The 43,091-nt window shown below is 57.6% G+C and carries 45 protein-coding genes, 1 other RNA gene and 1 pseudogene; 19 read left to right on the forward strand and 28 right to left on the reverse strand.

What is annotated here, in order from left to right:
- Nucleotides 1–228: alpha-ketoglutarate-dependent dioxygenase AlkB (locus B7364_RS11730; RefSeq protein WP_198534229.1), on the forward strand; the 228-nt coding region annotated here is incomplete at its 5' end.
- Nucleotides 229–235: 7 nt separating this feature from the next.
- On the opposite strand, the gene zapE is transcribed toward B7364_RS11730, so the two are convergent.
- Both zapE and B7364_RS11745 read right to left on the reverse strand, forming a co-directional pair.
- Nucleotides 236–1,360, reverse strand: coding sequence for a cell division protein ZapE (gene zapE, locus B7364_RS11735; RefSeq protein WP_085340227.1), 1,125 nt, complete (start codon nucleotides 1,358–1,360; stop codon nucleotides 236–238).
- A gap of 428 nt (nucleotides 1,361–1,788) precedes the next feature.
- Nucleotides 1,789–3,282 (reverse strand): CoA-acylating methylmalonate-semialdehyde dehydrogenase, encoded by a 1,494-nt coding sequence (locus tag B7364_RS11745; RefSeq protein WP_085340229.1) that lies wholly within the window; start codon nucleotides 3,280–3,282, stop codon nucleotides 1,789–1,791.
- A gap of 246 nt (nucleotides 3,283–3,528) precedes the next feature.
- On the opposite strand from B7364_RS11745, the gene B7364_RS11755 reads away from it, so the two are divergent.
- The 4 genes from B7364_RS11755 to proB all read left to right on the forward strand — a co-directional run bounded on the left by B7364_RS11755 (nucleotide 3,529) and on the right by proB (nucleotide 10,254).
- Nucleotides 3,529–6,993 (forward strand): autotransporter family protein, encoded by a 3,465-nt coding sequence (locus tag B7364_RS11755; protein ID WP_198534230.1) that lies wholly within the window; start codon nucleotides 3,529–3,531, stop codon nucleotides 6,991–6,993.
- A 128-nt stretch (nucleotides 6,994–7,121) separates the two neighbouring features.
- Nucleotides 7,122–7,994, forward strand: coding sequence for a 1-acyl-sn-glycerol-3-phosphate acyltransferase (locus B7364_RS11760; protein WP_106407623.1), 873 nt, complete (start codon nucleotides 7,122–7,124; stop codon nucleotides 7,992–7,994).
- A 62-nt stretch (nucleotides 7,995–8,056) separates the two neighbouring features.
- Nucleotides 8,057–9,133, forward strand: coding sequence for a GTPase ObgE (gene obgE, locus B7364_RS11765; RefSeq protein WP_085340232.1), 1,077 nt, complete (start codon nucleotides 8,057–8,059; stop codon nucleotides 9,131–9,133).
- Nucleotides 9,130–10,254, forward strand: a complete 1,125-nt coding sequence (gene proB, locus B7364_RS11770; RefSeq protein ID WP_085340233.1) for a glutamate 5-kinase — start codon at nucleotides 9,130–9,132, stop codon at nucleotides 10,252–10,254. Before obgE ends, proB begins: the two co-directional genes overlap by 4 nt.
- A 9-nt stretch (nucleotides 10,255–10,263) precedes the next feature.
- Here proB and B7364_RS11775 read toward each other — a convergent pair whose 3' ends face one another.
- Nucleotides 10,264–10,551, reverse strand: coding sequence for a hypothetical protein (locus tag B7364_RS11775; protein WP_157893666.1), 288 nt, complete (start codon nucleotides 10,549–10,551; stop codon nucleotides 10,264–10,266).
- Between the two features lie 218 nt (nucleotides 10,552–10,769).
- On the opposite strand from B7364_RS11775, the gene B7364_RS11780 reads away from it, so the two are divergent.
- Nucleotides 10,770–11,624, forward strand: coding sequence for an alpha/beta fold hydrolase (locus B7364_RS11780; RefSeq protein WP_157893667.1), 855 nt, complete (start codon nucleotides 10,770–10,772; stop codon nucleotides 11,622–11,624).
- 171 nt (nucleotides 11,625–11,795) lie between these two features.
- On the forward strand, nucleotides 11,796–13,949 hold the full coding sequence (locus tag B7364_RS11785; RefSeq protein ID WP_198534231.1) for a methyl-accepting chemotaxis protein: 2,154 nt from the start codon (nucleotides 11,796–11,798) through the stop codon (nucleotides 13,947–13,949).
- A gap of 65 nt (nucleotides 13,950–14,014) precedes the next feature.
- Here the strand turns inward: B7364_RS11785 and B7364_RS11790 are convergent, their stop codons facing one another.
- The 9 genes and pseudogenes from B7364_RS11790 to ftsE all read right to left on the reverse strand — a co-directional run bounded on the left by B7364_RS11790 (nucleotide 14,015) and on the right by ftsE (nucleotide 20,310).
- On the reverse strand, nucleotides 14,015–14,560 hold the full coding sequence (locus B7364_RS11790) for a GNAT family N-acetyltransferase (protein ID WP_085340237.1): 546 nt from the start codon (nucleotides 14,558–14,560) through the stop codon (nucleotides 14,015–14,017).
- Entirely contained in the window at nucleotides 14,557–15,123 is a 567-nt protein-coding gene (locus B7364_RS11795) for a GNAT family N-acetyltransferase (RefSeq protein WP_085340238.1), read from the reverse strand. Before B7364_RS11795 ends, B7364_RS11790 begins: the two co-directional genes overlap by 4 nt.
- A 195-nt stretch (nucleotides 15,124–15,318) precedes the next feature.
- Entirely contained in the window at nucleotides 15,319–15,588 is a 270-nt protein-coding gene (gene rpmA / locus B7364_RS11800) for a 50S ribosomal protein L27 (RefSeq protein WP_085340239.1), read from the reverse strand.
- A gap of 32 nt (nucleotides 15,589–15,620) precedes the next feature.
- Nucleotides 15,621–15,923, reverse strand: a pseudogene (gene rplU, locus B7364_RS11805) (50S ribosomal protein L21); the annotation flags it as partial.
- Between the two features lie 195 nt (nucleotides 15,924–16,118).
- Entirely contained in the window at nucleotides 16,119–17,039 is a 921-nt protein-coding gene (locus B7364_RS11810) for a DUF2125 domain-containing protein (RefSeq protein ID WP_085340241.1), read from the reverse strand.
- Nucleotides 17,039–17,956 (reverse strand): lysophospholipid acyltransferase family protein, encoded by a 918-nt coding sequence (locus B7364_RS11815; RefSeq protein ID WP_085340242.1) that lies wholly within the window; start codon nucleotides 17,954–17,956, stop codon nucleotides 17,039–17,041. The genes B7364_RS11810 and B7364_RS11815 overlap by 1 nt, the downstream gene beginning before the upstream one ends.
- Nucleotides 17,953–18,666 (reverse strand): YdcF family protein, encoded by a 714-nt coding sequence (locus B7364_RS11820; RefSeq protein WP_085340243.1) that lies wholly within the window; start codon nucleotides 18,664–18,666, stop codon nucleotides 17,953–17,955. Before B7364_RS11820 ends, B7364_RS11815 begins: the two co-directional genes overlap by 4 nt.
- Nucleotide 18,667: 1 nt before the next feature.
- Complete coding sequence (locus tag B7364_RS11825; RefSeq protein WP_085340244.1) at nucleotides 18,668–19,579, reverse strand: cell division protein FtsX; 912 nt, start codon at nucleotides 19,577–19,579, stop codon at nucleotides 18,668–18,670.
- The gene (gene ftsE / locus B7364_RS11830; protein ID WP_106407624.1) at nucleotides 19,576–20,310 is read right to left on the reverse strand and encodes a cell division ATP-binding protein FtsE; all 735 of its coding nucleotides are present in this window, start codon (nucleotides 20,308–20,310) and stop codon (nucleotides 19,576–19,578) included. The genes B7364_RS11825 and ftsE overlap by 4 nt, the downstream gene beginning before the upstream one ends.
- 66 nt (nucleotides 20,311–20,376) lie before the next feature.
- Here ftsE and B7364_RS11835 point away from each other — a divergent pair, with 66 nt between their 5' ends.
- Nucleotides 20,377–21,240, forward strand: coding sequence for a zinc-ribbon domain-containing protein (locus tag B7364_RS11835; RefSeq protein ID WP_085340245.1), 864 nt, complete (start codon nucleotides 20,377–20,379; stop codon nucleotides 21,238–21,240).
- Nucleotides 21,241–21,261: 21 nt separating this feature from the next.
- On the forward strand, nucleotides 21,262–21,786 hold the full coding sequence (locus B7364_RS11840) for a phosphoribosyltransferase (RefSeq protein ID WP_085340246.1): 525 nt from the start codon (nucleotides 21,262–21,264) through the stop codon (nucleotides 21,784–21,786).
- On the opposite strand, the gene B7364_RS11845 is transcribed toward B7364_RS11840, so the two are convergent.
- Nucleotides 21,776–22,105, reverse strand: coding sequence for a hypothetical protein (locus tag B7364_RS11845; protein WP_085340247.1), 330 nt, complete (start codon nucleotides 22,103–22,105; stop codon nucleotides 21,776–21,778). The genes B7364_RS11840 and B7364_RS11845 overlap by 11 nt on opposite strands.
- Nucleotides 22,106–22,183: 78 nt before the next feature.
- Nucleotides 22,184–22,396, reverse strand: a complete 213-nt coding sequence (locus tag B7364_RS11850) for a hypothetical protein (RefSeq protein WP_085340248.1) — start codon at nucleotides 22,394–22,396, stop codon at nucleotides 22,184–22,186.
- 184 nt (nucleotides 22,397–22,580) lie between these two features.
- Between B7364_RS11850 and B7364_RS11855 the strand changes: the two genes are divergently transcribed.
- A complete protein-coding gene (locus B7364_RS11855; RefSeq protein ID WP_085340249.1) occupies nucleotides 22,581–23,159 on the forward strand; it encodes a cob(I)yrinic acid a,c-diamide adenosyltransferase in 579 nt (192 codons plus the stop codon).
- 22 nt (nucleotides 23,160–23,181) lie between these two features.
- Here the strand turns inward: B7364_RS11855 and B7364_RS18265 are convergent, their stop codons facing one another.
- Nucleotides 23,182–23,988 (reverse strand): OmpA family protein, encoded by an 807-nt coding sequence (locus B7364_RS18265; protein ID WP_085340250.1) that lies wholly within the window; start codon nucleotides 23,986–23,988, stop codon nucleotides 23,182–23,184.
- Between the two features lie 213 nt (nucleotides 23,989–24,201).
- Here B7364_RS18265 and hisS point away from each other — a divergent pair, with 213 nt between their 5' ends.
- Genes hisS through hisG form a run of 3 tightly spaced genes read left to right on the forward strand, consistent with a single transcriptional unit; the run spans nucleotide 24,202 to nucleotide 27,513 of the window.
- The gene (gene hisS, locus B7364_RS11865) at nucleotides 24,202–25,683 is read left to right on the forward strand and encodes a histidine--tRNA ligase (protein ID WP_085340251.1); all 1,482 of its coding nucleotides are present in this window, start codon (nucleotides 24,202–24,204) and stop codon (nucleotides 25,681–25,683) included.
- A complete protein-coding gene (locus B7364_RS11870; protein ID WP_085340252.1) occupies nucleotides 25,680–26,813 on the forward strand; it encodes an ATP phosphoribosyltransferase regulatory subunit in 1,134 nt (377 codons plus the stop codon). Before hisS ends, B7364_RS11870 begins: the two co-directional genes overlap by 4 nt.
- Before the next feature lies 1 nt (nucleotide 26,814).
- Entirely contained in the window at nucleotides 26,815–27,513 is a 699-nt protein-coding gene (gene hisG, locus B7364_RS11875) for an ATP phosphoribosyltransferase (RefSeq protein ID WP_085340253.1), read from the forward strand.
- 113 nt (nucleotides 27,514–27,626) lie between these two features.
- Here hisG and B7364_RS11880 read toward each other — a convergent pair whose 3' ends face one another.
- Nucleotides 27,627–28,097: a PaaI family thioesterase gene (locus B7364_RS11880; protein ID WP_157893668.1), complete on the reverse strand. Its 471-nt coding sequence runs from the start codon at nucleotides 28,095–28,097 to the stop codon at nucleotides 27,627–27,629.
- Complete coding sequence (locus tag B7364_RS11885) at nucleotides 28,094–28,570, reverse strand: SspB family protein (protein ID WP_085340255.1); 477 nt, start codon at nucleotides 28,568–28,570, stop codon at nucleotides 28,094–28,096. The genes B7364_RS11880 and B7364_RS11885 overlap by 4 nt, the downstream gene beginning before the upstream one ends.
- A 379-nt stretch (nucleotides 28,571–28,949) precedes the next feature.
- Here B7364_RS11885 and B7364_RS11890 point away from each other — a divergent pair, with 379 nt between their 5' ends.
- Nucleotides 28,950–29,603 (forward strand): hypothetical protein, encoded by a 654-nt coding sequence (locus B7364_RS11890; protein WP_085340256.1) that lies wholly within the window; start codon nucleotides 28,950–28,952, stop codon nucleotides 29,601–29,603.
- Between the two features lie 39 nt (nucleotides 29,604–29,642).
- Here B7364_RS11890 and ssrA read toward each other — a convergent pair.
- The 3 genes from ssrA to B7364_RS11905 all read right to left on the reverse strand — a co-directional run bounded on the left by ssrA (nucleotide 29,643) and on the right by B7364_RS11905 (nucleotide 31,618).
- Nucleotides 29,643–29,998: a transfer-messenger RNA gene (ssrA, locus tag B7364_RS11895) on the reverse strand.
- Nucleotides 29,999–30,003: 5 nt separating this feature from the next.
- Nucleotides 30,004–30,921, reverse strand: coding sequence for an alpha/beta fold hydrolase (locus B7364_RS11900; protein WP_085340257.1), 918 nt, complete (start codon nucleotides 30,919–30,921; stop codon nucleotides 30,004–30,006).
- Between the two features lies 1 nt (nucleotide 30,922).
- Nucleotides 30,923–31,618 carry a YdhR family protein gene (locus tag B7364_RS11905; RefSeq protein ID WP_085340258.1) on the reverse strand — a complete coding sequence of 232 codons (696 nt, stop codon included), beginning with the start codon at nucleotides 31,616–31,618 and terminating at the stop codon, nucleotides 30,923–30,925.
- 102 nt (nucleotides 31,619–31,720) lie between these two features.
- On the opposite strand from B7364_RS11905, the gene B7364_RS11910 reads away from it, so the two are divergent.
- Nucleotides 31,721–32,611 (forward strand): LysR family transcriptional regulator, encoded by an 891-nt coding sequence (locus tag B7364_RS11910; RefSeq protein WP_085340259.1) that lies wholly within the window; start codon nucleotides 31,721–31,723, stop codon nucleotides 32,609–32,611.
- Here B7364_RS11910 and B7364_RS11915 read toward each other — a convergent pair.
- On the reverse strand, nucleotides 32,608–33,807 hold the full coding sequence (locus tag B7364_RS11915; RefSeq protein WP_198534232.1) for an Mrp/NBP35 family ATP-binding protein: 1,200 nt from the start codon (nucleotides 33,805–33,807) through the stop codon (nucleotides 32,608–32,610). The genes B7364_RS11910 and B7364_RS11915 overlap by 4 nt on opposite strands.
- 113 nt (nucleotides 33,808–33,920) lie before the next feature.
- Between B7364_RS11915 and hflK the strand changes: the two genes are divergently transcribed.
- Together hflK and hflC are read left to right on the forward strand one after the other, a co-directional pair.
- Nucleotides 33,921–35,117, forward strand: a complete 1,197-nt coding sequence (gene hflK, locus B7364_RS11920; protein ID WP_085340260.1) for an FtsH protease activity modulator HflK — start codon at nucleotides 33,921–33,923, stop codon at nucleotides 35,115–35,117.
- Complete coding sequence (hflC, locus tag B7364_RS11925) at nucleotides 35,114–35,944, forward strand: protease modulator HflC (protein ID WP_085340261.1); 831 nt, start codon at nucleotides 35,114–35,116, stop codon at nucleotides 35,942–35,944. Before hflK ends, hflC begins: the two co-directional genes overlap by 4 nt.
- A gap of 139 nt (nucleotides 35,945–36,083) precedes the next feature.
- On the opposite strand, the gene B7364_RS11930 is transcribed toward hflC, so the two are convergent.
- Entirely contained in the window at nucleotides 36,084–36,485 is a 402-nt protein-coding gene (locus tag B7364_RS11930) for a F0F1 ATP synthase subunit epsilon (protein ID WP_085340262.1), read from the reverse strand.
- Between B7364_RS11930 and B7364_RS18165 the strand changes: the two genes are divergently transcribed.
- Nucleotides 36,484–36,681 carry a hypothetical protein gene (locus B7364_RS18165; protein ID WP_157893669.1) on the forward strand — a complete coding sequence of 66 codons (198 nt, stop codon included), beginning with the start codon at nucleotides 36,484–36,486 and terminating at the stop codon, nucleotides 36,679–36,681. The two genes, B7364_RS11930 and B7364_RS18165, sit on opposite strands and share 2 nt — an antisense overlap.
- Nucleotides 36,682–36,701: 20 nt before the next feature.
- Nucleotides 36,702–37,490, forward strand: a complete 789-nt coding sequence (locus B7364_RS11935) for a DUF4440 domain-containing protein (RefSeq protein ID WP_157893670.1) — start codon at nucleotides 36,702–36,704, stop codon at nucleotides 37,488–37,490.
- An 85-nt stretch (nucleotides 37,491–37,575) separates the two neighbouring features.
- Here the strand turns inward: B7364_RS11935 and atpD are convergent, their stop codons facing one another.
- From atpD to B7364_RS18270, 6 genes are all read right to left on the reverse strand, one after another.
- Nucleotides 37,576–39,021 carry a F0F1 ATP synthase subunit beta gene (atpD, locus tag B7364_RS11940; RefSeq protein WP_085340264.1) on the reverse strand — a complete coding sequence of 482 codons (1,446 nt, stop codon included), beginning with the start codon at nucleotides 39,019–39,021 and terminating at the stop codon, nucleotides 37,576–37,578.
- Nucleotides 39,022–39,061: 40 nt separating this feature from the next.
- A complete protein-coding gene (locus B7364_RS11945; protein WP_085340265.1) occupies nucleotides 39,062–39,286 on the reverse strand; it encodes a hypothetical protein in 225 nt (74 codons plus the stop codon).
- A gap of 32 nt (nucleotides 39,287–39,318) precedes the next feature.
- Nucleotides 39,319–40,200: a F0F1 ATP synthase subunit gamma gene (locus B7364_RS11950; RefSeq protein ID WP_085340266.1), complete on the reverse strand. Its 882-nt coding sequence runs from the start codon at nucleotides 40,198–40,200 to the stop codon at nucleotides 39,319–39,321.
- 24 nt (nucleotides 40,201–40,224) lie between these two features.
- Nucleotides 40,225–41,766 carry a F0F1 ATP synthase subunit alpha gene (gene atpA, locus B7364_RS11955; protein WP_085340267.1) on the reverse strand — a complete coding sequence of 514 codons (1,542 nt, stop codon included), beginning with the start codon at nucleotides 41,764–41,766 and terminating at the stop codon, nucleotides 40,225–40,227.
- Nucleotides 41,767–41,769: 3 nt separating this feature from the next.
- A complete protein-coding gene (locus B7364_RS11960; RefSeq protein WP_232780893.1) occupies nucleotides 41,770–42,330 on the reverse strand; it encodes a F0F1 ATP synthase subunit delta in 561 nt (186 codons plus the stop codon).
- Between the two features lie 221 nt (nucleotides 42,331–42,551).
- Nucleotides 42,552–42,683: a hypothetical protein gene (locus B7364_RS18270; RefSeq protein WP_269798779.1), complete on the reverse strand. Its 132-nt coding sequence runs from the start codon at nucleotides 42,681–42,683 to the stop codon at nucleotides 42,552–42,554.
- Nucleotides 42,684–43,091: the final 408 nt, after the last annotated feature.

The following is a 43,091-nucleotide window of genomic DNA, read 5'->3' on the forward strand; positions in this document are numbered from 1 at the left end:
CATCAACAGCCTCAAAGCGAGCAGTTTTTGCGGGTGTCCATCTTCCGCTTGGGTGGGCCACAAAGAGGTGGGCCAACCACGTCGCTTAAACTGTCTTCAGGTGATGTCGTGGTGCTGGGCGGTGCCTCGCGGCATTTCTACCACGGCATAGATCGGGTGCTGTCTGGCTCGTCCAGTCTGATACCCGGCGGCGGACGGATCAATCTGACGATGCGGGTGGTGGGTTAGGAGCCCCTCAATCCCCGCCTCGCTCTGCCGCCAGATAGTCGCGCGAGCGCATTTCATAGAGGCGGGAAGCGGTGCGTTCAAACTCAAAGGCTTGGTCGCCTGTGCCATAGAGGCGGTCGGGTTCAGCCTCGGCACTCATGATCAATTTGGTCTTGTTCTCGTAAAGTGCGTCAATCAGGGTGCGGAAGCGGGCGGCTTCATTGCGCTTTTCAGGTCCCATGATCGGAACCCCGTCCAACAGCAATGTCTCAAACCGCTTGGCAAGCGCCAGATAATCGCTGGCTCCAAGGGCTGCGACACACAAATCCTCAAAGCTCATACGCGCACAGCCAGCAGCCGCGCGTGCAATCTTTAGCTCGCGGCCTGATACAATCAGCGTGGTCGGGCGGGGTTGCGCGCCTTGGGTCAGGGCCGCCCAAGCTTGATCCATCGCGGCAAAAGCCCGCCCATCGAGGGGGCTATGATAGACAGGCTGGCTTTCAAGTCGCGCAAGGCGATAGTCACGCTGGCCATCCAAGGCGTGCAGCTCCAGCTTTTCTTCCAGCATGGCGATGAAGGGCAAGAAGAGTTGGCGGTTGATGCCATTCTTATAGAGGTCGCGCGGGTGGCGGTTCGAGGTGGCAACGACGACAACTTGGCGCATCCATAATTGCTCAAACAAGCGGCCAAGGATCATGGCGTCGGCAATGTCGGTCACTTGAAATTCGTCAAAGCATAAGAGCCAAGCTTCAGTGGCGATGGCCTTGGCAACCGGCGGGATCGGATCATCGCCCGCCCCTTTGACAAAATGGGGTTGTTGTTTGCGCTCTTGGGCGCTCATCGCCCGCCACGCATTCACCCCAGCATGCACCTCGGCCATGAACTCATGAAAATGCACGCGCCGCTTCTTTTCAACCGGGGCGACCTCAAAGAAGAGGTCCATCAGCATGCTTTTGCCGCGCCCCACCCCGCCATAGAGATAAATCCCCTCAGGCGCAGGCTCTGGCCTGCCGAACAGAAAACGCGCTTTACCGGGCCGCCAGTCCTTGAGGCGGTTCTGCAAGATACCCAACAATTCGACCGCCGCCGCTTGGGCGGGATCGAACTTGATCAAGCCTTGCTCGGCCTTTTGGCGGTAGAGGGCCGCTAGCATTTTAGATCCTTGGAGCTTGCTAAGTCGCCGAACCCCAATGCCCCTGAAACATCCCAAGACATGTGATCGAGCCTATCAAGCATTCTTTTGACCGAGTTGTTTCCGAATGCGCAGTCCAAGCCAAATGGTGCCGACGCCATACATTAAGGGAAGGAATAGAAAGATCCCAAAAAAGGAGAGGCTATAAGTCTCGCCACCTGTTTTGTAGGCAATGATTACGGTTACGAGAACAATCAAATAAGCCGTAAAGAAGATAAGTATGGCGAACAAGATGAGTTTGATTAACTTCTTCCAAGCTTTCTTGCGGACAAACTGAATTGATTGCCAAAATAGCATAAGGGTCCCAATGCCAGAGAGGAACCAAGTTGTTATCATTATCAGTTGGCCCATGTTGATTGATTCATTAGTTTGCTATTGTTCCCCCACCTTCATTTCATCGTCGGGATGACAAATTCTGCGGCACCTGCGCCTTCGGGCCAGCGGGCGGTGACGGTTTTGACTTTGGTAAAGAAGCGCACCCCTTCAGTCCCGTGCTGGTTGGCGTCGCCAAAGGCAGAGCGTTTCCAGCCACCAAAGCTGTGATAGGCCAAGGGCACGGGGATGGGCACATTGATGCCCACCATGCCGACTTCAACGCGGCTGGCGAATTCGCGCGCGGCGCGGCCATTGCGGGTATAGATGGCGGTGCCATTGCCATATTGGTGCGCATTAGGCAGGGCAATTGCGCTGTCAAAATCCTCTGCCCGCGCGATTTGCAAGACAGGCCCGAAGATTTCGGTCTTATAGCTCTCCATCGTGGGTGTGACCCGGTCGATCAGCGAGCCGCCCAGATAAAAGCCATCTTCATAGCCTTGGAACGAAACTGTGCGGCCATCGACCACAAGCTCTGCGCCTTCCTGCACCGATTTGTCGATCCAATTAATGACATTCTGGCGGTGTTCGCGGCTGATCAGCGGACCGTAATCGACCTCGGGGTCAAGGCTTGGGCCAACCTTGAGGGCTTCGACGCGGGGCTTCAGACGGGCAATTAGGGCGTCTGCCACTTTGTCGGTCACAGGCACAGCCACCGAAATCGCCATACAGCGCTCGCCCGCACTGCCATAGCCTGCGCCGATAAGGTCATTGGTCACTTGGTCGAGGTCAGCGTCGGGCAGGATGATGGCATGGTTCTTGGCCCCACCCATGGCTTGGACGCGCTTTCCATAGGTGGCACCCTTGGCATAAATATATTCGGCCACAGCCGAGGAGCCGACAAAGCTGACAGCCTTCACATCGGGGTGCTCTAGGATTGCATCCACCACCGCTTTGTCGCCATTGACGACTTGATAAATGCCATCGGGTAGGCCTGCCTCCCGTAACAGCTCGCCCAAGCGCACGGGCACAGAGGGGTCTTTTTCGCTGGGCTTACAGATAAAGGCATTGCCGCAGGCAATGGCCACGCCAAACATCCACATCGGGATCATCGCGGGGAAGTTGAACGGGGTGATGCCCGCGACCACGCCAAGCGGCTGGCGCATGGAATACATATCAATGCCGGGGCCGGCACCTTCGGTAAACTCCCCCTTCAATAAATGCGGAATGCCGCAGGCAAATTCGATGACTTCAAGGCCGCGCTGAATATCGCCCTTGGCGTCCGCGACCGTCTTGCCATGCTCGGACGACAACAGGCGGGCCAAATCCTCCATATCGCGTTCCAAGAGGGCCTTGAACGCAAACATCACCCGCGCGCGCTTTTGGGGATTGGTGGCCGCCCAAGCCGGTTGGGCAGCTTTGGCTCCGGCCACCGCCTCAGCCAGAAAGTCCGCCGAAGCCAATTCCACCAGCGCTTGGACCTTGCCCGTAGACGGATCATAGACATTGTGGAAGCGGCCTGTATTTGCCGCTTTGGTTTGTCCGTCGATGAAATGATGGATTTCGCGCATGGTGCTGCCCCTTATCTTCCGATAGCCTTAGCCTGTGATGCGGCAGAGATAAACTGTATGGGTTCAGCCAGTATCAGGCGGCATTGTCGTCGCCTTGAAGATCATGAACAAAACGATAATCACGAAGGCTTGATCCAACGTGCTATGGCATTGACGCCCACCTGCCAAGCTTTAGTTTCGCGCAACTTAGAAGCGACAGCGCGGCTCTTAAGCGCTGGGGTAATCGCGATTTGAGGGGGTATGAAAATGAAGATTTCGAGAAAAACTTTAACCAATACAGTGGCTAGCTTGGCTTTGGGCTTTGGTGCGTTCGCAGGTGCGCCGGCTGTGGCGCTGGTCACCCCCGATTCAGTTTCGCCCGCTGCGGTGGTCGATACCAATAATACGCGGCCCTATTGGGTCGGCTTGGGCATCCGTAATGAAGCTGGCACCGGTGGCGGGACCTGTACGGGCCTGCTTATCAATCCGCGTACCGTTCTGTTTGCCGCCCATTGTGTCGATAGTTTGGCTCCAGGCGCGTATGACGGCAATTCGCGCGGTAATCGCGCCCAAGTCGGTTACACAACCGACCCCACTTTTGGCAATGTGAACCTGCGCAACTGGCTCTTCGGGCAAGACTTTATCGTGCCGCGCGGGGATGGACGGACCATGGTGAACTCAACCATGGTTTGGTGGGATCCGCGCGCCCGCAATGGCCCCAATGCGCGCGCCAATGAAGGCACCTTCCTGCCTGCCGATATTGCAATTGCTGGCTTTGATACCCCGACCGAAATCTTGGGACGCGATGCAGCCAATGGGATTGGTCTGTTGTTTTCGCAAGTTAGCGGTGCTGTCCCTGTAACCATTGGCGGCTATGGCCAAGCGGGCAATGGCTTGACGGGTGCCCGTCTATCCGGAACGGACGATACCTTCTTCCGCCGTTTGGGCAGTAATGTGCTGCAGTTTTTGGGCAGTTCCCGTGATCTGAACATTGGCGTCTATGGGGCTGCTATCGGCAATGGCTTGAGCCCTTCGACCCTTGTCTATCAAGACATGTATTGGTTCGATTTCGACGATCCATCGCGCGCCACGCGCCCCTTTTCGGCCAGCATCACGCGCAGTGCCACTGGCAATACGTTTGATTTCGACGTGTTTCCGGGCGCAGCGGTTGCGGGCGAAGCCAGCACGGCGGCAGGGGATTCGGGCAGCCCTCTGGTGACTTCCGCATTTGGACGGGAAGTTTCTTTGGGCGTGTTGAGCCAGGGGTCGCGCTTCTTCTTTGATGCGGTTGGCAATCCGAATGACAATTTCGGCTTCTTCTCGGTTCCCTTTGCCAATTTTGGCACGATCGCAGGCTATAACCCGCTTTATCTGTTCTGGGATCAAATCCTGATCAATAACCCCTACAAATATGTGACGGTTGCCGCAGGCGATGGGGAGTGGACGGATGCGACACGCTGGCGGCAAGAGTTAGACCCGCTTTATTTCACCTTGTCAGGGTCCACTTTGGTCAATGCTTTGCCGACAACGGCAGCAGCCGGCGTAACGGACGCTTCCACCAATTTTGGTACCATCACGCCAAACCCTGCGAACATAAAGCTCTGCACCTTGTCGAGCACCTGTCCGGCAACGGGCGGCACCGCTAATCCGCTCCACACTGATAATGCTGGGATCGTGAATTTGGTGTCGGATGCCGTAGAAGCCGAGACCGGCTCAGGCGAAGTCGCGCCCAGCCGCTTTATGGGCGCAAGCGCAGAAGCGGTGGCGAGCACTCAGGATCTGCCCAGTGCAAAGGTCGATTGGATCGCCTCAGAAGCATCCTCGACCTTGCCCTGGACCTCCGGCCGTCTGGCCCTCAATTCTGGGGCCCTAACGGGGGTTGGTACCAGTGGCTTCACACCCAATAATACCGATGGCGTGGCCGGGGTGCAAAACTCCACCCGTTATTTCGAAGTCAATTTGCGCGCGGCAGGCACAACCTCGATGACAGGCGTTACCGCCACAATCGACCGCCTCAATGTGCGGGGTGCGCAGTCGGGCTTGAATATCCGGGCTGGTAGCCGCTTGAACACCACGATCTCGTCCTTTGTGGATGCGGGTGTCTTGAATGTCGATGGCATTTTCGCGCCGCGCCAACTCAATGTTTTGGGCGGTACCGTGTCGGGCTCTGGTTCGATCCTGACCCAATCGGGCGTCTTGGTTGCTGGCGGCGTATTAACCCCGGGGGCAGCTGGTGGCGTCGGGACCTTGTCGATCAGCGGCGGGGCTGGCTTTGGCAGCACGGGCACATTTGGTGTTGATATCGCCAGTGCATCATCTGCTGACCGCTTGAATGTGACTGGCAATCTGGTGTTGGGCGGTGGCTTTGCTGCCAACTTCTTGAATAATTATGTCCCAGACTTTGGCACCAGCTGGAATATTGCTTCGGCTACGGGCACGACGAGCGGCGCCTTCACTCTGATTGCGTCGAACTTGCCCGGCGTCTTGCGCGCGACACCGCGTGTATCTGGCCGGGATGTGTTCCTCGACATTACGGCAGTGCCTTACACCTCGTTTGCGGCCTGCTCGAGTGTACAATGTTCGGGGCTTGCAAGCCTGCTCGATAGTAACCGCGCCAGCAATTACAACAGCTTGGCGTCCATCTATCGCTTCTCGGACCGTCTCAATCCCATCGAGGCCGCAAACTTCCTGCAGGCCTTGACCCCCTGGGATAACCAGCTTGCGGCCCAATCCATGTTGCGGACGTCGGAATCCATGAGTGCCATGATCATGGGACGTGTGGCCCAAGTGCGGCAGACCGGTGCGCAAGGTGCCCATTGGGGCGGCATTCAAATGGCCGCTATCAGTGGCGGCACTGGCGTGATGACCGATGCAGGCGATGTTCTGCCGGCATCCAGCGGTTCCACGGCGATGAAACCCGGCTGGAGCGCCTTTGGTGAAGTGCGTGGCCTTCGTGCCCATGTAGAGGCTCAAAGGGGCTTTTTGGGCGCGCGGACGGAGACCGTGACGGGTGTGGTCGGTCTTGACTATAGCCAGAAAAATTATGTCTTGGGGGCGGCCCTCCATCTCGCCAATGGCACCAGCAAATTGTCGAACCGCAGCGCCAAGACAAAGTCGGACGCGGCGGCCTTGTCTGTCTATGGCAGTGTGTCTGGACCCGTCTTGGCCTTGGACGCCTATGCCTCTCGGGGGGCTGGTAATCTCGACATGACGCGTTTTGCAGGACCCTTGGCGGCGTCGGGCTCAACCGATAGCACGCTGACCAGCTTGGGTGCCGCACTCAGTGCCACCCAGAAAACCGCGTGGGGTTCTTACATACCCAGCGTCTCCATTGCCTATGACAAGGCTGAGATTGATGCCTATCGGGAGTCTGGACCGATTGGTCTAACGGTGGGCGCGCGTACCGTTGAAGCGCTGGTGGCCCGCTTGGGTGTGACAGCCTATGGCGACTTTGGCACGGGCGGCAACATCAAGCCTTGGGCACGGGTTGCCCTCGCCCATGACTTCCAAGCCTTGGACACAGGTGCCAGCGGCCTTGGCTTTGCTGCGGCTTCCAGCGTGACCTTGGCCAATGTGGCGGGCCTTGCGCAGGATAAATCCTGGGGCGAAGTCGGCCTTGGGGTTGAGGCCAAGCTAAAGTCGGCTACCTTGGGTCTCAGCTATGAGACGACGATTGACCGCACCGATGTTCGGGTGGAACAGGTGCGCGCCCGGGTCCGCGTCGCTTTCTAAGTCACGTTTGATACATCCATTGCCAAGCCCAAAGCCGCGCGCTTTGGGCTTGGTATCTGGGCTTGCCAAATCCATCTGGTCCATGGCAGCTTCTACCCCAGCGACCGCTTGCGTCGTTGGATTGTTTGATGCCTGAACAGCAACCCCATCGCGACAAACATATCATCGATATCCTGATCGAAGAGCGTGCGCCCAGTCTCGCAAAGTCGGTGTTTTGGCCGATTATTCGGGCGTCTCTCAACAAATTGCTCGATTATGATCAGGCGGTCACCATGGCCGACACCATCGCATCCCTGCCGGGCCTGCCCGCATTAGAGGAAGTGGCGCATCTTCTGTCGGTCCGCACGCAAACACGGGGGTTTGAGCATATTCCTCAAAGTGGTCGGTGTGTGATTGTGGCCAATCATCCAACCGGGATTGCGGACGGCATCGCGGCTTGGGACGCGATCAAACCTATCCGGCCCGACTTAATCTTCTATGCCAATGCCGATGCCCATCGTGTGTCTGCCGGCTTTATCGACGTCTTGGTGCCGGTTGAGTGGGAAGAGCATAAGCGGACCCGGGAGAAAACGCGCGAGACCTTGCGGCTGACCCAAGAGGCGTTTCAAGCAGAGCGGGCGATCTTTATCTTTCCGGCTGGTCGGCTTGCCCGCCATGTGAATGGGGTTTTGCGAGATCCAGAGTGGATGAGTTCGGCCGTCTCCATCGCCCGAAAGAATCGTGCCCCAATTGTGCCGATCCATATGACAGGTCCTTGGAGCTTTTGGTTTCACTTTTTTGATCGCTTTTCCAAGGAATTGCGTGACATCACTTTATTCAAAGAGCTGTTGAACAAGAAAGGCCAGCTCTTCACCTTGTCGGCCGGTCCCGCGATCCCCCCCGACCATCTTTTGGGCGATGCGGCCGAGGTAACAGAGCGTCTCAAACAGCATGTCGAAACGGTGATGCCCGACCGCCCCGATGCGCCCTTTGTGCCGCTGGCACCCGCACCTGCAGCCTGAAATCTACCCCCTGAATGGCTTGGCTTTCATTGTGGCGCGTTCCGCGCTAATCTCTGCAGGTTATGAAATTCCTTGATCAAGCAAAAATCTACATCCGTTCCGGCGACGGCGGCAACGGCTCGTCCTCGTTCCGGCGGGAGAAATATATCGAATTTGGCGGACCAGACGGCGGTGATGGCGGTCGCGGTGGCGACGTGGTGGTCGAAGCTGTCGACGGCCTCAACACGCTTATCGACTATCGCTATTTGCAACACTTCAAGGCTGATCGCGGCCAGAATGGCATGGGTCGCCAAAAGCATGGGGCTTCGGCGGAAGACCTAGTGCTGAAAGTGCCGGTTGGGACACAGATTTTAGAAGAAGATCGTGAGACCTTGATCGCCGACCTTGCCAAGATTGGCGACCGTGTGGTGCTGGCCAAGGGTGGCAATGGTGGTTGGGGCAATTTGCATTTCAAAAGCTCTGTCAACCAAGCCCCAGATCGGGCTAACCGTGGGCTTGAAGGCGAAGAGAAATTTGTTTGGTTGCGGCTTAAGCTGATCGCCGATGCGGGCCTTGTGGGCCTGCCCAACGCTGGCAAGTCGACCTTTCTTGCTGCGGTTTCTTCGGCCAATCCGAAAGTGGCCGCCTATCCTTTTACCACCTTGCACCCCAATTTGGGCGTGGTGACCTTGGGGCCTGATACGCGCTTTGTGATTGCCGATATTCCCGGTCTGATTGAAGGGGCAGCCGAAGGGGCAGGTCTCGGCACGCGTTTCCTTGGCCATGTCGAACGCTGCGCCGCCTTGCTCCATCTAATTGATGGCACGGAAGACGATGTCGCCCAAGCCTATCGTACCGTACGCGGTGAGTTGGAGGCCTATGGCGAAGATCTTGCCCGAAAGCCGGAGATCATCGCCCTCAATAAGATTGATGCCTTGAGCCCAGAGGAAGTTGCCGAAAAGCGGGCCGCCTTATCTAAAGAAGCGGGCCGAACCGTGCTTGCTATCTCTGGCGTGTCTAACTCAGGCGTACGCGGAGCTTTGGGTCTGCTCTGGCGGGAAATTGCGAAATCGCGCGGCATTCTTTCTCCAGATTTGCATGATGTGGACTCATTCGGTGCGCCGTTGGCTGAAGCCAATGAGGACGGTTGGGCACCATGACGCATCGGGCTTTGCGTCAAGCCAAACGCATTGTTCTCAAGTTTGGTTCGTCGCTCATCATTGATCCCGCCAGCGGGGAAGCCCGCACGGCGTGGCTGGCGACGGTGGCCCAAGATGTGGCCCAGGCGCGAAGCCAAGGCCAACAGATCGTCATCGTCACCTCGGGTGCCGTCGCACTTGGGCGCGGGGCCTTGGGTTTGCCAGCGGGAAAATTGAAGCTGGAAGAAAAGCAGGCCGCTGCTGCGGCTGGTCAAGTCCGGCTGATGGCCGCTTGGGGTGAGGCGTTTGCCCAGCAAGGCATTGCCGTCGCTCAAGCCCTTGTTACCCCAGATGACACCGAACGGCGCAGGCGCTGGTTGAATGCGCGCGCAACGCTCGACACCTTGTTGGCATGCGGGGCTGTCCCCGTCGTCAATGAGAATGACACAGTTGCTACAGATGAGCTGCGCTATGGCGATAATGATCGGTTGGCCGCCCGTGTGGGGCAAATGATCGGGGCAGACGCCCTCATTCTTTTTTCAGACGTTGATGGTCTGTATGAAGCCGATCCGCGCCAAAATCCCGATGCCGCGCATCTTGGCGAGGTCCGCGAGATTACCGACGCAATCGAGGCCATGGCAGGGGGCATTAATCAAAAGGCCGGCGTTGGCTCCGGCGGGATGCGCACAAAGATTGACGCAGCCAGGATCGCCACCGCTGCTGGGTGTAGCGTGGCCATCAAGGACGGCTTCTTAGACCATCCGTTCCGTCGCCTTTTAGAGGGGGGACGCTCAACCTGGTTTATTCCGGCCGCAGATCGCGAGAGCGCGCGACGGGCTTGGCTGGGCCACAGCCTGAATCCCGCTGGCAGTTTCTGTGTTGACGCGGGCGCAGCAAAGGCCCTCAAAAGCGGCGCAAGCCTCTTGTCGGTTGGCGTAACTTCCGTCGAAGGACAATTTGAGCGTGGCGACGCGATTGCGATCAAAGATGGGGCTGGCCGCATCGTGGCGCATGGCATTTCTGCCTATTCTTCCTCCGATGCGCTGCAAATCCTTGGCCGCCATAGCGACGAGATTGAAGAGATACTGGGCTATGCGGGCAGGCCGGCTTTGGTGCACCGTGATGACCTCGTGCTGGCCTAAGTCTGGGCGTTAGGCGGCCCAGCGCTTCTCATTCAGTTCACGGTCAATCGCTTGGGCAAAGTCCTGTTTCGTCAAAACCAGCTTTTCAGTGGCTTGAACTTGTTTGCCCACCTTACGCGCCACATAGCGCTGCAATTGCCCGTCTGCGCGAATACCAGTCAGGCGCTTGAGATAATTGATTTGGGCCGTCGTTGGTCGACTGGCGGTCGGCAAGGGCGAGTCCTGCCGTGGGGATGGGGCCACAGGCTTGGTGTGGGGGCGTTCTGCCTCCAAGGCTGGCAAAAGAGATAATTGCATCGCCATTCCTTTCTGGTCTGACTGCGATTGATAAGAACAAGATAGGAACGAAAAAACGAGTCTGCAAGAGAGATCGACAAAATAAGCGCTTTCTTACGTCCGATTATGACGTTTGTTATCCCTGAGTCAGGTTCATGGGCCGTTCAGACCTTGTTTCGTATCGCCAAATAGGCCTTAAACTAGTCTCTTCAGAGCCAAAGGCGCGGTTGGGAGCGAGTATGAACGAGCATATGATTGTCGGCCATGATGGGGTGAAGACTTATGTCGCGGATTTCGACCCAGTTGGGGCCTATACGGGGCCGCCTGTTCTGTGTCTGCATGGCCTGACGCGCAATCATAAAGACTTTTTGGCAGTCATCGAACCGATTCGCCGCATGGGCCGTCGGGTCTTAGCGCTCGATGTACGTGGTCGGGGTCGCTCGGATTGGGACCCCAATCCTAGCAATTATAATCCATTGGTCTATGCGCAAGATGTTCTGACCGTTTTGAACCGACTGGGTCTTAAGCGGGCCGTGTTCCTTGGAACGAGCATGGGCGGCATTATCACCATGCTGGTCGCCGCTTTTTCCCAAACTACCGTTGCGGGCGCGATCTTGAACGATATTGGTCCTGAAGTGGATCCCACAGGCCTGAAGCGCATTCAAGGCTATGTTGGTAAAATGGGGCGAGCCCAGACTTGGGATGAAGCTGCGACCATGATGTCGGTGATCGGCGAAGCCGCTTTCCCAGACAAAGACCTTGCTTTTTGGGCAGATTTTGCCCGAAAGACCTGTATTGAGACTGCCGATGGGATTGTGTTCGACTATGACCCCGCCATCGCACATGTGGCCAGTTCTGGCGGAACCGAGGCCATTCCAACCCTGTGGGATCAGTATGGGGCGCTGTTGCCGATCCCAACAGCGGTTATTCGCGGTGCACTTTCGGATCTTTTGTCGGCTGAAATTGTCGCGCGGATGAAGCTTGCGAAGCCGGACCTCATCACAGCCGAGGTCCCCAATGTTGGCCATGCGCCAACCCTGGAAGAACCGGAGGCTTGGGCAGCAATTGAAGCGATCATTCGTCAGACAAAATAAGGTAGACTCAAGGTATTGAGTAGAGCAGTTGCAAGCTGAACCCTGTCCATATTTGTAAACATATACGTAACCACTTATCGGATATAACGACCCGTAGATTCTATGGTGCTGAGTACTATCGAGACAGGCTCGATGGATGAAGATGTCGGCCCAAGACCAGGGAGAGTTGTCATGTTGTCTGGGTTGAATAAAGTAGCGATTTCGAAAAAGCTACCGATGGTGATTGCGGGTCTTGCGGCCTTGGCGGGGGCGATGTCGGGTGGAGCCGCCTACTTAAACTCCCAACATAATATCAACACTGAAACCCAGAGTATGTTGACAGAAACGGCGCTTTCGAGGGCCGAGGCAGCCAAGGCCTTCTTCGACACGTCGGGCGCGCAAGCAAAAGAATTGGCTTCCAGCGCGATTATTTCCTCCGCGCTCGACCGTTTTGCCGCCGCCTATGCGCAATTGGGCCCCGATGCGGAAGCTCAACTTCAGGCCACCTATATTGATCAGAACCCCAATCCAGCTGGTCAAAAGGAAAAGTGGGACGCAGCAAACAATGGCACGGCCTATGATGCAGTCCATGCCGAGCTGCATCCTTGGTTACGCAATATTCTGCGTACGAACGATTTCTACGACATCTTCTTGTTCGATGCGAATGGCCAGAATGTCTATACGGTTTTCAAAGAGCGTGACTTCGCGACCCAATTGGCAAACGGCAAATGGAAGGATTCCGGTCTTGGCGTGGTCGTCCGCGACGTGATCGCCGCAGGTGCCAACGCAGAACCAAAGCTTGCAGACTTTAAACCCTATGCGCCATCGGCCGATGTGCCAGCTGGCTTCATTGCCGTGCCCATTAAGGGCGCTAATGGCGAGTTGAAGGGCGTGTTCGCTATCCAATTGTCGATCAACAAGCTGGATGCGGCGATGAAGCCACAGCCGGCAAACGGCAAAACGGGCGAAAACACGCTGATTGGTGAAGACTTTTTGGTGCGTAACAACTCACCACACGCCAAAGAGCCAACCATTCTCAAGCAAAAGGTCGACAATGAGTTTGTGAAGCAAAGCTTTGAAGGCAAATCCATCACAACCGTGACCAAAGACGTGGACGGTAATGCAGCCATCACCGCTTTCGTGCCCTTCACCACCTTGGGTGCAAAGTTTGTTGTATCCGCCGATGAAACCGTTGCTGAAGCGCAAGAGCCCTTGCGGGCTTTGGCCTTGAACATTTTGTTGGCCACCTTGGTTGCCATTGGTGCTGCCGCTGCAGCAGGCTTCTGGTTTGCCCGCAGCTTGTCCAAGCCAATCTCGGACCTTACCGATACGATGCGCACGCTCGCCGGTGGTGTGACCGATCTCATGGTTCCAGGCCGTGATCGTGGTGACGAATTGGGTGAAATGGCCGAAGCGGTTGAAGTCTTCCGGGAAAATGCCATTGAGCGCATCGCTCTTGAAGCCGCTGCCAGCGAAGAAACCAAGATCCAAATGCGCCGCGCAGAAGCCATTGCCGCTGCTACCCAAGCCTATGAGCAAGTGGCGGGCGACATGCTGCGCACCGTCGCTGCCGCTTCGGCAGAGTTGGAAGCAACCGCACAAGCCATGACCGCGGCTGCTGACCGCACCAATATGATGGCCTCCAGCGTGGCCGCTGCCGCCGAAGAAAGCACTGTCAGTGCTTCAACTGCGGCGGGTTCGGCTGAAAGCCTCACCACTTCGATCTCGACCATTCAGTCCAATGTGTCTGAATCGAGCTCGGTTGCCATTGAAGCGGTCCGCTTGAGCGGGGAAGCCCAAGGCGCGGTGAGCGAACTGGCCAATTCCGCCCGTCGCATCGGCGAAGTGGTTGAGCTGATCAAAGGCATCGCCGACCAAACCAACCTCTTGGCGCTGAACGCCACCATCGAAGCGGCACGTGCCGGGGAAGCAGGTCGTGGCTTTGCCATCGTGGCCCAAGAAGTCAAAAATCTTGCAAGCCAAACCGGCAATGCGACGGAGGATATCGCCGCCCAAATCGGCTCGATCCAAGGCGCTGTGGATGGTGCCGTGGATGCCATGTCGCGCATCGAAGCCGTTATCACCCTGATCAACCAAAATGCGGGCATGATTGGCCAGTCGGTTGATATACAGGCAACGGTGACCCAAGAGATCGCCAGCGCCATTACCCAAGTGGCTGCCGCTTCTCAATCGGTGGCCTCCGACGTCTCGCGCGTGACCGAAACCGCGGGGGAAACTGGCGCGGCTGCAAGCCAAGTGTTGGCCGCCAGCCGCGAACTCTCGGTCCAAGCCGCCAAGCTCGATCAAGAGACGCAAGAATTCTTGGAGCGCGTCCGCGCCGCCTAATCGGGCCTCGATTCTCTTTGACCCTCAAAAAAGGCCCGCTGAGCGATCAGCGGGCCTTCTTCACTTCAGGCTACAGCCAAGTGAGTCGGGGCACCCAAGCTCTTGTGGAAGGACATTAAGGGGATGCGGTCTTGTTGGGCCAAGCTGAAGCGCTGGACCGCACCCTTTGGAACAAAGCCCAGCTTCTCCAGCAGATGTAGGCTTGCCGGATTGTCGGGATGGGCTTCTGCTTCCAAGGTGGTAAAGCTTGTCTGACGGGCTACCCAGTCTAGCACCGCCTCCATCGCCTCGCGCCCGAGGCCTTGGCCCCAGAATTCTGGCAGGAAGGCATAGCCCAATTGGGCGCAGCCAGGTCGGGTTTGCCGCAGGCCAATCTGGCCGACAACATCGCCCTCGCCATTCTCCACTGCCCAGACAAATTCAAGGCCGCGGGCCTCACTAGCCCGGATCATCAAGATCATCGCGCTGGCATGCAGGGGCGTGAATGGCTTGGGGATGGTGCACAAACCGCGCGCCACTTCGGGCCGGTTCAAGAGATCGGCGAGCGCAAGGCTATCCTCATGTTCTAACGGCCGCAGCAAGAGGCGCGGGGTCAATAGGGCTGGCGTCATGACCTCGGTCTCCTTTCTGCTTCGGCGATATCGCGCCGCATGACTTGTGTGGGCGAGGATTTGCCCGTTGCGAGCACACTCAATTCGAGAATCGCATCGACCTTGTAGAAGCCAAGTTTTTCAAGCACGTGACCAGATTGTGTGTTTGCCGTGGCAAACCCAGCCACAAAATAGACAGGATCAAGGTCGGTGATTGCCGCCGCGATCAGGGCTTTACCGGCTTCGGTGGCATAGCCCTTGCCCCAGTACGGGAAGCCTAGCCAATAGCCGAGTTCCCAGGCAGAGCTGCCATCCAGCGTCATGCGGTCCATCCAGTGCAGACCCATGGCCCCCATAAAGCCCTCAGCCTTGTGCTCAATCGCAAAGACGTAGTTTTCCTTACCGGCCCACATGTCAGGCTGTTTGCTTAACCAGTCTTCGCCGTCCTCCACACGGTAAGGGTGGGGCATGCGGGATAGATTGCCCGATACGCGCAGATCATTTGCCAGGCATACCAGACGATCGAGGTCAGTCATCTGCAAGGGGCGCAGGGTGAGGCGGCTCGTGTCAATTTGTGTACGCATGGCAAAGTCTCCAAAAGGAAACCCGCGCGGGGTGGGGGGAGACTGGCCCGAACCCTAAACGGGTTCAAAGGACCTATTTGCATCAGGGCAACATGCAAACGGGGGGCCGGTGATCCGGCCCCCCGCGCGGGAAATGGTCTGTTTGACCGGATCACCCCTTTTCAGGGAGACGATCCGGAGTGGTTCAGGACCGCCTTATTCTGCTGCTTCCGCAATTGGCATGACGGATACAAAACATTTGTCGTCGCGCTTGCGGGTATAGACGACCTGGCCATTGGCGGTCGCAAACAGGGTGTGGTCGCGGCCAAGGCCAACGTTTTCACCGGCAAAGAATTTGGTGCCGCGTTGACGCACAAGGATGTTGCCCGAAACAACCATTTCGTTGCCGAACTTCTTGACGCCCAAACGCTTGGAGTGCGAGTCGCGACCGTTGCGTGACGAGCCGCCGGCTTTTTTATGTGCCATGTGTCAGTCTCCTGTGCGCTTGGTTACGCGTTGACGGCGGTGATGTGAACGACACTGCCCCATTGGCGGTGGCCGTTACGACGACGATAGGTCGAGCGACGGGTCTTTTTCATGACCATCACTTTGTCGCCCTTGCGGGTTTCCAGCAAAGTTGCAGCAACCGTTGCGCCTGCCACGAGGGGGGCACCAACGGTGACGCCTGCTTCACCACCAACCATCAGCACGTCGCTGAAGGTGATGGCGCTGCCTGCTTCGCCTTCTAATTTCTCAATCACAAGCTTGTCGCCTGCAGCGACTTTATATTGCTTGCCGCCAGTTTTGATCACCGCGAACATCGCGCTGTTCCTTGATAAGGGGCGAACGGACCAGACCGGGGATCGGGATGGGGTTCGCGGAATAAACGAAAGCGCCCGCCATGACGGCGAGCGTTAGGGAGGGTGTCTTTAAAGTCGCAAGCGCTCGAAGTCAATTGAGAATGCTGATGTTCATGGCCCTTTATGGCACCTTGGGCGCAAGAAAATCCAGCAATGCTAGTCATAGGCCCTTGGCACCCGCGCAGCGCTAAGGCCTAAGAGCCGCGCTTGCCCGTCTTCGATGGTAATTTCAATCGGAGCCGATAGGGCAGGGACTGCCATCCCATTGGGCTTGAGCGCGCCTTGACCGCGAATCTCGCCTTGCCATTGCCCGTCTTGTGTTACCTGCAAGCGGCCAGTGCCCTGATCAAAGGAGAGGGGACCCCAGTTGATTTGCGCCGCCATAATGGTGAACGCACCCTGCGCCTTTGCCCACCCTTTGGTCGATTGCAATAAAGTCTGGCCTTGGCTGATCGGGCCGGTGATACGCAGCTTGTCGATTTTAGCGCCCAGAATCGCAGCGGGCCCCTCGGGTATAGCGCTCAGCTCCACGCCTTTAAGGTCGAGGGCAAAGGCAAGTCGATTGGCATCTTGGGGGTCTGCGATCAGATGGATGCCCCCCGCGCCGGTTCGCCACGGCTTAGGCCCAAGGCCCGAGGCATCGGCTGTCCCGGCCTGCAAGCCTTGAAACGTCACGGAAAACCGCGCCAATTGACCGTCCTTAAAGCGCAGACTGGCCTTGAGATCAGTCGCCCGCAGTGGCCGTAGGGGTCCGCCGGGCAATTTCAGCTTTGGCTCCAGCGCGCCTTCCAGTGCCCAGAGATTGAGGTTGAAGGGCGAGGCCGCGGCCACGAACCGAGAGGCTTCAAACACAAAGCCCGAGCGCGTCTGGACGCGCAGATCGGTAATTTCTGCTTCAAACCGATAGGGAAAGCCTTTGACCGCGATCGTCTCTTTCGGCAGGGTCGGCAAAGCTGCGGACACACGGTCTTTGAGGGTTAGGGCGGTTTGGCTCCAATAGACATAATAGCCCGCCAAAACGAGGGCACCTGTGGCTAAAGGAAGGATTAGGCCGAAGAGGGATTTGGACTTAGTCATTAATCGCCGCCACCGCCGCCACCGCCATCTCCGCCGCTGCTGCCACCATCGCTATCGGCCTGGTCCGCATCGACCCGATCTGAACCGCCATCCTGTTTGGCGGAAGATTTCGCGCTGGGTGACCCCGTATGCGTGCTGGCCATGATACTGAAGTCACCGCCCGAGGAATCGTCGCGCTTTGACGTGCGGGCTAAACCGTGTTTGCTCTGATGCTCGTCCAGCAAAGCCTGACTTGCTTCTTCAATTCGGCTTTCTAGCAATTCCATAAAGGGGCCGCGTTTCAGTCCGGGCGGGATGACGGGCAGAAACTCAAACACGACTTTACCGGGATAGCGCATAAAGCCCTTCGCAGGCCATGAAACGCCGGTATTCAACGCCAGGGGCACGCAAGGCACGCCCAGCATCATGTAAATGGCAGCCACGCCCGGCTTATAATCAGGCTCAGCCCCAATCATTTGGCGGGTGCCTTCGGGGAAGATAATCAAGGGGCGGCCTTGTTCAAACCGTTCTTTGGCTTGCGCCACCATGGCTTTGAGGGCGCTCATATGGCCGGAACGGTCGATGGCAATCAGCCCGGCCTTGCGGCAATACCAACCGAAAATCGGCAGGTTCAACAGCTCCTGCTTCAGCACATAGACCGGCATATGCGTGAAGAGGGTCGGGATGATTGTATCCAAGACGCTTTGGTGCTTTGCCGCAATCATAATCGGCCCTGCGGGCAAATGCTCTAGTCCGCGCACTTCATAAGTAATGCCCGCAATCCATTTCGCGCCAAAGCGCATGACTTTGGCCCAGACCTCCATGACGCGCGCACCACCCAGAGGGGACATAAATACATAAGGCGCGCCCAACGTGCCGACGATCAGCACGCTGCCCCATAACCACAGCATCAAGAGAAACGACCGGATAAAGGTCATGGCGTTTGTCCTTTGTGAAACAGGCTCATCTGTTTCAACGCAATTTCTGTATCGCCTTCTAAAAGCCCGCGCCCGATGGAGACAAGATATTTGCCATATTCCAAGGCTAAGGCCCGTGTTGGGCGTTCATTCTTCCACCAGTCGCCGTCAAATTCACGCGTGGTCTGCACAGGGTAGGGGATCAGAACCACATCTGGAATAGCGCGGCGCATCTCAAACAGGCTGCGTGGCATATGATAGGCGTCTGTGATCACCACCAGGGTTTTGATGTCATGGACACGCACCCAGATCGCGGCCTCTTCGGCATTGCCAATCGTGTCGGTCGCCCGACGACCCATGTCGATACAGCAAGCATAGGTTTCTTCTGCGCCACCGGCTACCGCGCGCACTTCCTGCGCCGTGGTGATCCGATTGACCCCTGAGATGAGAAGGCGCGGCACCGCTTTGCTTTCAACCAGTTTAACCCCGGCAATCAGCCTCTGGTCAGAGCCACCCGTCAAAGCCGCAGCCCCATCGGCACGCAGCGGCTGGGTGGGGGTCTTGAGCGAGGTGACATGATCGCCAAAGCGGATAAAGCCGATCAGAAGCGCCAAGCCGCCAAGCAGGCTTAGGACAAAGATCAGGCGCGAAATGAGGGTGGAGGAGCGCACAACCGTGCCCGATGGGCGGTGCAGCCCCCGTTCACGTGTCTTACGCCAGAGCCATGCCATCTCACACCAAATCCCTCAGAGTTGCCCGCGCCGCGAAATCGGCTGCAATCGCGCTCGCGCAGGCAGTTACCAAAGGTGCGACCAGCAAGATCCACAAATCGGTCCAATTCAACAAGGGCGCGCCGCTGGTGAAATCGGATGCCCCAAAAGCAAAGACGGTTGAACCAATCAAGGCGATCACGCCGGCTGCATTGGCCCCCAAAAGGCCCGCAACAAATCCCAGCCGCAAGAAGCGGATTTGAACCTCGCGCGCGACAAAGGAATCCTTTGCGCCTACCAGATGGAGGATATTGACCGCTTCCCGTCGTGTCTCAAGCGCCGCGCGGGCAGCAAAGGCAATGGTGGCAATCGCGGCCACAACCAGCGAGACTAAGGCCATGATGGCCACAATCCGCACCACCGTCGATGTGCGCAAGACTTCGCCTGTAAAGCGGCTATGGTCATCCACCACGATGGTAAAGCCCGCCGTTTTCAGGGCTTTCTCAATATCGGCTTTCACATTGGTTTGGCCCGCAACTACCCCCACTTCGATCAGACGGGGGACCGGCAGTGCGTCCAGCGTCGCCCCCATATCGGTGCCATAATTTCGCAAGAGTTCCTTGGCCCGTTCTCGGCTCATGGCTTCGCTGCGCGTCACACCTTGGATGCGGCCGACAATTTGGGCAGCCCGCGAAAGGTCTTCATCGGTGCGAGGACTTTGAACCACCACGCTCATCGCGCTTTTCAGATCGCTCGTCCACGTATTGGCGGCGCGGAAGCCAGCCGAAGCGCCCAGGCCCGCCAAACATCCCAGAGCGCACATGATGGAAACCACGATGGTTAGGGGCCGTACTTGGCGCGAATCCGCGGGCAATAGCGCGCGATCCGACTCGCGGCTAATCAGTCTCCACAGCGATTTAAGCCGTTCAATCATCGCTTGGCCTTTGGTGCTTGCTCAAGATTGGGTGCTTGGGTCAATTCGCCAGCCTCTAGTCTCAAAACAGGGGCCCCCGAACGTCGCACCAAGTCAAGATCATGGGTCGCGATCACCACGGTCGCACCCAGCTTATGCAGCTCGATGAACAAACGAATGATCCGGGCGCCCATATCCGGGTCAACGTTGCCCGTCGGCTCGTCGGCGATCAAAAGGGAAGGCTTGCCCACCACAGCGCGCGCGATAGCAACCCGCTGTTGTTCCCCACCCGATAAAGTCTCTGGCAAGGCATCAATCCGCCCACCTAAGCCAACCCAACGCAACAAATCATCCACATCTTCTGCATAATCGGCCAAAGGTACGTCGCGTACCCGAAACGGCATGGCGACATTATCAAAGACGGACAAATGCGGCAGCAGGCGGAAGTCTTGAAACACCACGCCAATCTTGCGTCGCAGCATGGGTAAATCGTCGCGGCTGGCGCTGCCAACATCCACACCAAACAGATTGGCGCGTCCTTGGCTGGGGCGCAGCGCCAAGTACATCAGCTTCAGCAAGGTCGACTTGCCAGCCCCCGATGGCCCCGTCAAAAAGTAGAAACCACCGCTTTCCAGCTCAAACGACACATTGCGTAACGCTTGCGTGCCGGAGCCATAGGTGACGCCGACCTTATTAAAGCGGACGATGGGTCCACCTTCGCGATAGCCAGGGGTGCGAGTTTTTTCATTCATGAGTAGACTCTGACAGCGAATAAGCGCTTTTTTATGGTTGCGCTAGCCGGGTGATTCGTCTCTTTCATGCTACTCACATGCCCTCAATGTTCTGCGAAGTACAATGTCGCTGATGGTGCGATTCCGCCATCGGGGCGCACTGTCCGCTGTGCGGCATGTGGAAACTCGTGGCGGGCCATGCCAGAAGGGGCCATTGGCTATCCAACAACCACACCAAGACCCCCCAGTGCGGCTGAAGTAAAGAAGGCCGGATTGCTGGCAAAACTGGGGCTTGGCAGCAATAAAGCCAAGCGTGGCAAGCTGGAGCCGCATGAATTGGCGCGTCAAAAGGCGTTGAACCAAATCAAGACCACCCACCGATTAGCTGCGACCATTCCGTGGGCCATCAGCTTTAGTCTCTTGATCGGGATATTGTGGGCTGCAGCTCTGTATCGGTCAGACATTGTGCGGGCTTGGCCCAAATCGGCAACGGCCTTTGCGGCGGTTGGTCTGCCAGCCAATCTTTATGGTGTGGATATACGCGACATCACAATCATTTCATCTGCCGATGAGAAGGGGCCCAAGATTGAAGTGAAAGGTGTGCTTCAATCGCTCTCGCGTTCGCCGGAATTCATTCCCTATCTCAAAGTCTCCTTGGTCGATTCAAAAGGCCTAGAGCGTTTGTCCTGGATGGTGGATCCCGGGATCGAAAGCTTGGGCCCCGGCAAGTCGCATCGATTTGTCAGTTCGCGCTCCAACCCCGTACGCGGCAGCCTGAAAGCGGTCATCACCTTTGCTGATCCCCCGCGTAAGGGCCCAAGGCCTAAACCAGAGCCGCCCATGGGGAAGTCTGGCTTGATGGGGGCAGAGCCTGCAGCCCCGGCCAAGCCCGCCGCTGTTCCAATGGTTGACCATGGCGAAGGCCATGACGCCCCTGTGGCGGCACGTTAAGAAAGAAAAGAGGCGGGACCCGTGACGTCACATTTGGATATTTTGGTTTCCGCGCATGAAATCGACAGCCGTATTCAAGAGCTGACGGGCCAGATTGCTGGCCGGTTGGACGACGATGCCGTAGTGGTCGGCTTGTTGCAGGGTGCATTTGTTTTCATGGCAGATGTGGTCCGCGGTTTGGCCCGGCACGGCAAAACCCCGCGCACGGACTTTCTGTGGCTTTCAAGCTATGGCGACGGGCATGAAAGTGGGGGCCGCATCAATGTCTTGGCGGATTTGCAGAAACCTATCGCCGGGCGGCAAGTGCTGATCGTCGATGATGTTTATGATACGGGCCGCACGATCCTGTTTGCCAAATCCTATCTGGCGTCTAAGGGTGCGCGTGAGGTTTTAACCTGTTTGCTTGCGCGCAAACCTTTGGCAGCAGAGCTGCCTGCCCCCGACTATCTGGGCTTTGACCTGCCAGACCGCTTCTTGGTCGGCTATGGTTTGGATGATGCGGGCAGGGGCCGCGGCCTTCCCGATATTTGTGCGGTTAAGACTTAGGGTCATTCGGGTCCGTCTGGAGACGGGCGAGGATTTGTTTCCAGCGTACCGCTACCCAAATGAGAGACCAAGCATTGCCTAAGAAGACAATGGGCAGGGCCCAAAAAAGCCGGGTCTTCATGTCGCGCTCAATCACCCAAACCGCAAGCCCATAGAGCACAAAGCCGAGATAGAGGTCAAAAAGCGATACCCGACCCCACGGCATGGCCGTGATGGCCCCAAACTCTGCCGCAAAGTCACCGCGCACACTGGCCCAGCCGATCAGCGCCGTAAAAGCCACAGCCAACACAATCAGGATCAAACGAATAGGATGGGTCATGCGTGCTGATTTAGCACGATTGCGCCGAAGTTCGAGGTGTCTTTGCTTTTGGGGGAGGATGCTAAGTGAGCCAGACGCTCAAGCCTCTTTCTGCCGCTTTGCGTAGTTTCGCCCGAGCCAGAGGACTAAGCGCCTAAAGAAGAGACTTAAGCTTTCGAACAACACCGCAAACACAAACCCGCCCGATAGGATGATCGCCAATTGGCGGCCATCGAGCGGACCACACACCACCAAATAATATATCAAAGTGGCCAATGAGAAGCCTATGAATGAGGTGATGAAGCTTTTCATATCAAACCCCAACCGCTTCAACCCCCGCTATTCATTTAAATCTACACCACCACTTTAGATCGAATATCTTTACCGTTCAAGCTGGGCTGGCCAGCGCGCCCTTCCCGCAAAATAGCAGCTTCGTGCTTTGGCAGGAAAGCTTCGGACCTATAGTAAGGCTTTAGACAGAGACATAGGATGAAGCATGGTCACGCTGAATAAGATTTACACGCGCACCGGCGATAAGGGCACCACCAGCCTTGCGACAGGCGAGACTGTGCCAAAATTTGATGCCCGGGTTGAGGCCTATGGTGCCGTGGACGAGGCTAATACCGCCATTGGTGTAGCGCGCCTACACTGCGCGGCAGATGGGGAACTCGACGCGATTTTGGGCCGCATCCAAAATGATTTGTTTGATCTGGGTGCCGATTTGGCGACGCCCGAACGCGGTAAGCCCTTGGGCTGGGATGCCTTGCGCATCCTGCCCAATCAAGTGACGCGGCTTGAAAACGAAATCGATGCGATGAACGCGGCCATTCCAGCCCTTGATTCCTTCATCCTGCCTGGTGGGACTGCTTTGTCGGCCTATCTGCATGTCGCCCGCACCATCACCCGGCGGGCAGAGCGGCAAGTCGCAGCGCTTATGCAGACCGAAGGCGAAGTCGTCTCCGATGCAGTGCTGCACTATCTCAACCGCCTGTCCGACTTATTGTTCGTGGCGGGCCGTCGCGCCAATGCCAATGGGGCAGAGGATGTAAAATGGGTGCCGGGGCTGACGCGCTAAACCCGGCGCTGCGGTAAAGGCCCTATTGGGCGACATCTTCAACGATTTTGAACTCAATCCGGCGATTCTTGGCATCGGCCTCGGCATTGCCGCGGGCATCCTTGGGCTGGGTTTCGCCATAACCTGACACGCCCAAAAGGCTTGCCGGTACGGACTTGGACACCAGATAATCTGCGACCGACTGCGCGCGCCGCTCTGACAGCGCTTGGTTAGCGGTGGCATCGCCACGCGCATCTGTATGCCCGCCCAATTCCACCCGATAGGTCTCGCAACGCTTAGCCACCGCTGCCAAGGCATCGAGCAAGGGCTTTGACTCCTCCGCCAGCACCGCACTGCCTGAGCCAAAATTGATCACCCGCCCCTCCAGCAGTGTGTCATAGGCGGTTTGGCAGGCTTTCGCATCGGGCGCGGCACCCATGGTAGAGGCGGCATCTGGCGCATCGGCTAGGGCTTGGCCCGCCAAAGTAATCGCATTTTCCAGCGCGAGGACAACGCCCACATGGCTTGGATCCTTCAAAACGGCCTGTTTCACCACCTCAAAAGCCCGCGTGCGATCATCTGCCTCCTGCGTATCGCCAGAGATGGTCAAAACCCCAGACTCAAAGGTCACTTCGGCAAAGGACAGTTTCTCTTCATCCAGCGCCAAACGGGCAAGGTTGCGCCAATCGGTCTTTTTCGGCGCTTCGGCTTCTGCGGGTTTGTCGGGCATGGCGGGCTTGAGCGGGCCGGTGAGCGACAGACCAGTTGCTGCCAGTGCCGCAAAAATCGCAACGGCCACACCTGTTCCCGATGCAAGGGCTTTCCGGCGGCGTCGCGACTTTTCGCTCATTACGCAATCTTTCTCTGATGAGCTCGCTCTTGCGGCTGAAAACAGACGTTAGAGGGTTTGTCTAACCCTGCTTTTTCCGAGTGTCACCTTGATTCCTGTATCAAAACACCGTGTGCATTTTGGGATGGCGCAGTGAAATCAGGCAGATTGATTGCCGCCCGCCTCATGTCGCGATAAACACCGCCTCCAACTTTTCTCCCACCGGGCCTCACGATGACCGAAACCAAACAAAATGCGCCGAGCCGTCCGCTCGCTCGCTCGCCGCGCGGCTTTATCGACCGCCGGGCAGATGCCCTATTGGCAGAGCGCAGCGTCGTGGAAAAAGTCCTGCGCGTCTATGAAACCTGGGGCTATGAGCGCTTAGAGACCCCCAGTTTTGAATATGCCGATGCGCTGGGTAAATTCCTGCCAGATCAAGATCGTCCCAATGAAGGCGTGTTCGCGCTGGAGGATGATGACGGCCAATGGATGAGTTTGCGCTATGATTTAACCGCGCCTTTGGCCCGCTTTGCCGCCCAAAACTGGGATAGTTTACCCAAGCCGTTTCGCCGTTGTGCCGCAGGGCCTGTCTGGCGCAATGAAAAGCCCGGCCCCGGTCGCTATCGCGAATTCTGGCAATGTGACGCCGATTGCGTCGGCTCTGCAAGGCCCGAAGCCGATGCTGAAGCCATTGCCATGGGAGCAGCCGCTGTGGAGGCCGCTGGCGTGCCGCGCGGGCTCTATGTCGTCAATGTCTCAAACCGCAAACTGCTTGACGGGCTTTTGGCCAAGATTGGCGTCGACGTGGCTGATACCACCACGCGTCTGGGCGTGCTGCGGGCCGTCGATAAGCTCGATCGCTTAGGCCCCGAAGGGGTAGAGCTTTTGTTGGGCGCAGGCCGCAAGGATGAGTCGGGCGATTTCACCAAGGGCGCAGGGCTTGGGGCCAATGCCATCGGCCAAGTCATGGCCTTTACCTCCACCCGTAAAGCAACCCGCTTAGAGACTTTAGCCGCCCTCGAAGCGGTGGTGGGCGATACGGCGCTGGGAGCAGAAGGTGTGGCAGAGCTTGGGGCAATTGATGCGACCTTGCGCGCGCTTGATGTTTTCGAAGATCGCGCCTTCTTTGATCCGGCCATTGTGCGTGGCCTTGAATATTATACCGGCCCTGTGTTTGAAGCCGAACTTCTGACCGAAACCTTGGATGAGAAGGGCAATAAGGTTCGCTTTGGCTCTATCGGGTCTGGTGGTCGCTATGATGATTTGGTGATGCGCTTCCGGGGCGAACGGGCACCCGCAACCGGCTTCTCTCTGGGCGTGTCCCGCTTGGTTGCGGCCTTGTCGGCCTCAGGTCGTCCGCCAGAAGCGGCCCAAGGCCCGGTCGTCATCCTCGCCCTCGATAGCGAGGCGATGGCAGGCTATATGCAAATGGCCGGTGAGCTGCGCGCCGCCGGCATTGCCGCAGAAGTCTATCTCGGCAGTTCTGGCATGAAAGCACAGATGAAATATGCCGACCGCCGTAAAGCCCCCGTCGTGGTGATGGAAGGCAGCCAAGAGCGTGAAGCCGGCAAAGTGACCTTAAAGGACCTCAATCTGGGGGCGCAATTGGCCCAATCGATTGTTTCGAACGAGGCCTGGCGGCGCGAGCGTCCCGCCCAAGTGGAAGTCCCGCGCACCCAACTGGTCCAAGCCGTGCAGGACATGCTAAAGCCATGAACCAAGAGACGGGTCCTAAAATGCAGGCCGCTTGGGCTGCCTTAAAGGCTCGGGGCGGGCAAGAGGTGGCGTTGCCAACCCTATTGCCTGCGGCTTTGGTGCTGGAATTGGCTGGCGAAGACGTGCGCCCACGTCTTTATTTTGCATCAGGGCCAGATGGGGCGGAATTATGCTTGCGCGCCGATTTAACCATTCCTGCCGCGTTGAACTATGTCCAAAATGCCACCGCCGATAACGAACCTGTGGCGTGGGTATGCGAGGGTAAGGTGTTTCGGGCGCCCAAGGTCGGCGAAGACCGCGCCCCCGAATTCGTGCAGATCGGCTTGGAACGCTTCGGCGATGGCGACCGGATTGAAGCCGATGTGACCGTCTTCCTTGCCGCCTGGGAAGCCTGCCAAGCGGCTGGCGAGCACCATCTTTATGTGCGCCTTTGCGATGGCGGTTTGTTGCCGCACATCATCGCTAAGGCTGATCTGCCCGATCCGTGGAACAGCGCGTTAGGCGAAGTGGCCAGCCATCAAAGCGCGCTGAAGCGCGTGCTGGCCCAAGCCAGTGGCAGCGCACCAAGCCGCCAAATCAGCGCCCTTGAGCGCACGATTGCCGAACTTGACCCTGAGCGCGCCCGCAGCACGGTCGCAGAGGTGCTGACGCTCGCCAATCTGTCGCTGCCCGGTAATCGGCAGTTAAGCCATGTCGCCGACCGCTTGGCGGCACGGGCCAAGCGCGCCATTGCCAAACCCCTTGCGCCCGAATTGGCCGAAACCTTAACCAAGCTCATTCAGCTCCATAGCCAAGGTTCGCTCGCCGCTAGTTTGGATGAATGCGTCGTTTTGGCGGGGAAGCTGGGCGTTGATCTCATGGATTGGCGCCAAGCCTGGACCTTGCGGCTAGACCGGATTCAGCAGGAAGCCCCCGAGGCCTTGGCCCATGCCCATTTTGAGGCCTTAAGCCCGGAAGCCTTTGACTATTACGATGGCATGGCCTTTGACTTTGCGGCAGACCCCAGCTTTGCGCGGCCTGTGGCGACCGGTGGGCGCTATGACACCTTGGTGGGCGAGATTTCCTCTGGCACACGTCAGGCGCGGGCCGTTGGCTGCGTGATCCGCCCCGCGCGATTTGGAGGACGGTAAGATGGCACGCCTCATCTTGGCGCTACCCTCCAAAGGTCGCCTGAAAGAACAATGCGAAGCTTGGCTTGCCAAAAAAGGCCTCGTCCTGCGCCAAACGGGCGGCGAACGCGGCTATAGCGCGACGCTGGATGGGTTTGACGATATCCAAATCCGCTTGGCCTCGGCCAGCGAAATCGGCAAAGCCTTGCTTGCGGGGGATATTCACCTCGGCATTACGGGTGAAGACATTGTGCGCGAGGCGGCCAGCGATGTCGATACGCGCTTGAGCATCGAAGCGCGCCTTGGCTTTGGCCGCGCCGATGTGGTGGTGGCGGTGCCCAATGGCTGGATCGATGTCGAGACCATGGCAGACCTCGCCGAAGTCGCCACCGATATGCGTCGCCAAACCGGGCGGCGGTTCCGCATCGCAACGAAATTTACCCGCCTCACAGCTCAATTCATGCGTGACCATCATGTCGCCGATCACCGCATCGTCGACAGCGCCGGCGCAACAGAAGGTGCGCCGGCTGCAGGCATTGCCGAAGCCATTGTCGACATCACCACATCCGGGGCCACCTTAACCGCCAATGCCCTGAAAATCCTCGATGACGGCGTGATCTTGAAAAGCGAGTCCTGCCTGATGAAGTCCAAGCTTGCCGACTGGACCGAGGCAACCAACGCCACCGCTGCCCTCCTCTTCAAGCGGTTGGATTTGGCTTAGACATGCACGTTGAGCCGTAGGGTGCAGTCCTGCTGGCCTAGACCAACCCCGTAAGCTTAAAATGACTATGGGGCATTCCAAGGATGGAAAGCACCCTACCGCGCGAACTTGGCTTAACCGTCAGCCCGTGGGTGTCGGGCGGGTAAAGGGGTAGGTACCACGGTTGAGGTGGCGCGGGCGACGAGTTTGCCGTCGGCATCAAACAAATCGGCCTCTAAAAAGGCGGCCTTATTGCCCCATTTAACCACGCGGCCTTCGGCTTCCACAGGGCCAGCTAGGCAGGGACGCAGGAAGGTGGTTTTGAGTTCTAAGGTAGGGACCGCATAGGCCATTTGCCCGGCAACAATGCCCGCAATCGCCATGGCTTCATCCAGCATCGCCGTGACAAAACCCCCTTGCAGCGCGCCGCGCGGATTGCACCACGCCGCTTGGCCGACCATTTTGATCCGCACTTTTCCGGCAGCCTGATCAATCGAGAGGACTTCTAAGCCCAAAGTGTCCGAGCAGGCGGGGCGGAATTTGGCTTGGGTAAATTTTGCCAGAACTTCCGCATCGCTGCGGGCTGGGCGGGCCGCTTCGCTCACTTCTTGCGCCGGAATGCATCGAGGCTGACGACAGCGCCCGTGCTGGGCGCTTTGACGACAGTATCTTCGACTTCGGTTTCCAACACATCATCATCCAAATCCGCGTCGGGCGAGAGATCGTCCACCACGTCAAACGGTAAGGCAAAGCGCACCGATGGGTCATAGAAGCGGGTGATGGCTGCAAACGGAATCACGATGCGTTGCGGCACCCCACCAAAATGCAAGGTGATGGCAAAGAAATCGTCGCGCACTTCCAGACCTTCATATTGGTGCTGGATCACAATGGTCATCTCGTCGGGATATTTTGCCGCCAAATATTGTGCGACTTGCACACCGCGCGCCCGGGTGCGGAAGCTGATGTAGAAATGGTGGTCTGCAGGCAGGCCTGTCAGCGCGACTTTGATCGCGTCGCGCACGACGCCGCGAAGGGCGTCTTGGGTTAGTTTCGCATAGCCGATGAGGTCTTCCGACATCTGGCCCGTCTCCTGCAGTTTGCCACTTTTGGCGTTATCATTATGCGAGTCTTCTTAATCCCGCTTTCGCCTGTGCGCAATCGACTTCGGTGTCCAAGCGAACCCTAGCACCCATGGGGCGAGTGGGGTATCGCTTGGGTCAGACGCGGTGGATTTTGACGGCCGAAAAGATCTTTGAATGTGTGATGAGGCATTCTGTAAAAACCCTCGAAATTATCGATCAAATTCAATGGTCTATAATATTTGAAAATGAGTGATTTATGGTCACCATGGGTAATATTTTGCTAAATTTACCCGTTGGTTACCGTTTCGGATAAGTTTGCTCACTTGAGCGTGCGTAATTTTCATCAGCAGAGCGGATTTGGAGATTGCGGGCTCGATGTTGATTCAAGGTGATGCCGGTCCCAATTCGGCTGGACTGACGGCTCTCAAAAGAAGGCTTTCGGCGGTCAAAGTGCATGTGGTGCCCCGACAGCCCCTTGTGTGGGCGCGACCTGGCCGCTGTTATTGGAATGTGAGCGATTGTGTCGCCCAATCTGGCGGGCGGCTTCGATTCGGCTGGTTGGTCATTGAGATCAAAGCCCTAGCCTTGCTGGCCTGGCACCATGCCGTTTGGGAACAGGCTGACGGCCAGTGGCTCGACATCACCCCCCATAGTCTGACCGGTTGGGAGGCGGGAATGACGGTCTTCCTAGAGGACCCAAAACAGACCTATGATCTGTCCTGGCCGCCTGCGCAGATTCAACATTTCGAGCCCTTGGTGGCAGATCCGCGCTTAGATGCCTTTATCCAGGCCTATCAGACCCAATTCGGATTGCAGCGCGCCTATCTTGAGAAACAGCGCGCAATCGCTGGGCTCGCGTTTGACGTGGTGCACATGCGTTTGCATGCCCATGACCCCGTAAGTGGAGCGATGCTGCAAGCGCTTGAAGGGATTTGGAAGCCTCGGATCGAGGCCGCCGATCAGCGCCGCGCGGTTTTGTTGGAAGCCCTACACGTCTGCCAAAGCGAGCTTACCTGCCAAATGGCCTGACGCGCGCCTTAGGTTTTCCTCTGGTCCTGCTTGAAAAGTGGAGGGGGTTGCTGTTGCCGGGCCCCCCTCCGTGCCCCGCCCTCAGCCGTAGCCGGGGGACTTAGTCGGATGTCAATCAGACCGCATTACGCAGCCAAACGGACGTCCTGTGCAAAGTTATCGTTTGCATTTGTGAAAATGGGCGGTTGACGTAGCCCACGCGGGTAAAAGTAACGTCTTTACACATCCGTCGATCCTGATCGGCCCCACACTCGCGTCGATACCCGCAGAGAGTTTGGTGGAGCCGCGGGGAATCGCACCCCGGTCCGGCCTGCTTATTTCACGCACGTTTATCACCATAGTCCGGCGAACCGGACCCCATTAGTATAAGCCCTCTTTCTGGTGATGGGAAGGGTGCCGTTCAATCCACCCTCTCGCCGCGTTGAAGCCAGGCCCGAAGGTCGCGACACACGCGCTCTGGGTCTTCCAATTCGGGCGTATGGCCAAGGTCTGGATAGCCGATGTAATCAACGCGCTCGGCCAAGCGACGCGGTCCTTCGGCATTTTCTTTGGGATGGCTGCGATCAGCCTCTCCCCAAAAAGCCAAGAGAGGCTGCTTGGGTTTGTCCAGCGCAATGCTTGGGTCCATATAGAGCTGATAGGCGCTGGCCAGCGACCACATAGCCCCATGGTCGAACGATCGGCACGCACAGGCGACAAGTTCGTCCAGCATGTCTTTCCGACCAACAGACAGGCGATACCAATCGGGCATGCGCTGAGAGGCCAGTTGTTTCATGACCATTTGGCCAAGGAAGGGGCGGGCTAAGATACCTTTGGGGTCACGCCCGGCTTTCCACACCGCAAAGGCGGCCACATCGCCGGCTTGTAGCAAGGCGAGGCGGGATACCAGTTCGGGTCGCCGGCATGCCAAATCAATCGCGCACAGGCTGGCCACGCAGGAAAAGGCGAGGATGGCACCTTCCCCAGCTACATCCTTCAAAAAGCGGGCGACATCATCATTGGTCTTGTAAAAATCAAACCGATAGGATGGATCAACCGCGCTAAACCCCATGGCCGGTAGTTCGAAAATCACGACGCGAAAATGCGGGCTGAACGCGTCTAACAGTGCGTCATAATTCTCCAAGGTCATCGGCGGGTCGGCTGAGAAGACCAGCGTCGGCCCACGCCCCCGGACCCGATAGCGATACTGGGTGAGCGGTGTGGAATAAAAGCCGATCTCTGGCGAGGTATAGGCCGCCCAACCAGAGCGAAAAGTGGTCATTTTACGACGGCCACCCCAGGTATCGAGCTTGGCTCCAAGTTCGCGTAACGCCTTCATGCTAGTGCTTCTCTGCTTTGTCAGACTGGATCAGGGTGACTGGCGCTTTCAGGAAGGTAACAACCCCGTCATGGCCATATTTTTTGGTCACACGGGCGTGCCAAGCCGGGCCGAAATGGGCCTCTGCACTGGCCTGATCTTCCCACAAATAAATGCCGCCGAAGCTACGATCAGCCCCTTGGGTGAAGTATTTGTAGATCAGATGCGGCGTCGTCGCATAGGTTGGGACGGCGTCCTTCAGGCCCTTTTTGATCCGCGCATCGCTGGCATACCAAGGCGCTTTGACTTCCACGATGGTCGCAACATTGGCTTCGGACGGGGTGGCTTGCGACGCGCCAGCGGTGACCGCGGGAACAGAGAAATAGACAGGGCTGGCCTTGACGCCATAGGTCTTTTGAACCCGTTCCAGCCAGGCGGCGTTGAAATGGGCTTTTGCGGCAGCTTCGGTCTCAAACAAGTAAAGGCCGCCAAAGCCTGTTTGGGTGTAGGTGAAATATTTGCGCTCAAGACCCGGCACTTGGGCATAGACAGGAATCGCGCGGGTGAATTCGGCGTTCAGGCGCGCATCTGTGACCCCTGCGGGCCGGGTAATGGAGACATAGACAGCGACCTTGCCTTTGGCTTCTTCTGCAGGTGCCTTGAGGGGGGCCAAGCCAAACAAGCTGCCGAGGGCCAATAAAGAGACGATCCGTTTCATCTTGAACTTCCTTTCAACGCGGCGGGTGGTGCCCGTTGGTTCCAGATAGAACTTGACCGATCGGTCAAGCTAGGCCTAAAATTGGAAAATGGATTTTCAAAAATGATAAGTGAGCAGGCGATCGACTGGGAGGCGATCCGGTGTTTTGTGGCCGTCGCGCGCCGTGGTTCGCTGTCTGAAGCTGCCGAAGAATTGGCCATGTCGATCCCGACGATGAGTCGGCGCATCGATCAGTTGGAGGCGCAACTTGGCCTTCGCCTCGTGCACCGTGGACCGCGCGGCGCGCGCCTGACAGAGGCGGGGCAGGCAATCCTGCAAGTGGCAGAGCCCGGTGCCCGCCAATTGAGCCAGATTGCCCGGCGGGCCCGCGCCCTACAGGAAGGGCCCAATCTGCCCGCCGTGCGTATTTCGGCGACCGAGTCTGTGATTGCCGATGTCCTCGCCCCACGCTTGGCAGATTTACGGGCGCTCGACCCGTCAATCTCGATTGACCTCGAAGTCTCCAACGACATCGCCAATCTGAATGCGGGGCGCACGGATATGGCGATCCGCATGGTGCGCCCGGTGGAAGAGACGTTGATGGCGCGCCGCTTGCCCGTGATCCGGCTGGGTCTGTTTGCCGCGCACGGCTATCTTCAGGGCCGCGACCCAGACCGCTTGGTCTTGTCTGAGGAGCATCTGATCTGGCTGGACCGGCAATATGGCGAGATTGCTGAAAACGTCTGGCTGAAGGGGCAGGGCTTGGAGGCCAGCATTCGCTTTTCCTCCTCCAGCGTGCGCGCCCTCCTCAATGCGGCGGTCGAAGGTGTGGGCATTGCGCCCTTGCCCGTCCATGCCGCGCGCAAAGCGGGGCTGATTGAAGTGCCCCACCGCCCGATGCCAGAGCGCCAACCCTGGCTGGTCTTCCACCGCGACACCAAGGCCAATGCCCGCTTGCAGGTGGTCCGCGACTGGATTGTCACCTGTTTCAAGCAAGAAATTGCGGCGTCTTAGGCCTCAAAGCGGATGATAGGGGGTGGCTTGATCTCTTGGTGCAGCAAGCCGTCATAAATGTGGGCGGCCATGGATAAAAAGGCATTGGCCGTTTCGCTGCCGGGGGCCGCCACAACATAAGGCAAACCGCCATCGCCACTTTGTCGAATACCCACCTCTAAGGGGATTTCGCCGAGGAATGGTAGGCCCAAAGTCTCTGCCGTCCGCTTGGCACCGCCTTCGCCAAAGACATAGAGGCGGCTGCCATCCTGCTGGGTCAGCCACGCCATATTCTCAATCACGCCCAGAACGGGCACATGGGTTTTGGCAAACATGCCCGCACCGCGCCGCACATCGGCTAAAGCCACTTCTTGCGGCGTTGAAACGATGACAGCCCCATTCAATGGCACCCGCTGGGCCAGCGCCAATTGCGCATCGCCCGTGCCTGGCGGGGTGTCCATCACCAAAACGTCCAACGGCTCATCAGCTGTGCCCCAGGTCACATCTTCCAGCAATTGCCGGATCGCACTGGTGACGATGGGGCCACGCCAAATCATCGGCGAATCCCCATCTACCAAATAGCCAATCGACATGGTCTTGAGGCCATAGGCCAAGACGGGCAAAAGCTTTTTGTCCTCACCCACTTCGGGTTCAACCTCCACAGTTCCCAACATGGTTGGAATGGAAGGCCCGTAAATGTCGACATCCAAGAGGCCAACCCGCAAGCCGAGAGCAGATAAGGCGGCGGCCAGATTGACCGCCACGGTTGACTTTCCGACTCCACCTTTTGCGGACGCCACAGCCAGAATGGACGTGATACCCGCAATGCCCGCCTTGACCGGTGGGGCTTGCGCACTGCCTTGGGCCAGAGCCGCGTCGGTTAGTCGTGCACCCTTGCGTACACGTTGTTGCCCCGCAGGTGGGGCCTCTGTTTCGGCTGGATTTTGCGCAGGCCCGATATGGGCGGTTAATACCACAGTGACCTTTCCAGCGCCGGGCAAACCCTGGATGGCCGCACTTGCCGCCTGTTGCCACTGACTAGCTGCACTTTCTTCACCTTTTGGCACTGAAATTGTTGCGAGCACGTCCCCCCCATCCGAGACGCGGACATCCTCAATAAGCCCTTTATAAACAATGCTTAAGCCGTCTGGCGCGCGGATGGTATCGAGAATTTTTAACACATCCTCGCGTTTGAGTGATCGTTTGATTCCAAACACCTTCTTGATCCCTTTAGCTGAGCACGCACATAAGGGACTGTAACGCCCGCTTGCAAGTCTTTGGCATGTGCCTTGGCCTAGGTTTAGCGGCTTTGGAATGGAAACACGTCTATATGCCTTGGAATGATAACTCGTCTGGCGGCGGTGGTGGCCCGTGGGGTCCCAGTGGTGGATCGAATGGTAATCAGCAGGGCGGTGGCTCTGGCCCAAAAAATCCTTGGGGCAGCGGTCCTAACCAGCCTCCACGTCGTCCGGGTGCATCCGGCGAAAGTGGCAATCTGGATGAATTGGCCAAGCGCGTCGAAGATCGCTTGAAAAGCGTTCTGGGCGGTGGCGGTGGCGGCGGCGGCCTGAAGGGCGGCGGCGGTGGCAGCGGTGAGCCCATCCAGTTTGATAAACGCACCCTTGGTGCCATTGCCCTTGTCGCAGTATTGGGCTGGGCTGCAACCGGCGTCTATGTGGTGGATGCGGGTGAAGAGGCTGTGATCCAGCGCTTTGGCAAATATGTTTACACGGTAGAACAGGGCCTGCAGTTCCATTTGCCAGCCCCGATTGAGACGCGTCAGATCGTCGATGTGCAAAATGCACGCTCGTTGACCGTTGGCGGTGGCTCAGAAGCTGGGGCCAATGACGGCTTGATGCTGACAGCGGATGAAAACATCGTCGATGTTGGGTTCCAAGTTTGGTGGCGTGTTGAAAACTCACGCGATTATTTGTTCCAAGTCGCCCATGGGCCTGAGGGCCGGGGCAGTGCGGAAGAGACTGTTCGTGCCGTTGCCGAATCGGCCATGCGCGAAGTCGCTGGTAAGTCGCAGCGCGAGCAAGTGCTTTCAACCGGCCGTGCGCAAGTAGAAGCCCAAACGCGTGACCTGATTCAGCGCACCTTGAACGAATATAAGGCGGGCATCCGCATTACGCAGGTCAATTTGACCAAGGCGGAGCCCCCTGCGGCCGTGAACGACGCATTCCGTGAAGTGGCTGCAGCCAGCCAAGAAGCGGAAACCAAGATCAACCAAGCCCGTGCCTACCGAAATGCGGTGGTTCCCCAAGCACAAGGTGAGGCGGCGCGCTTCAACCAATTGTATCAGGAATATAAGCTCGCCCCAGATGTGACGCGTCAGCGGCTCTATCTTGAAACCATGGAGCGGGTTTATGAGCGGGCCAACAAAGTCTTGCTCGACTCCGGCCGCGCCGGGGCCAGCCCAATGGTGGTCCTGCCACCAGAACTCTTGCGGGGCGCAGCCGGCACGGCTGCTGCTCCTGCTGCGCCAGCCGCGCAAAATGCAAATCCACAGGGAGTTGTCCGATGAACGCGCGTACCCTTCCAATTCTGGGTGGTTTAGCCTTTGGCGCCTTTGTCTTGGCCAATGCGTCCTTGTTCACCGTTAGCGAGACGCAACAAGCCATTACCTTGCAATTTGGTCAGCCCAAGAATTTCTTCAACGTCGATGGAACAAGTCCAGGCTTGAAGGTCATGATCCCCTTTGTTCAACAGCGGGAGATTTATGATCGTCGAATCCTCGATCTGGCACCCTCGGGCAAAAGCGAAGTTGTGACGGCTGACCAAGAGCGTCTGGAAGTGGATAGTTTTGCACGCTGGCGCATCGTTGATCCGCTGCGCTTCTATCAGGCCGTCCGCACCGAGGGCCGTGCGCGTGATCGCTTGACCAGCTTGCTAGAGGCGTCTCTGCGCCGCGTTTTGGGTTCGGCGCAATCGACCGACATTATCTCCGGTCGCCGTTCCGCCTTGATGAACTCCATTCGGGCTGAGATGAACCGGGAAGCGGCGGCTTTGGGTATTCAGGTCGTGGACGTGAAGATTCGGGCAGCAGATCTGCCGCCCGCCAACCAAGAGCGTGTGTTTGAACGCATGCGGTCAGAGCGTCAGCAGGCCGCTGCCAGTGTGCGGGCTGCCGGTGATCGCCAAGCGCAAGAGATTCGCGGTGGTGCAGACCGGGAACGGGCAAAGATTATTGCAGACAGCTATAATCAAGACCCAGGCTTTGCGGCCTTCTATCGCTCCATGCAGGCGTATGAGAAGGCTTTGCCAGCTGGCACCACAATTGTGACCACGCCTGACAGCGACTTCTTCCGCTTCTTCAAGAGCCGCGGTGGTGGCGGCGGCGGCGAACAATAAGGTCAGCCATGAACAGCACGTACCCTCCCTCGTGTATCGGGGGAGGGGTCTGGCTTGGCTTTCGCCGCGTTCACGCAAGATGGCGCAAGCCCGCTTCCAGCGGGATCTAAAGAATCCAAATTATCGGAAAAAGTAAGGCTTAGGCCGCGGCGCGGATGGCTTCGAGACGGGCCAGTTTGCGCTCAGCTGCGGCCTTCACATCAGCATCCTTGGCGTCGCGCACGTCTTCGCGCGCATTTTGCAGGTCTTTTTCAAGGCCGGCTGCATCCACTTGCGCCAAGTCTACGGCATCTTCTGCCAGAATGGTCAAGCCTTGCGGCGTGACGTCGGCAAAGCCGCCACCTACGAAAATCTTACGCTCGCTCGCCCCATCAAGAATGCGGATTGCACCTTGTTGGATCACCGTCATGAACGGTGCATGCTGGCTCAAAACGCCAAACTGTCCATCCACGCCAGGCACCACAACTTGATCGACTTCACCCGAATAAAGGGCGCGCTCAGGGGAGACCAAAGAAAAGTGAAGTTTGCCGGTGGTGGCCATGGATATGCTCGCTGATTGCGGGAAGAAATTGGTTGCGCAGCGTTTAGCATTTGAGCGCCCAGCATGCAAAGCACTGCAACAGTCGGTCTATCACCTCGCCGTGATCAAAAATGTTCCGTGCAGTGGGTCATCCATTTCTGTTACCGCTGCGTTAGCGGGGCGCATCGTAGGCAAGGTCGATACCGGGCGCACCTGATACAGGAGAGGGAACAAGAGATGCTCAAAGAACTCATGATTGGACTGGGTGCGTTAGCGGCTTCTGGTGCCGCCATGGCCCAAACCGCGCCAACGGCGGATGCCTTATGCTCGAAAGGCGAAATTGTTACGGTGCGCTTCAATGAGATCAAGCCGACTGGCACCATTGAAGGCTTTACTGCGGCAGCAGTGGCGAACCAGAAATTCTATCGCGACAAAGGCATGAATGGAAATGTCCAATTGGTTGGTCGGGCCATGGTGCGCGATGCCGCGACAGGCACGTGGTCCTTCTCGGATAAACGGGTTTCCACCGCCCATGTGAATCCCCCCGGTGGCCGCGGCGACCCGAATGACCCAGCTTGGAAAGCGTTTGTGGCGCAATATGACGCCAATACGACCGTCACCGCCCAGCAGATGTTCTGCTACACCCCCGCAATCGATGAAACGGCGACCATTACCGCCGAAATCAAAAAGTTTGAGCAAGCCTGGGCCGATAAGGCCGCCGCAGGCGATGCCGCTGGCTTAGGGGCTCTCTTGGATGACAGCTATATCAGCTCTGGCAAAGCCAAGCCGGAGACGAAGGCCGATATTTTGGCCAATACGGCTGACCCGAAAAAGCGCCCGGCTTCGGTCAAGATCAGCGATGTCACGGTCAAGGTTGACGGCTCCTTTGCCTTCGCACAAGGCGTTTGGACCGAAACGGGCAAGGACGGCAAGGTGACGGCTTTGTCCTTCTTTGACGTCTGGAAACAAGACCGCGCCGGCAATTGGAAGGCCATGATGAGCCAAGTTGGGCCCGTGGGCTCCTGATTTAGGACAACCTCCAAAGTCCTAAAACTAAAAGGCCCCGTAGCAGCGCTACGGGGCCTTTCTTTAACGGATGTGTCTCACGCGCTTACGCGGCTTCAGCGGCCATCTTTTGGGCCTTGGCAATCGCTTCATCGATATTGCCGACCATGTAGAAGGCTTGCTCTGGCAAGTGGTCATAGTCACCGTTTACGAGGCCTTTAAAGCCACGGATGGTGTCTTCCAACGACACGAGCTTACCGGGCGAACCGGTGAACACTTCTGCCACGTGGAAGGGCTGCGACAAGAAGCGCTCGACCTTGCGGGCACGCGACACAACCAATTTGTCGTCTTCGGACAATTCGTCCATGCCCAAGATCGCGATGATGTCTTGCAAGGCTTTGTACTGCTGCAGGATTTCTTGGACCTTACGGGCGGTTTGATAGTGGTCTTCACCCACGATGCGTGGCTCGAGGATGCGCGAGGTGGAATCGAGCGGGTCCACAGCTGGGTAGATGCCCTTTTCAGCGATCGAGCGGTTCAAAACCGTCGTTGCATCCAAGTGGGCGAACGAGGCGGCTGGTGCGGGGTCGGTCAAGTCGTCGGCAGGCACGTAAATGGCCTGAACCGAGGTGATGGAGCCTTTAACCGTCGAGGTAATACGCTCTTGCAAGCCACCCATGTCGGTGGCCAAGGTTGGCTGGTAGCCCACGGCCGAAGGAATACGGCCCAGAAGTGCCGACACTTCCGAACCGGCTTGGGTGAATCGGAAGATATTGTCCACGAAGAACAGCACGTCCTTGCCTTCTTCGTCGCGGAAATATTCGCACTGGGCAAGGCCGGTCAAAGCCACACGGGCACGGGCACCTGGAGGCTCGTTCATCTGTCCATAGACCAGGGTACAACGCGAACCTTCCGAAGAACCATTATTCTCCTTTGGATCGACGTTCACTTTGGATTCGATCATTTCGTAATAGAGGTCGTTGCCTTCGCGGGTCCGCTCACCCACACCGGCCAACACCGAATAACCGCCATAGGCCTTGGCGATATTGTTGATCAGCTCTTGGATCAAAACGGTCTTGCCCACGCCGGCACCCCCGAACAGACCGATCTTACCACCCTTGGCGTAAGGGCAGAGCAAGTCCACAACCTTGATGCCGGTGGCCAGAACTTCTGGTGCAGGCTTTTGGTCCACGAAAGCAGGGGCGGCTTGGTGGATCGAGCGCTTGCCTTGAGCCGACACGATGGGGCCAGCTTCGTCGATCGGCTCACCGATCACGTTGATGATGCGGCCCAACGTGGCAGGGCCGACTGGCACCATGATCGGATTGCCGGTGTCGGTGACTTCTTGGCCACGAACCAAGCCTTCGGTGGCGTCCATCGCGATGGTGCGGACGGTCTTTTCACCCAAATGCTGGGCGACTTCCAACACAAGGCGCTTGCCATTGTTGTCGGTTTCCAAGGCGTTGAGGATGCTTGGCAATTCGCCATCAAACTCAACGTCGACAACGGCGCCAATTACTTGGGCGATCTTGCCTTTAACATGGATGCTCATAGTGTCGTGTCCCGTTCTAAAAGTCTCTGTTTTGAGCCGCTTACGCGTTCTCTAAGTCTAACCGTCTTTCGATGCGACCAAGCCGCTCGTCAAACCGGTCCATTCGTTTTCCAAGGCCACCTATCATGCCGAGAAGTTGGCCTTGCGTTTCTTCTAAAGAGGACACACGGGACTTGATGTCTGACATGTCGAGACTGACTGCGTCCATCTTACTTCTGATATGTCTCAGATGTTCAAGGATTAGGCTCTCAACATTATCGGTCATCTCAGATCTCCAGCGACCCCTTATATCATAGTTTACACCGCCTGCGCACCCGCGATAATTTCTGTCAATTCGGTGGTAATCATGGCCTGACGCTTGCGGTTCATTTGCAAGGTCAGTTTCTTGATCAGGTCGCCGGCGTTGCGGGTTGCGTTATCCATGGCCCCCATTTGGGCCCCATAGAAGCCAGCCGCATTTTCCAGCAAAGCGCCCAAAATCTGGCTGTCGAGATAGCGTGGCAGCAAAGCTTCCAAAATCGCTTCCTCGCCCGGCTCATAGCTATAGACGCCGCCGCCCGTATCCGAGGTGGCAACCCCTTCGGGTGCCACAACTGGGATCAATTGCTGGACAGTCGCCACTTGGCTGATGACCGATTTAAAGCGCGAAAACACCAGATGTGCGACGTCAAACTCACCGGCGTCGAACATTTCAACCAATTTATGGCTGACTTGTGCGCTCTGGGCCGAACCCAGGGTGCGAACGCCGGCAAACTCAATATGGCCAACCGACAAAGACGCATAAATGCGCTTTAATTGGTCGCGACCCTTCTTGCCCACGGTCAAGATTTTGACTGTCTTGCCCTGCGCTTGCAGACCGACGATGAGGTCACGGGCCTTTTTGACGATATTGGTGTTGAACCCGCCGCACAGGCCGCGCTCTGAGGTAGCCACCACCACCAGATGGACCTGATCCTTGCCAGAGCCCCGCAACAGCTTGGGAGCCGCGTCAGAGCCCTGTACGGAACTTGCCAGATTGGCCACGGTCCCGGCGACTTTTTCACTATAGGGGCGCGCTGCTTCGGCGGCCTCTTGCGCACGCTTCAGCTTTGCCGCCGCCACCATCTGCATGGCTTTGGTGATCTTCTGCGTCGACTTCACCGAAGCGATGCGCGTGCGAAAGTCCTTTAAGCTGGCCATGGATTGCTTCCTTCAGCCCCGCTCTTAAGCAAACGTCTTGGCGAAATCATCAAGCGCTTCTTTGATACGCGCTTCGATGTTGTCGGCCTTGATGTCCAGCTTGGTTTTGATCGCGTCAGACAGGTCCTTATACTTGCCGCGCAACGCCGCCTTCAATTCGGCTTCATAGCGCTTGATGTCGCTGACGGCGACATTGTCCAAATAGCCCTTGGTACCTGCATAGATCAGAACAACCTGATCTTCGACGGCCACGGGCGAGAACTGGTCTTGCTTCAGCATTTCAGTCAGGCGCGCACCGCGAGCCAGCAAGCGCTGGGTAGAGGCGTCCAAGTCCGAACCGAACTTCGCAAAGGCGGCCATTTCCCGGTACTGGGCCAATTCACCCTTAATCGGACCGGCCACTTGCTTCATCGCCTTAACTTGAGCCGACGAGCCCACGCGCGACACCGACAGGCCGACGTTCACAGCTGGACGCACGCCTTGATAGAACAAGTCGGTTTCCAAGAAGATTTGGCCGTCGGTGATCGAGATCACATTGGTTGGAATATAGGCCGACACGTCGTTGGCTTGGGTTTCGATGATCGGCAAAGCGGTCAAGGAGCCCGAACCATTGTCTTCGTTCAGCTTTGCAGCGCGCTCAAGCAAGCGCGAGTGCAGATAGAAAACGTCGCCTGGATAAGCTTCGCGACCGGGTGGACGACGCAGCAACAGAGACATCTGGCGATAAGCCACAGCTTGCTTGGACAAATCGTCATAGATCATCAAAGCATGCATGCCGTTGTCGCGGAAATATTCGCCCATGGCGCAAGCCGAAAACGGTGCCAAGAACTGCAGCGGCGCAGGCTCAGACGCGGTTGCGGCCACGATGATCGAATACTTCAAAGCACCCGATTCTTCCAGGGTTTTTACCAATTGGGCAACGGTCGAACGCTTTTGGCCGATCACGACATAGACGCAATACAGCTTCTGGCTTTCAGGTGCATTCGTGTCATGGGCTTCGCGCTGATACAAGATCGCGTCGATGGCGATGGCGGTCTTACCGGTTTGACGGTCGCCAATGATCAATTCGCGTTGGCCGCGACCGATGGGGATCAGCGCGTCGATCGACTTAATCCCGGTCTGCATCGGCTCATGCACCGACTTACGGGGGATAATGCCGGGGGCCTTTACGTCCACCTGCTTGCGCTCGGCTTCGATGTCGACCAGCGGACCCTTGCCATCGATGGGTTCACCCAAGGGGTTCAGCACGCGACCGAGAAGGCCTTTGCCGACAGGAACCGACACGATTTCGCCAAGGCGCTTGACGGTGTCGCCTTCCTTGATGGCGCGGTCTTCGCCGAAGATCACGACGCCGACATTGTCGCGCTCAAGGTTCAAGGCCATGCCTTTGATGCCGCCTGGGAACTCAACCATTTCGCCCGCTTGGACGCTGTCGAGGCCATAGACCCGGGCGATACCGTCACCAACGGACAACACGGTGCCGACGTCAGCAACAGCTGCCTCAGCGCCGAAGTTTTTGATTTGATCCTTCAGGATCGCGGAAATTTCTGCGGCGCGGATGTCCATGCCTCAGGCCCCCTTCATCGCAATTTTGAGTGCGTCGAGTTTAGATTTGACAGAATCGTCGAACAGCCTGGAACCAACCTTGACGACGAGGCCGCCAAGAAGTTCAGGCTTTAGCGTGGTTTCTACATCAACCGGTGCCTTGAAGGCCCGGCCGAGTGCTTCAGTCAGGCTCTTGAGTTGTTCATCACTCAAGGGCTCTGCAGTCGAGACTTCGGCCAAAACAGCGCCACGTGCCTGGGCTGCTAAGCCCAAGAATGCCGCCAGCATGCCGCCCAAGTCCGCCGAACGACGGTTTTGGGCCACAAGGCCGAGAAAGTTTTGCGTGATGGCGTTTGCCTTCATCTTTTTGGCGATGGCACCAAGAGCTGCGGCCTTTTGCTCCACCGGGAACAGCGGGCTGGTCAAGGCAGCGCGCAGGTCCGCGCTGTTCTGCCAAGCGGCCAAGAGCGCCTTCGCGTCTTGCTCCACAGCAGCAACCTTCTTGGATTCAGTCGCCAAGTCGAACAGCGCCGCGCCATAGCGCTGCGCTGCTTCACTGATGGCGCTGCGATTTGATCCACTCAAAGGGTCTACTCACGTGTAAGACACGCCAAAGCTACCAGACTGAGCGAGGGCGTGCACATTAGATTAAAGGAACAAAATCAGGCGATTCGATACCACTGGTCTCGAAGCTGCTTTGTGGTGGGTGGCGTCTAGCATGCGATAGGCGCATTCGCAACATTGGGGAGGCAGGCAGTTGCAGGGGGGTTGGGGCGTCCGAGGCCGAAAATACGATCTGTCAGCGACTAAGGCTTGGCTTGATCCCCGACAACCGATTTCGCTAGGCCGCCACTGACGCCGGCCAAGCGCTCAACCTGTGTCCAAAGAGCTGCACCGCCATTGAATGGTGCGCACGCAAAATGCAACGCATCGGGCATTTTCAAATTTCCCTGCGCGCGTATTTAGGCCGCTTGGCGGAAGATAGATTCATTTAAATCAAGGGTTGCCACGCGTTTGAACAAGGCTTCATAGTCTTGAACGGCAAAGCTAATCCCGCTCGTGAGCGGGGCAAGCAAACACTCGGCCATGACCAGGTGCGAGACCGCAAACTGCGCCTCTGGTTGGCTCGCCAGTGCCTTGATAACATTGCCGTGAAACCGCGACCGCAACCGGTGCATTCCGTGCGGATTGCACCCTACGGCGCGACGCGCATGTCTGTGCCACAAAGTCCCGGTGGGGTCCCCGCTCGAAGCTCACGCTTCGGCGGGGACGACACGGTTTGGAAGATGTTAGATTTTACGCGAGGCGTGTCATCAAGTCAGTTGTGGAATTGAGATTTGTATTGG

The sequence above is a fragment of the Aquidulcibacter paucihalophilus genome, assembly GCF_002105465.1.
GTDB classification, from domain to species: Bacteria; Pseudomonadota; Alphaproteobacteria; order Caulobacterales; family Aquidulcibacteraceae; genus Aquidulcibacter; species Aquidulcibacter paucihalophilus.

What these genes read in the sequence shown, in the direction of transcription:
- B7364_RS11775 (WP_157893666.1), bottom strand. Translation starts at nt 10,551, where the DNA reads ATGCAATTATCTCTTTTGCCAGCCTTGGAGGCAGAACGCCCCCACACC.
- rpmA (WP_085340239.1), bottom strand. Translation starts at nt 15,588, where the DNA reads ATGGCACATAAAAAAGCCGGCGGCTCGTCACGCAACGGTCGCGACTCG.
- B7364_RS18165 (WP_157893669.1), top strand. Translation starts at nt 36,484, where the DNA reads ATGGATATGCTCGCTGATTGCGGGAAGAAATTGGTTGCGCAGCGTTTA.
- hisG (WP_085340253.1), top strand. Translation starts at nt 26,815, where the DNA reads ATGGCACGCCTCATCTTGGCGCTACCCTCCAAAGGTCGCCTGAAAGAA.
- B7364_RS11885 (WP_085340255.1), bottom strand. Translation starts at nt 28,570, where the DNA reads ATGTCGGAAGACCTCATCGGCTATGCGAAACTAACCCAAGACGCCCTT.
- B7364_RS11745 (WP_085340229.1), bottom strand. Translation starts at nt 3,282, where the DNA reads ATGCGCGAAATCCATCATTTCATCGACGGACAAACCAAAGCGGCAAAT.
- B7364_RS11930 (WP_085340262.1), bottom strand. Translation starts at nt 36,485, where the DNA reads ATGGCCACCACCGGCAAACTTCACTTTTCTTTGGTCTCCCCTGAGCGC.
- hflK (WP_085340260.1), top strand. Translation starts at nt 33,921, where the DNA reads ATGCCTTGGAATGATAACTCGTCTGGCGGCGGTGGTGGCCCGTGGGGT.
- B7364_RS11825 (WP_085340244.1), bottom strand. Translation starts at nt 19,579, where the DNA reads ATGATTGAACGGCTTAAATCGCTGTGGAGACTGATTAGCCGCGAGTCG.
- atpA (WP_085340267.1), bottom strand. Translation starts at nt 41,766, where the DNA reads ATGGACATCCGCGCCGCAGAAATTTCCGCGATCCTGAAGGATCAAATC.
- B7364_RS11910 (WP_085340259.1), top strand. Translation starts at nt 31,721, where the DNA reads ATGATAAGTGAGCAGGCGATCGACTGGGAGGCGATCCGGTGTTTTGTG.
- B7364_RS11870 (WP_085340252.1), top strand. Translation starts at nt 25,680, where the DNA reads ATGAACCAAGAGACGGGTCCTAAAATGCAGGCCGCTTGGGCTGCCTTA.
- B7364_RS11950 (WP_085340266.1), bottom strand. Translation starts at nt 40,200, where the DNA reads ATGGCCAGCTTAAAGGACTTTCGCACGCGCATCGCTTCGGTGAAGTCG.
- B7364_RS18270 (WP_269798779.1), bottom strand. Translation starts at nt 42,683, where the DNA reads ATGCCCGATGCGTTGCATTTTGCGTGCGCACCATTCAATGGCGGTGCA.
- B7364_RS11890 (WP_085340256.1), top strand. Translation starts at nt 28,950, where the DNA reads ATGTTGATTCAAGGTGATGCCGGTCCCAATTCGGCTGGACTGACGGCT.
- B7364_RS11945 (WP_085340265.1), bottom strand. Translation starts at nt 39,286, where the DNA reads ATGACCGATAATGTTGAGAGCCTAATCCTTGAACATCTGAGACATATC.
- B7364_RS11785 (WP_198534231.1), top strand. Translation starts at nt 11,796, where the DNA reads ATGTTGTCTGGGTTGAATAAAGTAGCGATTTCGAAAAAGCTACCGATG.
- B7364_RS11760 (WP_106407623.1), top strand. Translation starts at nt 7,122, where the DNA reads ATGCCTGAACAGCAACCCCATCGCGACAAACATATCATCGATATCCTG.
- B7364_RS11795 (WP_085340238.1), bottom strand. Translation starts at nt 15,123, where the DNA reads ATGCGTACACAAATTGACACGAGCCGCCTCACCCTGCGCCCCTTGCAG.
- zapE (WP_085340227.1), bottom strand. Translation starts at nt 1,360, where the DNA reads ATGCTAGCGGCCCTCTACCGCCAAAAGGCCGAGCAAGGCTTGATCAAG.
- B7364_RS11780 (WP_157893667.1), top strand. Translation starts at nt 10,770, where the DNA reads ATGAACGAGCATATGATTGTCGGCCATGATGGGGTGAAGACTTATGTC.
- B7364_RS11850 (WP_085340248.1), bottom strand. Translation starts at nt 22,396, where the DNA reads ATGAAAAGCTTCATCACCTCATTCATAGGCTTCTCATTGGCCACTTTG.
- B7364_RS18265 (WP_085340250.1), bottom strand. Translation starts at nt 23,988, where the DNA reads ATGAGCGAAAAGTCGCGACGCCGCCGGAAAGCCCTTGCATCGGGAACA.
- B7364_RS11755 (WP_198534230.1), top strand. Translation starts at nt 3,529, where the DNA reads ATGAAGATTTCGAGAAAAACTTTAACCAATACAGTGGCTAGCTTGGCT.
- hisS (WP_085340251.1), top strand. Translation starts at nt 24,202, where the DNA reads ATGACCGAAACCAAACAAAATGCGCCGAGCCGTCCGCTCGCTCGCTCG.
- B7364_RS11845 (WP_085340247.1), bottom strand. Translation starts at nt 22,105, where the DNA reads ATGACCCATCCTATTCGTTTGATCCTGATTGTGTTGGCTGTGGCTTTT.
- B7364_RS11815 (WP_085340242.1), bottom strand. Translation starts at nt 17,956, where the DNA reads ATGACCTTTATCCGGTCGTTTCTCTTGATGCTGTGGTTATGGGGCAGC.
- hflC (WP_085340261.1), top strand. Translation starts at nt 35,114, where the DNA reads ATGAACGCGCGTACCCTTCCAATTCTGGGTGGTTTAGCCTTTGGCGCC.
- obgE (WP_085340232.1), top strand. Translation starts at nt 8,057, where the DNA reads ATGAAATTCCTTGATCAAGCAAAAATCTACATCCGTTCCGGCGACGGC.
- atpD (WP_085340264.1), bottom strand. Translation starts at nt 39,021, where the DNA reads ATGAGCATCCATGTTAAAGGCAAGATCGCCCAAGTAATTGGCGCCGTT.
- B7364_RS11810 (WP_085340241.1), bottom strand. Translation starts at nt 17,039, where the DNA reads ATGACTAAGTCCAAATCCCTCTTCGGCCTAATCCTTCCTTTAGCCACA.
- B7364_RS11905 (WP_085340258.1), bottom strand. Translation starts at nt 31,618, where the DNA reads ATGAAACGGATCGTCTCTTTATTGGCCCTCGGCAGCTTGTTTGGCTTG.
- proB (WP_085340233.1), top strand. Translation starts at nt 9,130, where the DNA reads ATGACGCATCGGGCTTTGCGTCAAGCCAAACGCATTGTTCTCAAGTTT.
- B7364_RS11835 (WP_085340245.1), top strand. Translation starts at nt 20,377, where the DNA reads ATGCTACTCACATGCCCTCAATGTTCTGCGAAGTACAATGTCGCTGAT.
- B7364_RS11855 (WP_085340249.1), top strand. Translation starts at nt 22,581, where the DNA reads ATGGTCACGCTGAATAAGATTTACACGCGCACCGGCGATAAGGGCACC.
- ftsE (WP_106407624.1), bottom strand. Translation starts at nt 20,310, where the DNA reads ATGAATGAAAAAACTCGCACCCCTGGCTATCGCGAAGGTGGACCCATC.
- B7364_RS11900 (WP_085340257.1), bottom strand. Translation starts at nt 30,921, where the DNA reads ATGAAGGCGTTACGCGAACTTGGAGCCAAGCTCGATACCTGGGGTGGC.
- B7364_RS11820 (WP_085340243.1), bottom strand. Translation starts at nt 18,666, where the DNA reads ATGGCATGGCTCTGGCGTAAGACACGTGAACGGGGGCTGCACCGCCCA.
- B7364_RS11935 (WP_157893670.1), top strand. Translation starts at nt 36,702, where the DNA reads ATGCTCAAAGAACTCATGATTGGACTGGGTGCGTTAGCGGCTTCTGGT.
- B7364_RS11790 (WP_085340237.1), bottom strand. Translation starts at nt 14,560, where the DNA reads ATGACGCCAGCCCTATTGACCCCGCGCCTCTTGCTGCGGCCGTTAGAA.